The sequence below is a fragment of the Cupriavidus sp. GW822-FHT03E04 genome, assembly GCF_058801495.1.
On sequence record NZ_JBXANI010000021.1, the window covers coordinates 115,343 to 173,013 of the forward strand.

At 60.2% G+C, this 57,671-nt stretch carries 36 protein-coding genes and 1 pseudogene (2 of these 37 running past the window's edge); 25 read left to right on the plus strand and 12 right to left on the minus strand.

What is annotated here, in order from left to right; genetic code table 11:
- Together AC1RQC_RS28080 and AC1RQC_RS28085 are read left to right on the plus strand one after the other, a co-directional pair.
- On the plus strand, positions 1-4,366 hold the 3' portion of the coding sequence (locus tag AC1RQC_RS28080; protein WP_492885218.1) for a filamentous hemagglutinin family protein. 5,000 nt of this gene lie to the left of the window's left edge; 4,366 of the gene's 9,366 nt are visible here — the last part of the coding sequence; its start codon lies off the left edge, out of view; the stop codon is at positions 4,364-4,366.
- Between the two features lie 209 nt (positions 4,367-4,575).
- Positions 4,576-5,244, plus strand: a complete 669-nt coding sequence (locus AC1RQC_RS28085) for an RNA polymerase sigma factor (protein ID WP_492809374.1) — start codon at positions 4,576-4,578, stop codon at positions 5,242-5,244.
- Positions 5,245-5,683: 439 nt separating this feature from the next.
- Here AC1RQC_RS28085 and AC1RQC_RS28090 read toward each other — a convergent pair whose 3' ends face one another.
- On the minus strand, positions 5,684-6,907 hold the full coding sequence (locus AC1RQC_RS28090) for a substrate-binding domain-containing protein (protein ID WP_492885220.1): 1,224 nt from the start codon (positions 6,905-6,907) through the stop codon (positions 5,684-5,686).
- A gap of 581 nt (positions 6,908-7,488) precedes the next feature.
- On the opposite strand from AC1RQC_RS28090, the gene AC1RQC_RS28095 reads away from it, so the two are divergent.
- Genes AC1RQC_RS28095 through AC1RQC_RS28105 form a run of 3 tightly spaced genes read left to right on the plus strand, consistent with a single transcriptional unit; the run spans position 7,489 to position 9,649 of the window.
- A complete protein-coding gene (locus tag AC1RQC_RS28095) occupies positions 7,489-8,205 on the plus strand; it encodes a hypothetical protein (protein WP_492809376.1) in 717 nt (238 codons plus the stop codon).
- On the plus strand, positions 8,202-9,182 hold the full coding sequence (gene gspK / locus AC1RQC_RS28100) for a type II secretion system minor pseudopilin GspK (protein WP_492885222.1): 981 nt from the start codon (positions 8,202-8,204) through the stop codon (positions 9,180-9,182). Before AC1RQC_RS28095 ends, gspK begins: the two co-directional genes overlap by 4 nt.
- Before the next feature lie 29 nt (positions 9,183-9,211).
- Positions 9,212-9,649 (plus strand): lytic transglycosylase domain-containing protein, encoded by a 438-nt coding sequence (locus tag AC1RQC_RS28105; protein WP_492809378.1) that lies wholly within the window; start codon positions 9,212-9,214, stop codon positions 9,647-9,649.
- Positions 9,650-9,670: 21 nt separating this feature from the next.
- Here AC1RQC_RS28105 and AC1RQC_RS28110 read toward each other — a convergent pair whose 3' ends face one another.
- The 6 genes from AC1RQC_RS28110 to gspG form a co-directional block, all read right to left on the minus strand.
- Complete coding sequence (locus tag AC1RQC_RS28110; protein ID WP_492809379.1) at positions 9,671-10,255, minus strand: type II secretion system protein M; 585 nt, start codon at positions 10,253-10,255, stop codon at positions 9,671-9,673.
- Positions 10,252-11,565, minus strand: coding sequence for a type II secretion system protein GspL (gspL, locus tag AC1RQC_RS28115; RefSeq protein WP_492809380.1), 1,314 nt, complete (start codon positions 11,563-11,565; stop codon positions 10,252-10,254). Before gspL ends, AC1RQC_RS28110 begins: the two co-directional genes overlap by 4 nt.
- A 51-nt stretch (positions 11,566-11,616) precedes the next feature.
- Entirely contained in the window at positions 11,617-12,240 is a 624-nt protein-coding gene (locus tag AC1RQC_RS28120; protein ID WP_492809381.1) for a PulJ/GspJ family protein, read from the minus strand.
- 37 nt (positions 12,241-12,277) lie between these two features.
- On the minus strand, positions 12,278-12,685 hold the full coding sequence (gene gspI, locus AC1RQC_RS28125) for a type II secretion system minor pseudopilin GspI (RefSeq protein WP_492809382.1): 408 nt from the start codon (positions 12,683-12,685) through the stop codon (positions 12,278-12,280).
- A 73-nt stretch (positions 12,686-12,758) separates the two neighbouring features.
- Positions 12,759-13,265, minus strand: coding sequence for a type II secretion system minor pseudopilin GspH (gene gspH / locus AC1RQC_RS28130; RefSeq protein ID WP_492809383.1), 507 nt, complete (start codon positions 13,263-13,265; stop codon positions 12,759-12,761).
- Between the two features lie 8 nt (positions 13,266-13,273).
- On the minus strand, positions 13,274-13,699 hold the full coding sequence (gene gspG, locus AC1RQC_RS28135; RefSeq protein ID WP_492809527.1) for a type II secretion system major pseudopilin GspG: 426 nt from the start codon (positions 13,697-13,699) through the stop codon (positions 13,274-13,276).
- Between gspG and AC1RQC_RS28140 the strand changes: the two genes are divergently transcribed.
- Positions 13,641-14,465 (plus strand): hypothetical protein, encoded by an 825-nt coding sequence (locus AC1RQC_RS28140; RefSeq protein ID WP_492809547.1) that lies wholly within the window; start codon positions 13,641-13,643, stop codon positions 14,463-14,465. The two genes, gspG and AC1RQC_RS28140, sit on opposite strands and share 59 nt — an antisense overlap.
- 159 nt (positions 14,466-14,624) lie before the next feature.
- Here the strand turns inward: AC1RQC_RS28140 and AC1RQC_RS28145 are convergent, their stop codons facing one another.
- The 5 genes from AC1RQC_RS28145 to AC1RQC_RS28165 all read right to left on the minus strand — a co-directional run bounded on the left by AC1RQC_RS28145 (position 14,625) and on the right by AC1RQC_RS28165 (position 22,767).
- Entirely contained in the window at positions 14,625-16,751 is a 2,127-nt protein-coding gene (locus tag AC1RQC_RS28145; protein ID WP_492885224.1) for a DNA/RNA non-specific endonuclease, read from the minus strand.
- Between the two features lie 88 nt (positions 16,752-16,839).
- Complete coding sequence (gene gspF / locus AC1RQC_RS28150) at positions 16,840-18,045, minus strand: type II secretion system inner membrane protein GspF (RefSeq protein WP_492809385.1); 1,206 nt, start codon at positions 18,043-18,045, stop codon at positions 16,840-16,842.
- A gap of 14 nt (positions 18,046-18,059) precedes the next feature.
- Positions 18,060-19,514, minus strand: a complete 1,455-nt coding sequence (gspE, locus tag AC1RQC_RS28155; RefSeq protein ID WP_492809529.1) for a type II secretion system ATPase GspE — start codon at positions 19,512-19,514, stop codon at positions 18,060-18,062.
- Positions 19,514-21,871 carry a type II secretion system secretin GspD gene (gspD, locus tag AC1RQC_RS28160; protein WP_492809386.1) on the minus strand — a complete coding sequence of 786 codons (2,358 nt, stop codon included), beginning with the start codon at positions 21,869-21,871 and terminating at the stop codon, positions 19,514-19,516. The genes gspE and gspD overlap by 1 nt, the downstream gene beginning before the upstream one ends.
- A gap of 401 nt (positions 21,872-22,272) precedes the next feature.
- Positions 22,273-22,767 carry a type II toxin-antitoxin system prevent-host-death family antitoxin gene (locus AC1RQC_RS28165; RefSeq protein ID WP_492885226.1) on the minus strand — a complete coding sequence of 165 codons (495 nt, stop codon included), beginning with the start codon at positions 22,765-22,767 and terminating at the stop codon, positions 22,273-22,275.
- 687 nt (positions 22,768-23,454) lie between these two features.
- On the opposite strand from AC1RQC_RS28165, the gene AC1RQC_RS28170 reads away from it, so the two are divergent.
- The 19 genes and pseudogenes from AC1RQC_RS28170 to AC1RQC_RS28260 form a co-directional block, all read left to right on the plus strand.
- Positions 23,455-24,030 carry a hypothetical protein gene (locus tag AC1RQC_RS28170; protein ID WP_492809388.1) on the plus strand — a complete coding sequence of 192 codons (576 nt, stop codon included), beginning with the start codon at positions 23,455-23,457 and terminating at the stop codon, positions 24,028-24,030.
- 1,130 nt (positions 24,031-25,160) lie between these two features.
- Positions 25,161-25,370: a helix-turn-helix domain-containing protein gene (locus AC1RQC_RS28175; protein WP_492809531.1), complete on the plus strand. Its 210-nt coding sequence runs from the start codon at positions 25,161-25,163 to the stop codon at positions 25,368-25,370.
- Between the two features lie 193 nt (positions 25,371-25,563).
- On the plus strand, positions 25,564-25,851 hold the full coding sequence (locus AC1RQC_RS28180) for a helix-turn-helix domain-containing protein (protein WP_492809532.1): 288 nt from the start codon (positions 25,564-25,566) through the stop codon (positions 25,849-25,851).
- Positions 25,852-27,487: 1,636 nt separating this feature from the next.
- On the plus strand, positions 27,488-27,829 hold the full coding sequence (locus AC1RQC_RS28185; RefSeq protein WP_492809389.1) for an H-NS family nucleoid-associated regulatory protein: 342 nt from the start codon (positions 27,488-27,490) through the stop codon (positions 27,827-27,829).
- Between the two features lie 192 nt (positions 27,830-28,021).
- Positions 28,022-28,900, plus strand: coding sequence for a pentapeptide repeat-containing protein (locus AC1RQC_RS28190; protein WP_492809390.1), 879 nt, complete (start codon positions 28,022-28,024; stop codon positions 28,898-28,900).
- A gap of 232 nt (positions 28,901-29,132) precedes the next feature.
- A complete protein-coding gene (locus tag AC1RQC_RS28195) occupies positions 29,133-29,633 on the plus strand; it encodes an imm11 family protein (protein ID WP_492809391.1) in 501 nt (166 codons plus the stop codon).
- Between the two features lie 180 nt (positions 29,634-29,813).
- On the plus strand, positions 29,814-30,464 hold the full coding sequence (locus AC1RQC_RS28200) for an imm11 family protein (RefSeq protein ID WP_477134788.1): 651 nt from the start codon (positions 29,814-29,816) through the stop codon (positions 30,462-30,464).
- 179 nt (positions 30,465-30,643) lie between these two features.
- The gene (locus tag AC1RQC_RS28205; RefSeq protein ID WP_477134789.1) at positions 30,644-31,294 is read left to right on the plus strand and encodes an imm11 family protein; all 651 of its coding nucleotides are present in this window, start codon (positions 30,644-30,646) and stop codon (positions 31,292-31,294) included.
- A 139-nt stretch (positions 31,295-31,433) separates the two neighbouring features.
- Complete coding sequence (locus AC1RQC_RS28210; protein ID WP_492809392.1) at positions 31,434-32,078, plus strand: imm11 family protein; 645 nt, start codon at positions 31,434-31,436, stop codon at positions 32,076-32,078.
- Positions 32,079-32,406: 328 nt separating this feature from the next.
- The gene (locus AC1RQC_RS28215) at positions 32,407-33,054 is read left to right on the plus strand and encodes an imm11 family protein (RefSeq protein ID WP_492809393.1); all 648 of its coding nucleotides are present in this window, start codon (positions 32,407-32,409) and stop codon (positions 33,052-33,054) included.
- A 433-nt stretch (positions 33,055-33,487) separates the two neighbouring features.
- Entirely contained in the window at positions 33,488-34,132 is a 645-nt protein-coding gene (locus tag AC1RQC_RS28220; RefSeq protein ID WP_492885228.1) for an imm11 family protein, read from the plus strand.
- A gap of 485 nt (positions 34,133-34,617) precedes the next feature.
- Positions 34,618-35,262: an imm11 family protein gene (locus AC1RQC_RS28225; RefSeq protein ID WP_492885230.1), complete on the plus strand. Its 645-nt coding sequence runs from the start codon at positions 34,618-34,620 to the stop codon at positions 35,260-35,262.
- Positions 35,263-35,616: 354 nt separating this feature from the next.
- A pseudogene (locus tag AC1RQC_RS28230) lies at positions 35,617-36,981 on the plus strand (imm11 family protein); the annotation flags it as partial.
- 459 nt (positions 36,982-37,440) lie between these two features.
- Complete coding sequence (locus AC1RQC_RS28235; protein WP_492809396.1) at positions 37,441-37,710, plus strand: hypothetical protein; 270 nt, start codon at positions 37,441-37,443, stop codon at positions 37,708-37,710.
- 113 nt (positions 37,711-37,823) lie between these two features.
- Positions 37,824-38,474, plus strand: a complete 651-nt coding sequence (locus tag AC1RQC_RS28240) for an imm11 family protein (RefSeq protein ID WP_492809397.1) — start codon at positions 37,824-37,826, stop codon at positions 38,472-38,474.
- A 93-nt stretch (positions 38,475-38,567) separates the two neighbouring features.
- Positions 38,568-52,718 carry an SPM autocatalytic domain-containing protein gene (locus tag AC1RQC_RS28245; RefSeq protein WP_492885232.1) on the plus strand — a complete coding sequence of 4,717 codons (14,151 nt, stop codon included), beginning with the start codon at positions 38,568-38,570 and terminating at the stop codon, positions 52,716-52,718.
- Between the two features lie 44 nt (positions 52,719-52,762).
- A complete protein-coding gene (locus tag AC1RQC_RS28250; protein WP_492809534.1) occupies positions 52,763-54,940 on the plus strand; it encodes a type I secretion system permease/ATPase in 2,178 nt (725 codons plus the stop codon).
- Between the two features lie 3 nt (positions 54,941-54,943).
- A complete protein-coding gene (locus AC1RQC_RS28255; RefSeq protein WP_492885234.1) occupies positions 54,944-56,368 on the plus strand; it encodes an HlyD family type I secretion periplasmic adaptor subunit in 1,425 nt (474 codons plus the stop codon).
- A gap of 128 nt (positions 56,369-56,496) precedes the next feature.
- Positions 56,497-57,671: the 5' portion of a TolC family outer membrane protein gene (locus AC1RQC_RS28260; RefSeq protein WP_492809400.1), read on the plus strand. Its footprint extends 184 nt past the window's final position; only the first 1,175 of its 1,359 coding nucleotides appear in the window; the start codon lies at positions 56,497-56,499; its stop codon lies beyond the right edge, outside the window.

The window sequence follows — 57,671 nt, forward strand, 5'->3', positions numbered from 1 at the left end:
CGTGGACAGCTACGGCCAGCCGATCGATGCGCCCAACCGGGCGATCGTCGATCTTACGGCCGGCAAGAACCCTGTCACCGGCTTGCCAGGCTGGCTGCGAATCGCCTCCGGCGCGACGATCGATGTGCGTGCGGCGGATGGCGTCGCGCGCGGTACGGTCAGTCTGAATGCACCGCGCCTTGATGGGAGTGATGGCGACATCGCTGTCGACGCGGCCGGACCTGTCTTCATCGACGGTGCGAAGAGCGTCGCGGTGAACGGCTTCCGGCGCTACATCGACGCGCCGCCAGGGACGCCTTCGGCTGACGGCCGTCCGGTCCAGGTGATTACGCAGGCCTACTTGGACGGCATCGATGCGGACAGCAGGGCTTTCATCGGCGCCGCCTGGAGCAATGCCGGTCTGCAAGGGCGCTTGGCCGGACTCAGGGCCTACGGCGCGGCTTACCATCTGCGTCCCGGTGTGGAGATCGCCAGCGCCATGGCCAATGGCAGCCTGGTGGTCGATGGCGATCTTGATTTCTCGGGCTACCGCTATGGTCCGGGTGCGGATCCGTTCACGCGCGGCTCGGGCGAGCCGGGCGTCCTGACGCTGCGCGCCGGCGGTGACCTCACCATCAAGGGCAGTATCAATGATGGCTTTGCGCCGCCGCCGGAAACCGCAGATGATTACGGTTGGGTCGTTTCGCTGCGTGTCCGTCCAGGTGAAACGCTGCCGTCGCCTCTCTTGACCAGGGAAGCCAAGACGATTGAAATCGATTATGTCGTGCCCGACGGCGGTGTCATCGTCGACATCACCGAGAACGACTATTACGATCCCGGCATGACGGTACCGCGCGGCACCGTCACGAGCTATATCTCCATCGGAGCCGGATCGCCAAGTCCGATCACTATCTCATCGTCGGGCCCGCGCCCTGAGCCTGGCCGGCTCTGGGCGGTATCGCCAATGCTGCCGGCCGGATCTCAATCGTGGTCGATGCGCCTAGCGAGCGGCGCCGATGTCACGTCGGTGGATACGCGTGCGCTGCAGGCAACGAGGACGGGCAATCTGGTGCTCGACGATGAGCATTTCAGCGGGCCGACGAAGACTGCGAAGGCCATCAGTGTGGTGCGCACCGGTACTGGCGATCTCGATCTGCTGGCCGGAGGCGATGTCTCGATGAAGTCGCTGTTCGGCGTTTATACGGCGGGTACCCAGTCGGTGCCGGTGCTCGCGGCCGACGGCTCCAATCCGTACAACCAGCCGCGCGGGCGGCAGCCAGACGGCAGCGGCGCCAGCGTGCTGGGCCCCGATGGCAGTGGCTACGAAAGCCTTGTCGCTGGATCGTCCAGCCTTTATCAGGCGTGGTACCCGGAAAACGGGGGCAATCTGCTGTTGACGGCCCAGGGCAAGCTCACGGGCTTGACGGTGTTCAATTCTTCAAACGCCGATAGCCTTCTGCCTTCCAATGCCACAGGCAACTGGCTATGGCGGCAGGGTGCCGAGATATCCGGCCTGCCCACCGCCTGGTGGGTGAACTTTGGCACCTACGTGCTACCGCTGAATGGCAGCGGCGTGCCGCTGCCTTCCTATGCCGGCGGCGAGCCTCGGTTGGTCGGCTTCACTGGCTTCGGCGCCCTGGGTGGCGGCAATGTCGCCATCCGGACCGGGGGCGATGCCGGCGTGATCGACGGCATGGGTGATGACATCAAACCGGTCAGCCAGGGCTTGACGGTCGCCGCAGGCGGCACGGGCCGCGTTACCGCCGATGGCCGATTGATTCAGAGCGGCGGCGGGGACGTGAGCATCCGGATCGGCGGTGCGCTCAACCCGCTCGATCCCAACGTCAATCCTAGCAAGTACGGCGTATCAACGTTGGTACGCGGTAACACGCTGGCAGCTAACCTTAATGGCGTGCTGACCAATGTGCGCGGCGCCATCGAAGTGAGCGCCGGTTCCATCGGGCGCATCGATCTCGGCTATGGCATGAGCGCACCCTCGTACACGGCCGATCCACGCGCGCCCGATCCCAATGTGGCCAATGGCGGCCGCTCGAACGGCGGACCACTGGTGCTGGCGGGCGACACTGCCGTGTCCTTCACCTCGCGCGGCGATCTGGTGCTGTCGAGCGCCGAGGATCCCGGCCGCACGGCACAGCAGAACACCACGCCCTACAGCATCACGTCCAACGGCGTGACGATACCTTACAAGGGCGGCGGCTACAGCTGGTTCACGCTGTGGACCGATCGCACGGCGGTCGATCTGTTTGCCGCCGGCGGCAACCTCACGCCCACCACTGTCGGTGTGAATATCAACGACAACCGCCAAGGGGGGGACTATCCATCGATCCTGCGCGCCGCGGCGGCCGAAGGCAGTATCTACTACGGTGCCAAATTCTACGAAAACGGCTATGTGACCTCGCTGGCGCTGGCGCCGTCGCCGCGCGGGCAACTGGAAATTCTCGCGCGCAATTCGATCCAGACACTGGGCATGCCGATCAACATGTCGGGTGCCGGCATGGGCGTGCTGCCGACGCCGTTCAAGGCGGCCTTTATGGGTCCGACCGGGGTTGGCGGCGCGCTGTTCACGAACATCAGCGTGGATGGCGGCGGCCTTGACTATGGCTTGCCGCTCTACGCCTTCGGTCCCAATACGGTGACGGGCATTCTTCACGCCGGTGACTATGAGCCGCAGCGCTTCTATGCGGTCGATGGTGACATCATTGGGTTAAGAACCGGCGAGGTGCTGGATTTCACCAACAGCGGAAAACAGGTTTCGAACAAGCCGGTCAATCAGTGGAATGTCGCGGCCAAGCCGGTCTGGATCATGGCAGGGCGCGACATCGTGGGTGCCGGCGCACAACCTGACCACTACACTGACGGCAAGCCCTTCTATGCTAACGGCAACTATGGTGCGGCATCTTCGGGCAACCTCATCTACCACCCCGATGCCACCGATGTGTCATTGGTACGGGCAGGACGCGACATCCTTCAAGCCAACTTCCAGGTGGCGGGCCCAGGCACACTGGAGATCTCGGCAGGCCGCAATTTCTACCAGGGCGACAAGGGCTCGATCGCCAGCATCGGTCCGCTCGCCAGCGGGGACAGCCGTCCCGGCGCATCCATCGTGGCCATGGCCGGTGTCGGGTCCAATGGTCCGGACTATGCGGCGCTCAAACGCTACCTCGACCCCGCCAATCGGTTGCCAGCCGCCACGCCGTTGGACGGCTCGGGCAAGGTCGCCAGGACCTACGAAGGCGAATTGGCTGCATGGCTCAGGGAGCGATACGGTTATGCTGGCACTGGTGCCGAGGCCCTGGCTTATTTCAATGCACTCGCACCCGAGCAGCAAAGCGTGTTCCTGCGTGAGGTCTACTACGCCGAACTGAAGGCCGGCGGGCGCGAGTACAACGATCCCGACAGCCGGCGCTATGGCAGCTACTTGCGCGGGCGCAACGCCATCGCGGCGCTGTTCCCCGAGCGCGATGCCCAGGGCGGCAAGATCGCGCGCACGGGGGATATCACGATGTTCGGCGGCTCAGGCATCCGCACGCTGTTCGGCGGCGACATCCAGATGCTGGCGCCGGCAGGCCAGATCGTCGCGGGCGTACAGGGCACGGTACCCCCGGCATCCTCTGGCATCGTCACGCAAGGCGCAGGCGACATCGATCTGTACTCCAAGGGCAGCGTGTTGCTGGGCCTGTCGCGCATCATGACCACCTTCGGCGGCAGCATCCTGGCATGGTCGGCCGAAGGCGACATCAATGCGGGGCGGGGCTCCAAGACGACGGTGGTCTACACGCCGCCCAAGCGGGTGTACGACGACTACGGCAACGTGAAGCTGTCTTCGCAGACGCCATCGTCGGGCGCCGGTATCGCCACGCTGGCGCCGATTGCCGACGTGCCGGCCGGCGATGTGGACCTGTACGCCCCGCTGGGCACCATCGATGCAGGCGAGGCGGGCATCCGGTTCTCGGGCAACATCAACCTGGCGGCGCTGCAGATCGTCAACGCGGCCAATATCGTGGGGCAGGGCAAGGCGACGGGCCTGCCGACGATCGCGGCGGTGAACGTCGGTGCGCTGACCAATGCGAGCTCGGCCGCGGCGCAGGCGGCGACGGCGGCGCAGGACGCAACGCAGCGCGATCGTGCAGCGGCCCGTCAGAATCTGCCATCCATCTTCACGGTGCGGGTACTGGGCTTTGGCAGCGAGCAATCGCCGCCCACTGAAGGCGAGCAGAGCAATGTGCCGCCGCGTTCCGGGCAGCTCCACATCCCCTACGACGCAACGAGTCCAGTGCAGTTCGTGGGCGTTGGCGGGGACTTCGATGTCAGGCAAGTAGCGCGCTTGACCGCGGAGCAGCGCCGCCAGTTGCAGCAAGACCGCTAGGGCGGGTATAGGACGTGGCTTTCCCGGCCTGTCGCCGCGCTCGCGAGGCAGGGCCGGGGATCGCTTCGCCCTTGACTCGGGCATGGCTTGCTGGCTTGCTATTGCAACCGCTTGCCTGTCGTAGGGATGCCATCGGGGCGGCAACGTCCGCATTAAGTGCCGGTCATGCGGCAGGTTTTGTCGATATGGTAGATGGAGGCAGATCCGTCATGGACCTGAATAACGAATCCTGCGTGGAGGGGGGCGACGCGGTTGCCGACGCAGCCCGCGTCACCTTCGTCGAGGGCGATCACAGCGTGATGCTGCGCGAGTTCCTAGTGGCGAACTACGACCGGCTGCACAGCCGGCTATTGCGTCATCTGCGTTGTCCCGACCTGGCTAGCGAGTCCCTGCACGATGCCTGGCTGCAATTGGGAAAACGGAGGGTTTGCGCGCAGATCCAGAGTCCCGAAGCCTACGTGTACCGCATGGCCTGCAACCAGGCGGTGGACCGCCTGCGCGCCAACCGGTCGTGGCAATATACTGGTGACGCCGGCGCCGAACTGGAGTACATCGTCGACGCCGCGCCAGGTCCGGCAACCATTGTCGAGGCCCGGTCCGAGCTTGTGGCGGTGGTCGATGCTCTCGGTCGCCTGCCATATCGCCATCAAGCGGTCCTGGTCGCGCTGCGCGTCGAAGAGCAGACTCGCCAGGAGGTGGCGGCGTTTCATCGCCTGTCAATGCGCAGCGTCGACAAGATGCTGAGGCGGGCCCTGGACCTGTGCGCCGAGGGTACTGGTCGGACGGTGACGGTGGGTGCGAACGCGTCCCGCTGTGCGTCGCCGCGATGGCGGATCAAGTGGGGCGCCGCCGGCGTCGCGATCTCTCCGGTAGAGTAGCCACGAGATGAAGGTCAGCCGCGGCTGGGTTTGAGGGGCTGTGGTGCCATGTCCAACTGCCAAAGCGCTCTCGGTTTGCATGCGCCAGCTCGACAATTGAGTTGCAGCGGACACTACAGCGCATCGATACGTAACCAAAATCGATCTTCCGAATTCGCCCCCGCCGCGCTGCCTTCGACAGCACGGTCATCCAGCGCCGCACAATCCGTGCATGTCGGGTGTTGAATGGACGCATTCTTTGCTCGCCATCATCTTTGTCTGCTGTTCCATATGTTCGCTTTCCAAATCCGATTGTTGAGTTGCCTCTGCAGCGAGTCTAAAAGAAAGGGGGCTATGACGACCGGCGTCGCCAAAAAAGAAACCCCACACTCGAACGGTGTGGGGTTTGTCAGAGATCTGCCGGCATTGCGCCGGCAGCTACTGCATCAATCGGCGCGTCTCAGCGGCCGGCCTTGCCCGAGCACGCGGTAGCGTTGCCGAGGTTCAGGTTATTGCCGCTGCTATTGGTCAGCAGGTTGTTGCGGATCGCAGTGACGATCGTGGCCGGCAGCTTGGCGAAGCCGTTGCCTTCGATTCGCGACGTGTTGTCGTTGACACCGCTATAGGTGTAGTGACGGTCCAGGAAGCCCAGGATCTTGCTCAGCACGCTGCTGTTGCTGTAGCACGTCACGTGGTCGAGGAAGGTCACGCCCGAAATCGGGTAGCCACTGGCGGGATCGGCGACCGTCGGCGCCCAGCTTGTCGGGTCAGCGAGATTGCTGCCCAGCGTCAGGTTGGTCAGAGCCAACGTGGTGTTGGCGGAAGAGGGCGTGTAGGCCGTGGAGTTGTTCTTGTTGCGCAGCGATGCAGCAGTCAGATTCTTCGTGGCCGCGGTCGAGGTCGGTGCCAGCGTCGTGTTGATGTAATCCGGGCTGAGGTAACCGATGACATTGGTGCGAGCATCGATCGCATCACGGACACCAGCGCTCAGCGATGCAGCTACAAAGTTCGTGCTCACGTTCTTCGGGTTGAGCGGGTCGTTGGGCGCGGCATTGATCAGCGCCACAACGTCGGAGAAGCGCGTGGTGACCGGAAAGTTGATCAGGGAATTGCCTGATGCCGTGCTGCAGACCGCGTTCAGGTGGCGGGTGAAGATCTCGGTAGTGCCGCTGCTGTCGCTACGGTAGACGACATTGATGTCGCTGGCGGGATAGCTGACGTTGACCTTGTCCCAGGTCTTCCACTTGCCGGAGAAGATGCCGCACAGTTGGTTGGCGGAAAGGGTAAGGGCGCTCAGCGTACCGACCTTGAACGGAATGCCTACCGCAGTGCCGACGGAAGGCATCTGCACCAGATTGCCGTCAGTTGCAGCGCGGGTGTAGCCGCTGATGTCCGTCGACGACAGCACGGAATCGCTGCCGGCGAAATGAACCACCGCGTCGGTGCGCGGAGGCGTGTAGGTGTTGTTGAAGGCAGTTGCCACGTTGGTCAGCAGGGCCGTCTTGCCGGCACCGCTGCCGGTGGAGGCGTACAGATAGTCCGGAGCAAAGGCGCCGATTTCCGCTTTGTACAGGAACTCGGGCAGCGATGCGCCGCCGCCGACCACGTTTTGGGCCATGGCCGACGAGGCCGAGAAAGCGACGGCCAGGCAGGCCGCGTTGATCAGTGCGTGCTTCAGTTTCACAGTGCAACTCCCGTTGATTGGGTGGAAAGCATTTAAGGATTGATGCATGACTTCACTTGCCGCGGACGTCGTTTAGAAGGTGCTGGAGTGGTTGCCGTCCGCAATGAAATTATTGGATGGCGAAATGAAGAAGGCGGGATGAAATGGTGAAGAGACGACGAAGCTGGCTCATGCATTTTCGTCATTTAGCGAACGAAAAAAGGTGCGTCGCGGATATGAAGAGCAGACTTCTGATCGGGCGTCGCTTATGGGGATTGCTACGGTAGCGATGCGGGTCTTCTTGTCTATTTTTTTACGGAAACCGATCAGAAAAAGCCAAAGCGCCACGGCGATTGCGATATTCGTCTGATGGCCGTGATCTTCGCAGATTTCGTCATGGGTACGCAAATCGCTGTTTGTAGCTTAGCGTTAACGCGGCCGGAATGAGCCAGCGACGACAGGGTGCTTCGGAACAAGGGCGAGTGACTGTGTATCTTCATCAAAACGGGCATGACTCGGGCCAGGCACCAGGGGAGCACTGCGGACACTCTGGACTTGAGGTCCGTTCGATGAATCTGGTATTGCATCCAAGAGAAGCGCGCATGATCACGCTGCAGGCGTATCTCGATGAATTTGGTAGTAGCTTGACACCAAGTCGTCTGCCGCAGGCGCGTTGTCCGATCTGTCATCAGCCGCTCCTACTGATCGCCGCATGCAGCCTGCGCATCAAGCCGCGTTTCAGCCACGACACGCACAAGCGATCTCGTTGTCCGCTGGTGCGAAATGGCGACTCGCCCGAGGAGATCACCGTGACTGCGGAACCCAATGGAGCGCTGGCTGCATGGCATCGCGCTCGCTTCTTGCGCAAGTGGCAATGGCACCTTGGCTTGATGCGTCACGTACACTATGTCCCTTCCCTGACGATACAGCGCTTTATCTCGTTGATTGACGTGGCGACGTGTCGCAATCTTTGGGCCTACCCCGGGTTGCGAGAAGAGTGCGTGCCATATGTGCTGCTCGCCTACGCAGGCTTCATGCGCGGCGAGCGTGGATATCGTGAGGGCGGTAGCTGGGTACGATTCTGGTTTGATGCCACCGTGCGCGACATACGTGATCTCCATGAGCCTCGTACGGATCCACCGCGTTTTTTTCGCACGCACTATGCGCGCCCGCGGTCCGCACCGCTGCCGGCGCAACATCACCTATTTCATGTGCAGGAGGTGGGCTTGCTGGGGAGCTATCTCGAAGAGCCAGCTCCGAACGTATCCACATCCGACATCGAAGCGTTCTGGGCGCTTGCGGGGCGGACGTTGCCATGAGATCACGGGAGAGCGGTGCTGCCGTGGTGACGGCGTTACTGGTGGTGGCGCTGGCGACGACGCTGGTCGCAACCATGTTCGCACAGCAGCAAGTGGCCACACGTTCAGTGGAGGCGCATCGTCTGCGCATGCAGGCAGAATCCATGCAGTGGCTGGTGGTGGAGCGGGCGCGATTGCAGTTGCTCGATAGCAGCCGGGTGGCATCTGTCGATCACCTGCGCCAGCGCTGGGCCCAGCCGCTGCAGCCCATACGTGCGGCGGAGTTGCTCGGCCCCCAGGCCGTGCGCCTGGCTGGCTTCTCGGACGCTCCGCAAGCCATGATGGTCAGCTCGCGCGTGCGGGATGCGCAGGCGCGTTTCAACCTGGCAACCTTGATTGCGCCCGGAGAAGCCGGCAAGCCGGCCGGGGTTCGTGTCAGTGGCGTGGCACTCTATCAGCGGCTTCTCACCTCCTTGTCGTTGAACCCGGAGCTGGCCTCGGTGACAGCGACATACATGCTAAAGACCTCTCAGGGTGGTGGCTCGGCACGAGAGGGCCTGCCGCTAGTGCAGATGCGGGATCTGCTCGCCATTCCCGGCTATACGCGGGATACGGTTCGCGCGCTGATTCCCTACGTGGTGATACTTCCGGTCGCGACTTCGATCAACCTCAACACGGCCGAGGCGCAGGTGCTGGCCGCATGCATTCCCGGTTTGTCCGTGTCGCAGGCCGGCGCCTTGGTGTCGGACCGGGAGCGGGCGTACTTTCGTGACGTGGGCGACCTTAGCCTCAGGCTCAAGGCCATCGCGCCAGGACTGCCCGAGCCGCAAGGCCTGCTCCTGGAGACGCGCAGCCAGTACTTCCTGGTTCAAGGTGAGGTTCGCAACGCGCGTGCCGTATTGCGTCTAGAGGCATTGGTGCTGCGTGAGGGCATTGGCGCAGCGGTGCGTACGCGAGTGGTGTGGTCTAGCGATCCTGAAACGCAGGAGCTCGATTGATGCATGGGGCGATGACGTATGGATTCGGGATGGTACTGCTCATGGCACCTTGCGCGCTGGCGTACGCAGACTGCTTTGAAGCTGCCGGTACCTATCACGGCGTGAATCCGGTGATCTTGCGCGCGATCGCGTGGCAGGAGTCGCGCTTTCGGCCGGACGCCGTCAATCGCAATGTTAATCAGTCGGTGGACATGGGGATGATGCAGATCAACTCGATTCACTTGCCGGAGTTGAGGCGCTATGGCGTCGAGGCAAAGACGCTCTACGATGGTTGCGCCAGCATCTACATCGGAGCGTGGCACCTGCGTCGCAAGATGAACAAGTATGGCAACACCTGGACGGCTGTCGGCGCCTACCATTCGGAGACACCCGCGCTGCGGGACCGCTATGCTGCGTCCGTTGTGGCGATCATCCGTGGATGGTCGATCCCGCCGGCTGGCGGGAACACGCGCCCTGCCTCAGATTGAGCAGGCGGATGGGCTCGGGGCCTAGCGCTTGGCCCCACTAGGCGCGCTCAGCTCCGCGTCTATGGAAACCTGTCCCTCTTCCGCGCCAGTCACAGTTTTAGCGTCCAGTTGCAGTGGCTTGACCCCGTACTCCTTGCGTACGGATTCCAGCCACTGCATCCAGGCGTGGAAGGAGATGCGAGGCACCTCCACTCGCAACGTGCTGTCTTCGACCCTGACGCTGGCATCCGCTATGCCATGGCGCGCTAGTGAGGCTGTCAGCGCAGATTTCCATTCGCCTGGCGTGTGCGCCGTTGGGTCGGGCAGAGCGCGCAGCGCCGCGGCCTGCGCCGCCAGCGCCTGCATGTGCGCCGCCTGCTCACGCTGGAGCGGCAGATCGCGCTCCAGGCGTACGATGGCGTTGGTGGCAGGCTCCCAGCCAACAAACCAGCCCAGCGTGGCTGAGAGGACCAGTGCGCATAACAGCAGTGCACGCCGTTCTCGCGGGGCTCGGGCCAGCCAAGCGGCGCGAGCCCTTGCTAAGGGCGGCTTCACGTGAAGCGCATACCTGCGCAGCAGTTGACGGGGCAGCATGGCGAGCTGCTCATCATCGGCCTGGGATTTCATGTGCGGCTCCTCAGGATCCATTGGCCGTCCTCCAGGCGCGCACTCACGCCAGCCTTCTCGAGGCGGGATCGCAGGCCATTGGTGTCAATTTTTGCATTACTGCCGGAGAAGATCAAACGCACGCGAAGGCTACCCTCGTGGTAGCCAATCTCGCTGACAGCGGTAACGGGGACCGGGCCCAGCGCAGTGGCGAAGCGATCGGCGAGTATCGCAAAATCTCCTGCGGCGGGTTGGCCCTTCGCTTCGCGGAGGCTATTCAATTGTTGCTGCATCTGCGCCAGTGCGTCGACGATCGGGCCAGTCTTGGGGAAATGCTCGCGAAGCAGGCTGTTCATCGTTTCCGTTAGGGCATCCTGCTGACGCTGTAGTGACCACCATTGCGCATTGACCCCAGCTAGGCAGAGCAGGCTGGCCGCCAGCGCGAGGCCAAGCGGCCAGGCATTCGAGGCAGGGGTTGCCGCGCCACGGCGGCGGTTCGCCGTTAGTTCGAATTGGCAGGCGTCCATTTGCGGAAGGGCGCGTGCGCCGGCAATCCACAGCGGCCACTCTGCGGCCTGTGCGTGGCGATCGTCGGGAAGATGCGGATGAAGCGCTTTGTCGGCGTACAGCGTGCTGCCTGCCAGCGGGCCACAAATCCAAGCTAGTGCCTCAGCAGGGGGAAGTGCAACGCCATAGGTAGCGTCGCCGGACTGGCGCACGGTGAGCAACCATGGCGTATCGGCTACGCCGGCTTCGGTATTCCCGTCGGGCGCGGTGGCAACCCGGAAGTCGGAGTCGGGTTCCGGCAGGCCCCCGGTCGGCTGAGCTGCCGGAGCCGGCTCAAGTACGACGGTGCCGCAGCCGCGGTCTCCCGGCGGTAGGCATAGTACCGCTGGCAGCAGGCGCAGGCGCCGTTGACCGAAGGCGCCCAGGAGGAGGCTGAGCCATTGGCGGTCGGCTATGGCCAGTGTGGCTTGACCGTCGGCATGACGGGCCAAAACGGCGATATGGCAGTGTTCGGCATCGCGGATCAGGTGTTCTTCGACCAGGCCCGGCAGCGTCTCGCGAAGCAGTGTGCCGGCGACGGCCGGCAGAGGTACTCGTAGCACGAGCATATCGCGAGAGTCGGCAAGCAGCACCGTTTCGTGTGCAAGCGGTAGTTCCGCGGATATAGCGTGGCCGGTCCGCAGCAGGTGCCCGTCTGCGTCTGCGATGGCATAGGCCAATGCGTCGCGCAGCGGGTCAAACAGGCTGGCTGTGCGATGTGCGGTCGATAGCGGCGCAGGGCAGGCCGGCAGGCGTACATAACAGGTCGCGACGGTTTCGGACATTGGATCGGCGCTCGTGGGAATTCGGACGGCACGCGTGAAAAGGCGGGCGGCTTATGGAGTGGGTGCCAGAACGCGGCGGTAGGCGGTTGGGGGGGCTCCAGTCAATACCACGACTTCCACCCCGGTTACCCGGTTGAGTGGCAGTATGGGAGATGCACCTGCCAGTACGGGCGGAGGGCGAACGCCGCCGTCACGCACGGCCCAGCCCGCGCTGATCGCATTGGCGGAGTTCCCGAGATTGCCGCTCGGATCAATCCAGCCGCGTACCTCTAGCCCAACGGCATGCTCGACCAGTGCCTGACGCTCGGAGGGCGGCGCTTCGAGTGCGGCGCGCGCGGCTTCGCGGCTGGCCACCGGGGCCGAGATGCTGCGCCACAAGATGCCATCTGCGGTGCGGTAACCGACCACTTGCCAGCGCGTCGGCCGGCCCGGCTCACGCAATGCGCGCACGATGTGCAACTGTGCGCCATCAAACTGGATCGCCCCGGCACCCAGTTGGGCGTCGGGCACGGCCTCGGCGAGATCGTAGCTGAGTTGCGCGAACAGGCGATCCAGCGAGCGGGTCTCCGCCATACTGTCGGCCACGGCATGCTGGCCGCGGATGATGCCATCGAGCGAGCGCCAGGAGACCACAGCGATGATAGCCAGGATGGCGATGGCGATGATCATCTCCATCAACGTGAAGCCGCGACGGTTGCATATGGTGCGGTACTTACCGATCCGAACGAGAGCCATCTGTCATCACCGTGGCCAGTTGGGCAAGCCGCGTGCCTGCGTCATTGCCGTCGCTATTTCGATAGACCGAGATCACCACGAGGCGAATTAGTGGATCCGCGGTGGGACTGACGCTTTCCTCGCAGCGAAGCGCCACCCGCCCTTGGTCGCAGGCAAAGCGGCGTGTGCCGGGTTCCGGCCAGCGTCTGGCCAGGCGCAGTTCGGCAAGCCGGTTGGCTGCGCTCCATTCGGCCACACTGCGCGCGCGCAGGCTGTCGCTGCTGTCGGCCAGCAGACCGGCCACACGTAGGCAGGCGCCGAGCGCCACGGCGACGATGGTCAAGGCTACCAGCACTTCGATCAGCGTGAACCCGCCAGGCGATGAGGGCCGAGGCGTAGCCGGCATAGGCCGTCCCGAGAGGCTGAGGACACGGCAAACCATGCCGTGTGGCCGGAGTGTATGGCGCGCGGGCCGTCGCCTACTGGACCACATAGCGGCCTGGCGCGGTGGTTAGGATGCTGGCGCGCGCCCCGTCGCGCTCCAGCGTAATGGTGAGCGTGGGCTCCATTGGCTCGCGTCCGAACAAGACTCTCACCGCGCCGGCCTGTGGCGCGGAATTCGGCTGCGCCACAGTGAGCGCCGATAGCGGTGCCCCCCAACTGCTAGCACGCAGTATCTCGTCGCGCATGGGTTGCCAGCCTTCTCCATCGCGGACCAGGAACCGGTAGCTTTGCGGCGTCGCTTCCCATGCGATGGGCTGCGCTCGCAACCTGGCTTCCTGGTGCGCATCCTGTAGCAGCAGGATCAGTCGTTGGGCCTGATGCTCTAGCAAGTTGCGAGGGCTAGGTTGGGCATTGACCACAACAAGCCCGCTGACGATGCCGATGATGACCACCACCACCATCATCTCAAGCAGCGTGAAGCCGTATTGACTCTTGCCTGAATACTGGCGGGCCATGAGGCGGCGGCTTGACGTGGCGATCATGACAGGGCCTATTCCCATGATCCGATGTCTGCGTCATTACCAGCGCCGTTAGGTTGGCCGTCGGCGCCAAAGCTGAAGATGTCGATTTCGCCCCGGACGCCCGGATTCACGAACTGGTAAGGCTGGCCCCAGGCGTCCTTGGGCAGTTTCTCGAGGTATCCGCCACTCTTCCAGTTGTTGGGCAGCGGCTCCGCCGTCGGGCGCGCGATGAGGGCTTGCAGTCCCTGTTCGGCCGTGGGATATCGACCATTGTCAAGCCGGTACAGCTTGAGCGCCTGCATGATCGCGGCGATATCCTGGCGTGCTGCGACTCGCCGGGCCTCGTCTGGCCGGCTCATGATCTTGGGCACCACCAGCGCGGCCAACACACCGAGAATGACGATCACCACCATGATTTCGATCAGGGTAAAGCCGGCGGCGGAACGTGTCCGCATGGTCGTTGGCACATTGGGCGAATTCATCGTAGTTTCCGCAAGAAGTCTGTCATGCCTGCGCGGTACAAAGCTGCAAGGGCCGCGCTCCGGGATGGGCCAGGGTGATTCTGTCGAAGATGTGGGGCAAACCGGTTACGCGCCTTACGCGGTTTCTGACACCAAAACTTCATACGAGAGGCTCACCGCCATGACCCGGTCAATATTCGCGCGTGTGCGCGGCTCCGCGCTGGTGGCCCGCTTTGCGCATCCAGCGGTCTATCGCCAGCGACTCCTCACGCTCGTTTGCGCGTTGGCCTGCATCGCCGCGGCGGGATACTGGGGCACGCGCCTGCACGCCGCGAGGCAAGCTAGCGTGCCGGCGGCCAAGGCAATCTCGGCTCCATTCGTATCGGGAGAGGGAGCGCGGCTGTTCGGTGCCCGTTCGGCCAAGGATAGTGAACTTCCAATCACGGTTAGCGGCGTCATTCGCACCGGCAGAGATGCTGGGGAGGCAAGTGGCGCAGCGGTGATCGCAGTGAATGGCAAGCCGCCACGGCTTGTGCTGACTGGGCGCGAAGCGGCGCCAGGCCTGGTGCTAGAGGAGGTTGGCGAGCGCTTGGTTGTGCTGTCAAGCTACGGCGTACGACGGGAGGTGCGCATGGCGGCAGCGCCGAAGGTACCGGTACTGTCCTCTTTTACGACGATTGGCGGGCATGAGTGGGATGATGGCGCGCCAGCGCTTGTGAGTAATGTGCCGCGGGCCGGCTCACAGACCGCAGTCAAATAGCCGCGACCCGCAGATACGGCTTGCTGACGATGTGTGGGCGCGATACGCAACTGCCTTGCATATCGAGAAAGGTCGAGCGGATGGCGATGTCCGTTCTTCGGATCAGCGGTCCGTGCTTCGCCAATCCATTTCTCGATACATCGGCCTTTGGCGATGGCCTCAGAGCGCATCCTCCCACGCCGTCATCGGCCGGGGAACAGCTTCGGCGCCTGGCCGGCTCTTGTAGGTGTCGTACTGTGCGAAGCCCGAGAAGTCCAGACCGGTCAGGCTGGCAAGCTTGGCCACGCCAATCCTGAAGGTCTCCACGACCGGGGCGATGCCGTCCGCAGGTGGCTTGAGCGCGACGCGGGCTTCCTTGAGCAACTTTTCCTGGCTGACCACGAAGGCGCTTGCCTGCGGCTGCTGGTCGGGGCCTACGCGCAAGATCACCTTCCAGAACAGTAGTGGCACATTAATACCGTCGCAAGGTGCCACATTGTCGTCGTCGAGGACTGGCCCCGTCAGCACGGTGACCTTGGCGTTAGTCTTCAGTACGCCGAATTCGAGAATGTAGCGCTCCAGGCCTTGCCAGAACTTGATGCTCTCGTTGAAGCGGAAGTGTTGCGGCGTGCAATTCGTCCGGTGGAACGTATCCGCATTGGCTCTGGCTGCTTGCTCCGGCGTGCCCCAGGTGGGATCGCTGCGGCGCGTGAGGTGGCCACGATCGAAGTACGTACTCCAGGCGCCATAGAAGTCTTGGCCGATATAGTGGCGAGGGTCCATGCGGTCGTCGTCGTACCAGCTGTCACCTTCCGGCCCGATTTTGGGCGCGCCGGTATCGCGATCAATGTCGATATAGTGCGCGGCGTCGATATTCACGGCCGACACGAATGCCATCCGGCGCGGTGCGCAGATCATGATGGAGAAATTCTCGTACTCAAGCAGGGCAGGGTTACCGGGCACGCCGTTCTTCAGGGGCGCGATTTCGCCGGAGCGTGTTTGTACGAGGTCAGGCAGTGTAATGGCCAGGCCGTCGATGAAGTGCGGGTTGTAGCCGTTGCGGTTTTTATAGTTCCGGTCGAGTCGCATGCGCTCGGCATATTGCAGCCCGCGCGGCAGTGTTTCGCTTGCGGAGGGCAGCACCAGTGCGGATTGGCTTGCTGAGAGGTGCTGCGTGTCGGCTTGCCGCGCGACGCGCACGCTGATCTCCAGCGGTACCAGGACGACCTGGCGGGTTTCCGTGTTTTCTGCGTTTTCAGCGGACATGGTACTTCCCGTGGCGATTGGTTGTAGGGATTCGCCCCCGAGGTGGAGGACGTGGGCGCCCGGCGGCGGGTTTCCGGGTGCCAGTGGGGCAATCGGGACGGCGGTGGGCAGCGCCGCGTCGCCGGCAGCCAGCGCGGCGCCTAGCAGGGCCTGGGCGGGGGCGGCGAGGCTTGCGAGGTCCCGTCGCAGTTGAGCGACGATGGCGCTTGCGCGAATGCCCTCATTGACTGTCATGGGGATGGCGACGCCGTCGACTGAGACCGTATCCAGATGCGGGACGCCCCAGTGATGCAGCGCGACCACCTCCCAGTTGTCATTCGCGACGGGCGAGCCGGAGGAGCCTTCCTCGGTGTCGGCGGCGTAGTGCAGGCAATGCTCGGCGCCACCGCCTTCTCCGCGTGCCAGCAGGCGGTTTTCCCTTACCACGACTTGCTTGCGGCGGCCCTGTGGATGCTCGATGATGTTCACTGTCATCCCCAGCGCATGCTTGTCCGGACGGTCGCTCAGGCTCAGGTAGCCAAAGCTCGTAATGTCGTTCGGGCCGGCGAGCCGCTCACCCACCGCTACGATGGCGAAGTCAAGCTGATCGATCGGACTTGACAGCCAGAAGCGCTGAGGCGCGAGGGCAAAGCGTGAGCCGATCAAGGGCGTTCCGTCTTCTGTTGTCTCGAAGTTGAACTCGATCAGGGCGGCTGCGGCATCCGTGGCGGTCTCCAGCACATGGTTGTTCGTGATGAACAGGGCGGGACTGATCAGGAAGCCGGTTGCCAGTGCAGAGCCCGTGCCTGAGCGGACGATAGCGACGGCGCGGCTGCGACGGGTGCCCAGGGCAAGGAATGAGGATGGCAGGTAATCGATACTGTCGCCCTGCAGCGATTCCGCGCCCATGCGTGCGGCGAAGTTCTTTGCCCTGGCGCGGTCCGGCTCCGCCGCCAACGGATCTTTGCTCCATACTGCCAGCAGTGAGGCTTTGCGCTGGTCGGCGGTGATTGCCGCGCGCTCGCGTACCAGGCTGTCCAGCTGTTGCTTGACGTCGTTCACGTTTACCTCCTAGGGGAGAAGCCGATAGCGTGCTTGCCAAGCTAGCGGCCGTTGATGACCGCCGGATGACAAAGGGACAGCGGCCGTGTCAGCGCACCATCTGGTTGATCTCCAGGATTGGCATCAGCACCGCAAGCACGATCAACAGCACCATCAGGCCCATGCCTAGTATCAGCGCAGGTTCTAGCAGGCCGGTGATGAACAGCGTCCGCCGCTCCAACTGACTGGCCTCGCCCTCGGCCGCGCGCTCGAGCATCTCAGGTAGTTTGCCGGTGGATTCGCCAGAGCGGATCAGATGAATCAGCACTGGCGGGAATTGGTTGGCGGAGGCGAGGGCGCGGGCCAGTGATGTGCCCTCGCGCACGCGCGAGATGGCGTCTTCCACGTTATCGCGCAATGCCACGTTGTTAAGGGTTTCGCCGGCCGCCTGCAGTGCGCGCAGGATCGGCACGCCGGCGCTGGTGAGAATGGCCAGCGTGCTGGCGAAGCGCGCGGTGTTGTAGCCGCGCACAAGCTTTCCGAGCAGCGGCGCCGTGAGCAGCCAGGCATGCCAGCGGTGGCGCGGGCCGGGTAGGGCGAGAATGCGGCGAACCAGCCACGCTGCGGCGACGCAAACGAGCGCGGCCAGCCAGCCCCAGTCGCGCGCGAAATCGCTGCAGGCGAGCATGATGGTCGTAATCGTCGGCAGTTTCTGCTTGGTGGTGGTAAACACCCCTACCACTTGCGGGACCACGTAGGTCAGCAGGAAGATGACGATGCCGAACGCGACCACGGTGACCACAGCGGGATAGGTAAAGGCGAGCTTGATCTTCTGTGTCAAGGCATTGCGGCTCTCGATATAGTCCGCCAGCTTCGTCAGCACCACATGCAGCTTCCCGCTGTGTTCCCCGGCGGAAACCAGGGCGCGGTAGATGTCGGGAAAGTCCCGAGGGTGTTGCGAGAGTGCCCCGGAGAAGGATTGGCCAGAGATGACCTCGGCGCGGATCGCGCCGATGAGTTCCCGTACATAGGTACGCTCTGCCTGGTCGGCTAGTGCCCCCAGCGCTTCGTTGAGCGGAAGGCCAGCGGTCAGCAGGCTTGCCACCTGACGGGTGAAGAGCGCTTGCTCCTGGGTGCCCAGGCGACTGCCGAAGGTGCTGCTTCCTGCCGGCGCGGCGGTCACTACCATCACTTTGAGCGGGGTCAGGCCGCGCGTGCGGAGTTGGCCGCGCGCGGCGCGGCTGCCCTCGGCCTCGATCATGCCGCGATAGATCTTGCCGGCAAAATCTACGGCTTCATAGCGAAAAGCTGGCATGCCGAGACTCCCTCTCAATCTTTGCTGACGCGCAGCACTTCTTCCAGCGAGGTCAGGCCGGCGTCGATCCAGCGCTGCCCGTCCTGGCGCATGCTGAGCATGCCGGCGCTGACCGCCGCCGCGCGGATATCGGCATCGGCCGCACGCTGATGGATTTGCTTGCGCACTTGGTCGTCTACCACCAGCAGCTCGTAGATGCCGGAGCGGCCCTGGTACCCGGTGGGCCCACACCGGGTACAGCCGCGTGGGTGCCAGAGACCTTCCTGTTCCCACTTGCAGGCCGGACAGAGGCGCCGGACCAATCGCTGCGCCAGTACGCCGAGAAGGCTGGAGGCAAGCAAGTAGGGTTCTACCCCCATGTCGGTGAGCCGGGTGACTGCCGAAGCGGCATCGTTTGTATGCAGGGTCGCGAGCACGAGGTGGCCGGTCAATGAGGCCTGCACTGCAATCTGGGCTGTCTCCAGGTCACGGATTTCGCCAATCATGATGACGTCGGGGTCCTGGCGTAGGATGGCGCGCAGCGCCTTGCCGAAGGTCATGTCGATACGCGCGTTGACCTGGGTCTGGCCGATGCCGTCCAAGTCATACTCAATAGGGTCCTCGACCGTCATGATGTTGGTGGCGGCAGCGTCCAGCCGGGACAAAGCGGCATACAGGGTCGTGGTTTTGCCCGAGCCTGTGGGGCCGGTGACCAGCACGATGCCGTGCGGCTGCTGGATCTGGCGATCGAACAGCCTCAGCGTATCCGCGCTCATGCCAAGCTTCGCCAGGTCGAGCCGGCTAGCATCTTTGTCAAGCAGGCGCAGCACCGCCCGTTCGCCGTGTCCGGTGGGCAGAGTGGAGACGCGCACGTCCACGGCGCGGCCAGCCACCCGTAGCGTAATGCGCCCGTCTTGGGGCAGACGCTTCTCCGCGATATCCAGCTGCGCCATGATCTTGATGCGGGAGATCAGCGCGCCGTGCAGTGCCTTGTTGGGTCGGACGATATCGCGCATGGTGCCATCCACGCGCTGCCGTACCACCGAACTTTGTTCGAAGGCTTCGATGTGGATGTCCGATGCGCCCTCGCGCGCTGCCTGGGTGAGCAGGGCGTTGATCATGCGTATTACCGGCGCATCGTCCTCGGCTTCCAGCAGGTCTTCTACGGCTGGCAGCTCCTGCATCAGCCGCGACAGGTCGATCTCGCCCTCCACTTCTCCCACTACTTGCGCTGCGGAGCCTTCGTTGGCCGCATACGCTTGTGACAGAGCCTGTTGCAGGGCTTCGGCGCTAAGCATGACAAGGCGGTTGATGCCAAATGTTCGTACGGCTTCGGCGATGGCTTGGGCAGAGGTGTCGGGGCATAGCCACGCTTCCGGCACGTCACCGGGCCGCGGTACGACCAGCAGCCTAGCCGCTCGGGCCCAGGCATAGGGCACCAGGCGCGCGTTGGCAGAGCGACGGGAGGGGGTGGCGGCGGGCGTGACCATCATCCGCCTCGCTCGTCGGGGCTTGTCACCGGCCGTGCAGGGGCGGTGTTGGGCGTAACAGGTGTCGCGATCTCGCCGGCAGCGTCGGGCATCGGTCCCGCGGGACGCGGTGGGGGAACGGAAAGGCTGCTGCCGCCGGCCTGCGGGCGGGCCGGAGGTACCGCGCGGCGGTTGCCCAAGGGCAGCGGCGCGCCGTCCGGCTGTCCGGACGTTGCCGGCAATTGGGGCGTATCGTCATCGCGCACAAACCAGTTGTCGCTAGGGTAGCGTGCACCCTCGTTGCGCATGTAGTCATAGCGCGTCATTACGACATTGCGCGCGGACTCGGGCGTGCGCACGATGGTGGGCCGCAGGAACACCATCAGGTTGGTCTTACGGCGTTGCTTGTTCTCGTAGCGGAACAGCGCGCCGAGCAACGGGATATCGCCAAGGCCCGGCACCTTGTCCACGCCTTCGTTGTAGGAATCCTGCATAAGGCCGCCGAGCACGATGATGTCACCAGTATCAACCATTACCGAGGTTTCCAGCGCGCGCTTGTTGGTGGTGGGGCCGTTATTGCCGCCCGCCGAGATCACGTCCGAGGTCTCTTGGTAGATCTGTAGCTTGACGCCGTCGCCGTCGGTGATCTGCGGGCGTACGCGCAAGGTCAACCCCACGTCCTGGCGTTCGATGGTCTGAAACGGCGTGACACTAGCCGAGCTGCCGGTCTGAGCGTAGGAGCCTGTGACGAAGGGCAGGTTCTGGCCGACCATGATACGGGCCTCCTCATTATCCAGCGTCATCAAGTTCGGGGTGGACAGGATATTGACGCCCTGCTGTGTGCTAAGCGCGCGCAACAACGCATTGAGCCCCAACTTGCCGCTGATGACGCCGACATTCAGGCCGCCGGCACTGGCTACATTCGCCGCAAGCGATGGCAGGATGCCCCCGCCGGTGACCGCGCCTGCGCCCAGGGTGACGATGTTCTGTCCGCCGCTGCCGAAATTGGTGCCGCTGAATAGGCGTCCGTTCTGCACCTGCCACTGGATGCCGAGCTCAGCGGCGTTGTCCGAGGTGATCTCCACGATCATGGACTCGACGTAGACTTGGGCCCGGCGGGTATCTAGTTCGTCGATCAGTGCACGCAGGTTGCGATAGACCGGCTCGGAGGCCGTGATCAGCAGGGAGTTGGTGGCGGGGTCGGCTTGGATGGTGCCGCCAGTGGTGGCAGGGGCCGCGCTGCCGGTGCTCGCCCCCATGTTCGAGGTGCCAAAGCCGCCGCTGGTTGTAGTGGTGGTGGCGCCGCCAAGCCCACCGCCCAGGCTCCCGCCCACGCCGCTGCCCGTGGGGAGAGGTGGCATCGACGGATAGGAGCCGCTGCTGGCTGTCGCTTGTGCGATGCCGCCGCTGCTCGTCATTGACAGCGTGGCGTCCGCCGCCACCAGCGCCCGCAGGGTTTGGGCCAATGTAGCGGCACTAGCATTCTTGAGCGGCACCATATACATATTGCCTGGGCGGCTGGAAGGACGGTCCAGCTTGGCCACCAGCGCCTTGGATTGCTGCAGCCGCTCTGTGCTTGGGGCGCGGATCAGCAGTGTGTTGCTGCGCGGCTCTGCCACCACCGATACGCGAAGGCCGGCTTCGCCACTGCCGCCGCTTGCGCTGCCGGCAGTGGCACTGCCGCTGGTCGCGGCGTTACCCGGATCGAGCATGCGCTGCAGCAGGACTGCCACATCGCTGGCAATCACGTGGCGCAGCGGCACCACCTCCACATCGCCTCCTGCCACGCCTTTGTCGACGGCAGCGATGATGTCGGCGATGCGGCGCACGTTGTCGGCGTAGTCTGTGACAACGATGGTGTTGTTGTTTGCGTAGGCATTGATCACGCTGTTTGGCGTGATCAACGGGCGCAGCACGGGTATCAGCGTGGTTGCGGACTCCTGCTTGAGGCGGAATACCTGCGTGATGACCTGATTGCCACGCGTGCCGGTCTCGTTTGCGTTGCCAATGACCGTCGCCATCGCCTGAAGTTTTGCGTCGGCCTCGGGAACAACCTTCAAGATGTCACCGTCCTCCACCATGGCATAGCCTTGCAGACGCAGGGCCGACTGCAGCGTGCGCATGGCTTGCGTGGTGGTCAGCGGCTTGTCCGAGGACAGGCTAAGCGAGCCTTTGACACGAGGGTCGAGCAGCACCGTCTTTCCGTGCGCGGTAGCGATGGCCTGCACTACCTGGACAATCTCAGCGTTATCGAACTCCAGCGTAACGCGTCGCTGAGGTTGCGGGGAGACCTGCGCCGAAAGCACCCCTTGCGGCAGGCTGGCGGTCAAGGCAAGCAGCAGTGCGCAAGCGCGCCCAGGATTGCATTTGAGGTTCATGTTCGGCATGCGGGATGGCCGTGACTGGGGTCGCTTTAGCACGGCGACAGTGAGTTGGCGGAATGCCGTCGGGGTGGCGCGTCACCAAAGGTTGCTGGTGGGACATGGCAGAGCGCATACGCTATCTGGTTAGTGCAACAGAGCCATGGCGTCGAAAGGCCAGTTCCTGCCATCAGGATGTCATCTTGCGCACGCCTCGCGGTTTGGCCCATTCCTTGCGCGGTGTGGTGCGGCGTACTGGCGCGAACGTACCCATTCGTCGTCAAGGAGTCGGCCTGCGGTATCCCCTACCCGACAGAGCGAGACGGCATACGGCGTCTCAAGTTGCCATGCGTGGCACATACGACATACCTTGTCTGGGGGACTGATTCCTGCTCGAGGTACGAACCCTCCTCCTGCGCTTATTCATTACCGCACGAGGTACCGGAGATGCTGACTTGCTTGATGGCGCTGTCGCCATTGATTTTTTCGGCCTTCTCTGCGCGATTGTTGGCGAGGAGGGTGCGCATCTCGACCCAGCACTCCGCAGACACTAGGTATGCGTGCGGGCGTTGGTGCTTTGTGATCAGTACCGGTTGCTCTTGCGCGGCCTCCAAGGCACGGGAGGGGTTGGCACTGAACTTTGTTACGCTGATGACCCACTGACTTTCCGTCATGCCGTAACCTTTTAATGTAGAGACGAGACGACCGCCCTTGGCAAAATCAGGCGGTCGTCCGCAATCGCGGCGGGCGAAGCCTTGTTGGCGGCTGGAGAAATGTGGTGTTGCTCTGCCCGGTTGGAGCGGCATCGGATCCTCGGTATTGCCTCGCTCTTTGCTTGCCTCGCCTTCGTTGTCAACGCGAGGCGCGACTGTCAATATTCTTTCGGGTTCTAGTGAACACAGGCGTTTCGCCAAAGGCTCATGGGTTTGATGACGCTGGGTGGAGATTGTGCGGCTGGCTCCCAGGCCCGTTCACGTGGTGCCCAGCGCAAACGGTAGCGTGCTCGTCACAGCAATCGTAGGCAGAAATACCTGATGCTAAGAAGCCGAGATGGCGGATTCGTTACAAAATCTACAGAGATTGCGTCGGCGGTCTGTTGTTCGGCCCAATAACGTATAGCCATCCGGGGTTCGGGGCCGATTACCCCTATCAAGTGGGGTCCATCCGCGTGTCCTGAGCGCAGGGTCGAATGGCGCTTTTTCCGCCTGAAGCTATTGCGCGAACGGTTTGCTCACGCTATGCCGTCCTGTCGGCGGTCGCGTTGACAGGATGCTTGCCATTTCCCCTACTCAGTGATCGCTATCCATGAAAGCCAATGTATTAATTGGATGCCGAATGTAACAAAAAAAATGCCACACCGAGGTAGTCAGGAAACGACGCTGTGCGTTAATGAAATATGGTCGGGACCGCCGAAGTGTCACCAAGCGAGCGGACCGGACTCGATGGACCTGCCTTGACCACGGGGAGCGGCAATTGTGGATAGCACTTTAGGCCTGAATTCAAATATTGCGTTATCGAGTGTTGCGAAGGCTTTGTTCAAAGGCACCACGACCTGTGGTTGCCGAGTTGTCGGCGCAAGCGGATATGGAGGGGGTCCCACCTTGCTGCTGTTTGGTGGAGTGCCGGCACGGTCCGAGCGTTTTTTGTATATAGAAGAGCCGTTGGCAGAGGCGGTCTCCGCAGTCGAGTGCATCCCATTCGAGGGCGTCACAAGGGATGTGGCCCTGGTCAGCGATTTGACCGAGGAAGGGAAGATCACTCTGCGTCTCTTGCCCGGAACGGATCAAGAGCAGGGCGTTTTCTTGCGAATCGAGGAGCTGGCGTCATTTCCCGGTGAGGACTCTTTGGTCGGGAATTTCGTCGGGCAGGTCTGGGCGCTTGAGGAGGGGGGCAAACTTGATATAGAAGTAACAGCCACCGAAGCTGGTTACCGCTTGTTGGCTCGTATCCCGGGCAACTGTGTTGCTTACGGCATCCTGGTCGACTCGGATTCCGGCTTGTGTCCTGTCGAATTGCGGATTGACGGTCCGCGTAGCTGCCTAATCAGGGGAAAGCCCCTCGTCGGGTACGCGTTCTGGCGACGTGATATGTCGATGTTTGCCGTCGCCGTACCCCTTGCGGGCGGAGGGATTCTGTACGTTGGCCAACCGCAGCGCGAGATACTTACCAGTTTGTAGGGGGGCTTGACTGCCGAGCCCAGGACAAATCGCGCCATCGGATTCCTCGAACGCCGCGAGTTCGCCAACGCAGACGGAGTCACCGCTGTCTCCTGTGTCGAGCCAACCGGCGTCGACTGCGGTTCAGTCCACCGCGTGGCCTGCCGGACGCTAATAGATCCAGTGCTCACCGCCAGAGAGCTGATAGGGGCCGGGATGGGGCTTTGGGCCGGGGCGCTTTCCCCCATCGCCCGATCCTGATCAATGGAGCAAGCGGAGAGAAGGGCCGGAGGCCGACACTGGTTACCTAGTGAGGTTACCAGACAGCATAGTTGCCGTTCGGGTCTGAGCAATGGGATCTTCAACCCTGTCCACCTTTCTAGGGCAGGCAACGACTGTAAATAGCATGGCAGGGGTACGGCATCTGTGCCCAGCATGGGACCAGATAGCAAAGCGAACTCATCGCATCGCGTGGCAAGGATGGGGTTGGTCGACCAGATGGAGCTTTCCGGGCCATACGACAGGCCATGTACAAATGACGGTCAGGGCATCGATTGATGGCGGTTGATACTGTGGCGCCGAACCGCCGACATCCCGCCGGCACCAGCCTGGTCAGTTACTCGATTGAAGTCACTCGTGCTAGTTCTTGTCCGACAGCATAGACCCGGCTAGGCTGGAACAGGGAGCGAGCGAGATCGAATTCGAATCGTACCACCAGGTTACGGATCTGCCGCCAACGGCAGGGCAGCGCGTTCCGGCCTTGCCAGTACGCACAACAGGCGGAAACGCATTGTATGGCCTCCCGATGAAGGTATACCTCACCGGCTTGATATCGCAGATACGCAGTTACCAGCTCACGTAACCTCAGCGCGGTAGCATGTTGTGGCTCAACTAGGGGCGAATCCCCTCGCGCCATGGCGATTCCGAGTGCGTGGTATGGAGCGGCGGCGCGCGCCAGTTCGCCCGCGTTGCGGGCCGTATGCCAAATCACAAACATTCCGCTCATAGTGACCGTGTACTTTCGTTTGGAGTCGACAACGATGTCGACGATCGCGTCTCGCGTCGGCATAGCGTAGCCAGTCTTGCGTTGAATGTCACGATTAGTGTGTGTACGATTGGTGTGCACCCCACCACAGTAGGGGGTTATGAAAATGACCCTACGCCGGCGCTTTGGCACGCGCATTCGAGACCTACGGAAAGCCACAGGCCTCTCCCAAGAGGCTTTTGCAGATCGAGTGGGATTTGCCCGTACCTACATGAGCCGCATAGAGACAGGAGGTGCCAATCCCTCTCTCGATGCGATCGAAACGCTCGCGACAGCTTTACGGATCAGTGTTGCTGATCTCTTCAGCACACTTTGATTTGATGGCCGGCGCCGGGGCGCTCCCCTAAAGTTCTTCAGAAGCTCATGGTACGAAGCAAGCCGGTCTCCGATATACTTTCATCTTCGTGAAATAAAGATGTGTCCGCTACTTTCGGGCCCCCCATAACTTTGTCTTGCACATGCCACGACCTTTGCCAGATTCAACATTGCCATCGCGCGCCACGATCAAGATGTGCTCCCATCTTGGGGATAGGGTGCGCGCGACTCGCGCCGCCCAAGGCCTACCAATTGATCAGGCTGCCCGAACGTGTGGGGTGTCTGTGGGAATGCTGTCGAAGCTAGAGAACGGAAAGGGCGTTCATCTTGACTATGTCCTCCGCGCTCTAGCCGGTTTGGGTTTGACAATGCTGGTCGTCCCGAAGGATCACGTGCCTCTTCTTGAGCAAGCCGCATCTCATGCAGCGCGCGAGTCTAAGGCGTACGAAGTTGGGGGGGCGAGGGATTTGGAATGGGACTAATTGCCGTCCCGGCACGGCAATTAGCATGCGGCAATCGCGAAATGCCACGGCTGGCGAAACCCGCACGACTCATGCCGCAACGCTGAAGGGCAGAAATGGGATGGGCAGGGTGAGATGCCGGGCTCGTTGCGGCGGGCCGTCGCATTTGCGAATGGGATGACGTTCCGCGTCCGACCGGGCTGAGTGGGAAGACGGATTGGAAAGGTTGCCACCACGCTTACAGCCAGCTCAAGCGCTATTTACGGGACCAGGTCTGACCGCATCAGAGGTTAATCAAGGAGGTCCGATCCCGATCAGGGACCGAGCATCCTGGTGTTAGCTCATCCAAGCTGCCGTGACAGGACATCGCAGCCGAACTAGCGCCTCGATTTTCGCAAAATCGGCGGCGAGCGTTCGAGCGTGGATGGGTTCGTTGTGTAATGTGCGATCCGGTTCCGAAGCTCTCGGCGCTGCTTGCACGGTCTTCCCTGGCCGACGTAGGGAAGAACAGTTTTGAGCCATGGATTCCACATCTGGGCATCAAATCGCCCGGTGAACATCTTCTGCCAGAACGCAAACTTGAGTTCCGTAATGCCCTTGCTCGCGGTGGCTTGGCACCTCCGGTCAAGGTCAAAAATCCCCGGTACCGCCCCGACGGCAACTCCTCCACGGAAGTGACGATAAATAGATTGTCGCGTTGGAACGTTGCCATGACTTGCCTCCTATAACTGGGGGACATTTAGCCTAGCATTGGCGTGCTGAATCACAAGTGAAGGTCGCTGCCTCAATGCCGGGCGCCAGGGGAGTGCGCGGTACCGCACGAGGGTGGCGTCGCCGGTGGCCTCGCCCTGCGAGGTGCCGGAGATTGAGCGACTGGTCTGGGCGCTTGACCCGGTGGCTCTGGGGCCTATGCCTTCGTGAAGGGGCGGGCAGCGCTTGTGGAGGTCACCGATGGGCAATACCGCACATTCTGCTGCAGTGCGAGACTAGCGCCGCTCGTCCAATCATTGACCACGGCATGGGGCTTCTCCATTAACCAGATGAAAAAGACGCGGGTTGCTCGCGCCTGAACTGGCCCAACGCGTCCGCGCAGGCGCAAGACGCGGCCGTGGCCCGTGCAAGGCGCGGGTGCAGCTGCAGGCCGAGCGCGACGCGCTCTGCCGGCAACTGGCGGAGGCAGAGCAGGCGCTTGCGCATGGCGAGGCGGCACAGGAAGGCCTGCGAGCCAAACTCGAAGCGGCGCTGAGCTGGCCGAGAGGGCTGATGCGGAAGCCACCGCGACGCGTCGCCTGGTAGGCAGCATGCGCTGGGCGCCGGCGACGAAAACCGAGTTCAAGCCGGGGCCGTGCTGAGGGGGGAGGCCGGAGGTGTCGGATGGCTTTTATCCACCGCGCGAGGGGACAAGCCTGTGGACAAGCCGCGCGGGGTCGAGTGCCAGCGGCGTCAGCAGATTTGATTAAAATTTAAGCAGCGAGGGTGGCCGTGTCTTCCCGCCGGCACTGATTCCCACAACAGCCATCACCTAGAACAACCCTGAAGTCCAGCGCTCCCGCAAGACGGCACAACGCGGAATCCGGCGCGGCCCCAAATCTGTTCACCCACACCATGTCGATTGAAATCGAGCGCGCCCAAGCAACTATCTGGATCCATCATCCTGATGGCCCAGCACGGCCCGACCCTGGCCGACCTGCAGGCGGCAGGCTGCTTTGTCGAGATACTGCCGACCCCATCGTCTGGGCCAGTGCGCTACCGCAACGCACAGGGGCAGAGCTGGGACGGCCGCGGCGCCATGCCGGAGTGGCTGCAGCGCGCGGTCCCACACGGGGCAGACGGAGGAGCTTTTCCGGGTGGGGTATGTTATGCGATCAACCGGCCAATAGGGCGCCGTGGGCCAAGGCAGACCGCGGGGCACTCGCAAGTTGCCACCTTGCCGTGCCGTCGGACCAAACGCTCCTTGCGAGGCCGTGCCACCCATAGGCCGTTTCGTCGAAGCCGTTAATGCAGACGGCAACATTGGGCCATCCACTCGGGCCCCTCCTCGGTGGGGACACAACAAATACAATGTGACACAAGAGCGTCATGAATGGCTGTGTACTATTAGGCACACAGAGAGCACTTGTTTTGCACTCGATATTTTCGTGCGCTGCGGCACCTCAGTCGAAAGTTTGATTTTTTGTTCCAAAGGGTCCCCATGAAAATCGACATCAAAGACGACCGCGATCGGGTCATTTTCTCCCATGAAGCAGAAAACAACAGTATCCGACTGACGCTGCAGGCGGCGGCTGGCGCCTTTACCCGCTCTGAACGGATCGCCGCTGGGATCATGGATCTTCATAATGCGAACTTGGCTGATGCGGATCTTGCCGGCATAGTTCTTCGTTCCGCCGAACTGCGTTTCGCCAACATGAGCGGGGCGAAACTGAGTAGCGCATCCCTGAGCGGCGCGGATTTGCACGGCGTGAATCTCGACGGTGCGGATCTCACTGGCAGCGAATTCATCAATGCCGATCTGACCTATGCGCAACTCCGCGCGGCCAACTTCACCAACGCGAATCTCAGTGGTGCGGACTTAGAGCAGGCCGACTTTCTCTATGCTGATTTTACCGGTGCTGATCTCACGGGCGCCCGTCTCGCCAACGTAGAAGACGCCTGCGGCGCCTACTTTTCCGGTGCGACATTGAGCTGGGCAAATTTTTCGCGAACGGACATGCCCGGTGTCACGCTGAGCGGTGCGGATTGCAGGGCTGCCATTTTTACTGAGGCCAATCTGTTCGATGCGGACCTGAGCGGAGCGAATCTGTCGAAGGCCACTTTTCTTTGTGCGCGGCTGGGTGAAGCCGACATGAGCAATGCGAACCTCACGGGCGCAAACTTGCTCGAGGCCAATCTCACCCGCGCGAACTTAACGGGTGCAAATCTCACGTACGCGAATCTAGCGCGCGCGAACCTCACGGGTGCAAATCTCAAGGAGGCGAACCTTACCGGGGCAAATTTGGCCGGAGCAAACCTTGACGGTGCGACGCTTCCAGATGCTTACAGTGGATCGCCTGCGCAAGAGGACTCGGAATGACCACCGAGCGATACAAGAAGGCGCAACGGGTAGATCATTTGAGCCGCATCGGCTACTCCATTGAGACTGGGAAGCCTCGAAAATACCTTACCTAATCACCGTCAACGTTAACGACGGCAGTGCGGTCACCAAGCAATTTGATCCAGAGATCGATGGCCGTCTGCACGCCGGACTTGCTATCGATACGTCGATTACGCCAGAAGAACGAGCCGCGATCCCCCGCATCCTGAGGGTGAGGGAGCGGCGGCGTGGTGGGGTGCCAGCGATCCTGGGCTGGAGCGTCGGACCTTTTATCATCTGCGAGCGTTTGCGCGAAATTCTGGAAGAGTTGGAACCTGGACGGCATGACTTCGTGCCGATCGAGATTCGCAGCCTGGGCGCGGGGCCCAATGAAAAGGTGTTCGGCACCTACTACCTGATCTTGTGCCCAGTGCGACTCGACGCTTTGATCATCGAGGAGACCACTTTTACCAAAGGATTTGGCTGCGAAGGCTATGAACGCAGCGCAGATATAGATACGGACGACGATGCGCAGTGCGTGCTTGATCAGGACGTCATTGAGGGTCATCACTTCTGGCAACTGCCACGGGACTACGGCCAAACACAGAGCCACCCAGACCACTACATCACGGGTTACTTCTGCTCGGACGCGCTATGGAGGCACATCAGGGCAGAGAAGATGGACGGCTGGGCCACCGAGAAGAAGTGCATTGCCAAACGCAGAGGAACATGACGGACGTACGTGTCCGAGGCCCAGCATGCCGTTTCAGCGATACTCCATCGAATCGAACTCGTCAGAAAGCGCCGTGGTTGACACTATCGGCTTTTCCGATATTACAGGACTTCTGATGTTCCGATGGTGGTAGATTCACGGTGACTTATTTTCGACACCATTTTCAATGGAAGTATGAACATGCCTTACCTGATCAACGACAACGTAAACGATGGCAGTGCGGTGACTAAAGAATTCGACCCCGAAATCGATGGTCGTCTTGAAGCGCGTCTATCTATCGGTACGTCGATCACGCCAGACGAGAGAGCCGCGATCCCCCGCGTGTTGAGGGTGAGGGAGCGGCGGCGTGGCGGGATTCCTGCGATCTTGGGCTGGAGTGGTGGCCCTTTCATCATTTGCGAGCGCTTGCGCGACATCCTGGAAGAACTGGAACCCGGACGGCATGACTTCGTGCCGATCGAGATTCGTAGCTTGGACTCGGGACCCAATGAAAAGGTGTTCGGCACCTACTACCTGATCCTGTGTCCGGTGCGACTCGACGCCGTGATCGTTGAGGAGACCACTTTCACCAAAGGATTTGGCCGAGAAGGCTATGAACGTGGCGCACAAATAGCTACGAAGGACGATGCGCAGTGCGTGCTTGATCAGAATGTCATCGAGGGTCATCACTTCTGGCAACTGCCACGGGATTACGGCCAAACACGGAGCCACCCAGACCGCTGTATCCCCAGCTACTTCTGCTCGGACGAGCTATGGAGGCACATCAGGGCAGAGAAGATGGACGGCTGGGCCACCGAGAAGAAGTGCATTGCCAAACGCAGAGGAGCATGATGGACGCACGTGTCCGAGGCCCAACGTGCCGTTTCAGCGATACTCCATCGAATCGAATTCGTCAGAACGCACTGCGGTGGGACTATCGGTTTTTCCGATCTTACAGGATTCCCGATGTTCCAATGGTGGTAGCCTTACGGTGATTAATTTCCGAAACCATTTCCAATGGAAGAATGATCATGCCTTACCTAATCACCGTTAACGTTAACGACGGCAGTGCGGTCACCAAGCAATTTGATCCGGAGATCGATGGACGTCTGCAGGCGGGCCTTGCTATCGATACGTCGATCACGCCAGACGAACGGGCCGCGATCCCCCGCATCCTGAGAGTCGAGGAGTGGCGGCGTGGTGGGGTGCCAGCGATTATAGGTTGGGGAAGTGGCCCTTTTATCGTGTGCGAGCGCCTGCACGACATCCTGGAAGGACTGGAACCTGGACGGCATGACTTCGTGCCGATTGAGATTCGCAGCCTGGACGCGGGACCCAATGAAAAAGTGTTCGGCACCTACTACCTGATCCTGTGTCCGGTGCGACTCGACGCTGTGATTATCGAGGAGACGACTTTCACCAAAGGATTCGGCCGCGAAGGCTATGAACGTAGCGCACGGATTGATAGCGGCGACGATGCGCAGTGCATGCTTGATCAGGATGTCATTGAGGGTCATCACTTCTGGCAACTGCCACGGGAATACGGCCAAACACAAAGCCACCCAGACCGCTGTATCACGGGCTACTTCTGCTCGGACGAGCTATGGAGGCACATCAGGGCCGAGAAGATGGACGGATGGGCCGCCAAGAAGAAGTGCATTGCCAAATGCAGAAGAGCATGACGGACGTACGTGTCCGACGCCGGGCATGCCGTTTCAGCGATACGCCATCGAATCGAACTCGTCAGAAATCACCGTGGGGGACACCACTGGCCTTTCACGGTGACTTATTTCCGACACCATTTTCAATGGAAGTATGAACATGCCTTACCTAATCACCGTTAACGTTAACGATGGCAGTGCGGTCACCAAGCAATTTGATCCGGAGATCGATGGGCGTCTGGAGGCGCGCCTTTCGATCGGGACATTGATCACGCCAGAAGAGCGGGCCGCGATTCCCCGCGTGTTGAGGGTGAGGGAGCGGCGGCGTGGCGGGGTTCCTGCGATCTTGGGCTGGAGTGGTGGCTCTTTCATCATTTGCGAACGCTTGCGCGACATCCTGGAAGAACTGGAACCCGGACGGCATGACTTCGTGCCGATCGAGATTCGTAGCTTGGACTCGGGACCCAATGAAAAGGTGTTCGGCACCTACTATCTGATCCTGTGTCCGGTGCGACTCGACGCCGTGATTATCGAGGAGACGACTTTCACCAAAGGATTCGGCCACGAAGGCTATGAGCGTAGCGCACGGATTGATGGCGACGACGATGCGCAGTGCGTGCTTGATCAGGATGTCATTGAGGGTCATCACTTCTGGCAACTGCCACGGGAGTACGGCCAAACACAAAGCCACCCAAACCGCTGTATCCCCAGCTACTTCTGCTCGGACGCGCTATGGAGGCACATCAGGGCCGAGAAGATGGACGGCTGGGCCGCCAAGAAGAAGTGCATTGCCAAACGCAGATGAAGATGACGGACGTCTATGTTTCGGAAAGGCTCAGGCGTTCTGCTTCGGAACCAACCAATAGTGAAGTGAAGTGATCGGAAAGCATCATGGCTGACCCTATCGACTTTACGGATTTCAAAGAGTTGCCCCAGATTACTGTCAAGTCTCTCGACGGCTCGACGGCAGTAGCCATGCGGTGGACTAACCCTAGCCAGGCTCGGTGATCGAGATTATTTATTCCGTTGGCGGGTTGAGAGTATATTTATAATTCCACTTGTGTGATTTACTTGATTCAGTGGAATATAAATCACTGATTTGGTTTAGGATAAAAAAGATAAGTGGGGTAATTATGCCATATCTAGTTGGACTTAGTGTTTCAGATGGGAGCGCTGTTCGTAAGCAGTTTGATCCAGAGATTGCCCGTGAGTTGCACGCGAAGATAACTCTCCTGACGTCAATATCGACAGAAGATCGGGCGGCTATTCCTCGAGTATTGAGAGTTTCGGAACGTAGACGCGGCGGAATACCCGACGTTATTGGGTGGAATATCGGACCGTTTATTATTTGCGAGCGTTTGCGCGATATTCTTGAAGAGTTGGAGCCGGGTCGACATGACTTTCTGCCTATCGAAATTCGCAGCGAAGATCGTGGGGTCGATGAAAAAATATTTGGTACGTACTACCTGATTTTGTGTCCTATTCGGCTCGATGCGGTGATTATCGATGAGACTTCATTTGATAAGGGGGGTGGGCGGGAAGGTTATGTGCTGAGCGGAGGTGGAATTTCAACACTAAAGGAAGGCGTCTGTGCATTGAATAAAATGGTTATAGAGGGTCATCATTTTTGGCAATTGCCATCTGATTTCGGGAGTACGTCGAATTATCCGAATCACTCAGAAACAGGTTACTTTTGTTCAGATGAACTATGGTCTAGGTTCAAATCCGAGAAGATGGATGGGTGGACGATAGAGAAAAAGTGTGTCGTAAGAAATATATAAGATATTAAGACAATCTTACCCCGTCGTCCTGGATGGTAGCGGCGACGATGTGCGGTGCCTGCTTGATCAGGATGTCATTGAGGGTTATCACTTCTGGCAACTGTCACGGGAATACGGCCAAACACGGAGCCACCCAGACCGCTGTATCCCCACTTACTTCTGCTCTGACGAGTTATGGCGACGCGTCAGGGCCGAGAAGATGGACGGATGGGCCGGCGACAAGAAGTGCATTGCCAAACGCAGAGGAACATGGCGGACGTACGTGTCCGAGGCCCAGCATGCCGTTTCAGCGATACTCCATCGAATCGAACTCGTCAGTAAGCGCCGTCGTTGACACTATCGGCCTTTCCGATCTTACGGGATTCCCGATGTTCCAATGGTGCCAGCCTCACGGGAACTAATTTCTGACACCATCTCCAATGGAAGAATGAACATGCCTTACCTGATCACCGTTAACGTTAATGACGGCAGTGCGGTCACCAAGCAATTTGATCCGGAGATCGATGGGCGTCTGGAGGCACGCCTTTCGATCGGGACATTGATCACGCCAGAAGAGCGGGCCGTGATTCCCAGCATCCTGAGGGTCGAGGAGCGGCGCCGTGGCGGGGTGCCGGCGATTATTGGTTGGGGAAATGGCCCTTTTATCGTGTGCGAGCGCCTGCGCGGCATTCTGGAAGGACTGGAACCCGGACGGCATGACTTCGTGCCGATCGAGATTCGCAGCCTGGACGCGGGACCCAATGAAAAGGTGTTCGGCACCTACTACCTGATCTTGTGCCCAGTGCGACTCGACGCTGTGATCATCGAGGAGACCACTTTTACCAAAGGATTTGGCCGCGAAGGCTATGAACGCAGCGCAGATATAGATACGGACGACGATGCGCAGTGCGTGCTTGATCAGGATGTCATTGAGGGTCATCACTTCTGGCAACTGCCACGGGACTACGGCCAAACACAAAGCCACCCAGACCGCTGTATCCCCAGCTACTTCTGCTCGGACGAGCTATGGAGGCACATCAGGGCTGAGAAGATGGACGGATGGGCCGGCGACAAGAAGTGCATTTCCAAGCATCGATGAACGTACGTACCGGACGTACGTGTCTACGGGCTGGCGTGCCATAGCGTATCGAATCGCATAGTTCTGGGCGGCGTGGGGAACGGGATACGGTCGCCATTTTTTCGCGATCTGAGATGAATTTTCTGTGACTTTCTGCTCGATGAATGGCGCGAATCCGTCTAGCCGGACGGGTGATCCAACCTTCGGATCGGGATCCGATTGCAAGACCCGCTTAAGGAAAGAGTCACAGAGTCTCGAAGTACAGCTGACACAAGCTGGCTATTTGATCGTCTGAATGAACTGGTCTTCATACACGAAGGGAGATTGCGGTCATCCAGCGTGAGGCAATCTGGTATGTTGCATACTGACGTAGAGATAGTCGTCGCCAGTTTTCAAAGGCCCAATTCGTTATGGGCGTGCACTATATCTTCTGCTTGCAGAAGTGATCCCATCGACGCGTCTTGCTATATCAACTGTCAACGCAAGGATGAGGAAAAGGAGACGGTATGTCATACCTAGTAATGGTCAGCAGCGGAGCAAGCGCTGTGGGCAGGGAATTCGATCCGCCAATTTCTATCCGGTTAAAGACCAAAATCGACCGCGGACTGGAGCTAACAGACGAAGAGCAAGCGGGAGTTCCCCGAGTGCTGAGAGTGGCGCAACGCAAGGGTGGTGGGATACCCGCAATTCTCGGTTGGCTTGCCGGCCCATTCATTGTTTGTGAGTCTCTCAAAGACAAACTGGAATCGCTCGAGCCGGGTAGGCACCGCTTTTTTCCGCTCGAGATATGGGGGCTGGAGAACTCGCACCGGGACCAATGCTATGGGATTTATTACTGGATTGTATCACCTCCGCGGCTTGATGCGGTGATTGTCGAGGAGACGACATTTGCCAAGGGATATGGCCGCACTGGCTACGAACTAAGCGGCGGTCAAATCTCTAGCGCTGCCGATGGTGTCTGCGTGTTAGACGGAAATATAGTGGCCGGTCACCATTTTTGGCAATTGCCTAGCGATTTTGGGGCAACGAAACAGTATCCGGAGCATTCTAGCAATGAGTTATTCTGTTCTGATGCGTTACGGGACTTTGTCGCGTCAGAGCGCATGGACGGATGGAATTTCGCGAAGAAATGCATCAAAAAGAAAGAGTAATCGGTTTGATCGACTGACTTCCTTGTTGACCTAATGTGTCGACCTAAGAATTGTGCATATAATTAACAGAAGTATAGAGCATTTGGAAAATGTGACTATCGGGTTCAGTGGGTATGTATACTCGTTGTGCGATAAATTGCAGGGTGAGACGGTCAAAATAAAATGCCGGGCGGGAAACTGAACATTTCTGGAGGCGACGGCAAGTAGGAGAAGGAGCGGAAATACTAAATGCTAGACACTGATCTCAACTTTGAAATAATACATTGGCGTGTTTGGGTAAATGAAGAGACGCTGAAATAGAGGCTTTCGGCCGATGAGGCATCGCCTTTCTTTGGCCATTTATTCTGCGAATCACCCAGGATCGAGTTTGACAAGAAAGCACGACCCATCGCCCTCCGCGACGCCTATACCATCACTTTTGGTATCTGGTTGGTTTCAGACAGGCCGAGAGATTTGCTGATTCAATTGGATCCGACTGCGTTCGCATTTGTGCGGGCGGAGGTGGACAACAGCAACTTCGATGGGGCTGGGCCCGGATTCTGGTTTTGCGACGCTGTGCGCAGGCTTGATTGCATTGCCGACGAACGGTCGCAAGTTACCCGCTACGAAGACGTTTCATTCAAGGTATACAAGATTCTTATTGATGTGAAAGTGAGGCGCGACACAGTTGGGGAGGCGCGTGTATTCAGACTCACACACGCTTCATTGATACAGATTGCCGACGACGTGGTGGTAGACGCACTCCGGAGCGCAAAATCGAAGGATTTTCGTTCCAGAGCTTGCAACCGTAGCAATTGCCGATCGAACGTTGGGGGATGCGAAAAAATGGCGAATGCCGTAATGGAACGGCACATGCACTGCATGCAGAATGTCGGACAAGAAAGTTCTGTGCTCAGACTGCTGCTCAATGCGAAACGGTTTGATATCGACGCTCCGGAGAACTCGCTGTTTCTTCCAAGAGACGAGTCCATCGCCAAGGCTATGGGTTCCGTTCGCCACGCAGGGAACCATGCGCCAGTCGATACAGCGCAGCCAGCAGTCCTGGATGAGTTCGGTCGTACTCCCACGCAATTTGGCAAGAGCTATGCTCTGCTTATGGAAGTTGCCCCTGCGAAGCTGACCGCCGCAGAAAGACCCTTGAGGGTCCAGGTATTCGATCAGGCCGAAAAGCTCGCCGTTGACCTTCGCGACTACACCAACAAGGCAATGCTGGACAACCGCCTTGTTCTCAGCCAGACCGATCCCAAGTATGTGGGCCTGTCCGACATAGCAGCAGATGCGGCGTGGAAGGCTGACGTTGCCAAGGTGTTTGGATCGGGGCCGGACGGATTCGACGTCGGCCGTCAGGATCTTTCTGCTTTTCGTGCCGAGACCGCGGCAATTAAGGCGGCCCACGGCGATCTACGCTGGCGTGCCTTCAACACGCAGACAAAGATCGACACGCTGTTGTCCGCTGCACAAGCCAACAACACCAATTTGTTCGGCAAGAAATCCAAGCTGGCCGACCCCAATACCTATATTGAAGCCAAGGGGCTAACTGTCGGCCAACTTTCCACGCCCCGGCTGCAGGCTCTCGCCCAGGCCTGGCAACGCAACGCGCGATCGCATCCGCTCAGGACAAATCGCTTTCCGCGATGTCCAAGGCTCAGGACACCGCTCCGTTGGGACGTTGCATGCTGTCGGTCGCTGGCAAAGCCTTTGACCGTGCCATTGCGATAACGGATGCGTTCGGCAGCTATACGGCGGCCAGAACAGCGGGGCAGACGGTACTGGAGGTCGACATCACGGCAGGCAAGCAATTCCTGCATGATGCGGCTGTGAGCTTGCCAGTGGTGGGCGGGACCGTCCTCCTCACTGCGGCACGTGTCCCGACCCTTTCGGCTGGCGGGCCTGAAGGCGGTCGGTGCCGGAATTGCGGATTGGATCCAGGAGGTCGTCGTTCCCGGCCTAAAGAATCTCCACTTTGACGGCAGGTCAACGCCAACCAGGTCCTTCCGCCCTGAGCCTCGGACGCTCCCCTTCTCACTGGGGGAACATAAAATACAATATGACATAGAACCGTCACGAATGGTTGTGTAGTATTCGTCGCAGAAGAAACGTTCGCTTTGCTTCGGATGCCCTCGTGCGAGCGTCACTACTTTGTCTCTAGTTGTCGCGAAAAAATGGACACAGCCGGACTTGCAACCGCAGCAATTTCCGATCGAACGTTGGAGGATGCGGGAAATGGCGAATGCTGTAACGGAATGGCATCGTGCACTGCAGCAGAATGTCGGACAAGAAAGTGCCATACTCAGACTGCTGCTCAATGTGAAACGGTTTGATATCAACGCTCCGGAGAACCTGCCGTTTCTTCCAAGAGACGAGTCCGTCGCCAAGGTCCCGGGTACCATCCGTTATGCGGGGAACCATTTTGCCAATCCATGCGGCGTAGCTGGCAATCCTGGATGAGTTCGGTCGTACGCCGACGCAACACGAGCGTCGCACTACCTTTGGCCGGAAATGAGAATAATTATCAGATATAGTTGGCGTAAAGCTCGCTGTTCGATAAATGAGAGAATGAAATGAAAAATTGTGAACTGCGTGACACAGAAAAAAATCGATCCGGTGTTGACGGTGAGAATAAAAAAGAGGGTAAATATTTTAGAATAGAACAAGAAACTAGGGGTCTTCGCGTCACGCCGTGGCGTATCTGGGTAAATGAGTCTGTTCTGAAAACGGGATGGCGTCCGGAAAGTTCCAAGCCATTTCATGGATTGCGTTTCCAGGAGCCACCAAAAATTTCCTTTGACAGAAAGGGGCGGCGTGGTGCCATCTGGGATGCCTACGGAATTATGCTGGGTATATGGCTTATTTCAGATCGGTTGAAAGAATTGCTAGAGTCATTGGATCTTGACGCTTTCGCATTTGTTAAGGCGGAGGTCGACTATAGCAACTTTGAAACACCTGGGCCAGAATTTTGGTTTTGTGACATCGTGCGATTTTTGGATTGTATTGATGAGGATAATTCAGAAATTGAATTTCAAAAAAATGTTCCATTCAAAAATTATATCGCGTTGAATGGCGTAAGAATAAGACCTGAATCCGTGGGTCAGTCCCGAGCATTTCGTTTGAAGTATTCGCCGCTTGTGGAGATCGTCGATGAGATTTTTGTTAAAAAAATTCGCGAAGAAAAATTGAATTGCTTCAAATTTGCGGACGTGGCTGATAAATAATCGATTGATCATATTTGGAGGCTGGAAGTGGCGAATTCAGTTATGGAGCGCCATCACGCGCTTCAACAGAATGTTGGAGATGTTAGTGATGTTATGGCCGTTCTGATTGCGACCAAACGCTTCAATATCGATGCTCCGGAGAATTTACTATTTTTGCCGAGAGATGCAGGTATTTCAAAGGCAACCGGTACTATTCGCCATGCCAGTAATCATGAGCCAGTGGAGGCGGCTCAAAAGAGAATTTTTGATAAATTTGGAGCTCAAGTAACGCCATCCGGGCTGTCCTATGCTGCACTAATGCAAACGAAAGAGGAGGATTTGCTTCCTGCCGACAGGGCGCTACGACCTCACGTTTTCAAAGATGCCGAGCAGCTTGCAATCGATGTGCGGGACTATACGAACAAGGCAATGCTGGACAACCGCCTTACTCTCACTAAGACAGATCAGAAATACGCCAATCTCTCCGACGCGGCAGCAGATGCGGCGTGGAAAGCAGACGTTGCCAAGGTGTTCGGGTCAGGGCCGGACGGATTCGAAGTCGGCCGTCAGAATCTTTCCGCTTTTCGCGCCGAGACCGCAGCAATCAAGGCGGCCCACGGCGACCTACGCTGGCGTGCCTTCAACACGCAGACAAAAATCGACACACTGTTGTCCACCGCACAAGCCAACAACACCAATCTGTTTGGTAAGAAGGCCAAGCTGGCCGACCTAAATACCTATATTGAAGCCAAGGGGCTGACCGTCAGCCAACCTGTCACGCCCCGGCTGCAGGCCCTCGCCCAGGCCAGGCAACGCGCGATCGCATCCGCCCAGGACAAATCGCTTTCCGCGGTGGCCAAGGCTCAGGACACCGCCTCGTTGGGACGTGGCGTGCTGTCGGTCGCCGGCAAAGCCTTTGACCGAGCTATTGCGACGACGGATGCATTCGGCAGCTATACAGCGGCCAGAACAGCGGGGCAGACGGTATTGGAGGCTGACGTCACGGCAGGGAAGCAATTCCTGCACGATGCGGCTGTGAGCTTGTTGGTGGTGGGCGGGACCGTTCTCCTCACCACCGCAGGAGTACCGGCGCTGTCGGCTGGCGCCCTTGTTGCCGGCGTATCGATTGTGGGAGCGGTCGCCGACAGCGCTTGGGACTACGTCGGGGCGCCGTTGGCCAAGATGGCGGGCTCGCTCAGCGACGCCGATTTCGGCGAGGCGCTGGCGGACCTGAAGTCGGTCGGCGCAGGGATCGCGGAGTGGACCCAGGAAGTCGTCGTTCCCTACCTGAAGAATATCCAGTTCAACGCTACTGCTTTCGCACAGGATCCTGAGGGGTACCTGAAGGCAGTGGCCGAAGCGATCTGGAACAGTACCAAAGAAGGGCTGTTGGAGAGATGGAAAGACAGCGGCGTCTTTGTCGATGAGAATCTCGCCTCCCTGGGAGACGCAGTGAAGGAACACCTTGTCGCAACCCTTGGCAAGGAAGTGCACGGCGTGGTTCAAGGCTTTGGCGATACGGTGACCGAGATCGGCGCTAGCGTGCAACAGATCGCAACGGGCGTGACGGACATTCTGAATCCTTCCGCGGCGTCCACTCCTCGCAACGGCACGATCCTGGACGTGTCCACGGACACGGTGACGATGCAGCCGTCACGCCTTGATCTGGGTGCATCCGGTGGCGGGCATGGGCTATTGCAAGCTGGTGCAGGCTACACGGCGACCATGCTGGAACGTTACGTGAATCGTGACGGCATCGAGTATGTCGCACCCGGCAACGTCGTAACAGGCGGCACGCGCCCGGGTAACAACAGCTTGAATGATCTTTCTGGCTTGCTTGCAGGTGTGCGCACGCAGACCCATCAACAGAGCATGCTGGTCGAGTCCGGGGATCAGGTAATGCTCATCAAGGCGCCGAACTCGGCTCGGCCCGATGTTGTGGATTTCAGGGGGCAACGTTTCGAGGCGACCGTCTACTTCGACGCCCAGGGCCGCTGGATTGGCTTCACGCCCATTGCCGGGCAGACCGGGACGGTGAGCATGGCGGACGGCACGGTGATCCAACTTGATCCCACGCAGACCATCCTGGTTGGCGAAAGCGCCGTGAAGAGTGATGGAGAACTGATTGCGCGCGGTTGGATGCCGGTAGCCACCGAGATCGTGGTCAGGAGTCTTGAGTCGCAGACGGCTGCGAACGGGGTTCCCTATGTCGATCCGATAATGCTCGACGCGGGCGACGACGGCGTGGTCCTCGGAGTTGGCCAGGTGGACTTCGACATGGATTCCGACGGCACACCAGAGCGCGTGCGCTGGACTGCGCCGACCGACCCACTGTTGGTGATGGACCGCAATTTCGATGGCAGGATATCCGGCGGCGCCGAACTCTTTACACTGACGCAAGGCGCCGGTGCGCGCCCTACGCTGGCCATCTTGGACAGCAATGCCGATGGCAAGCTGGATGCTGCGGACATTCAATGGTCGGACCTGCGCGTCTGGAGCGATCGCAACCAGGACGCCTATGCGAGCGCTAGCGAATTGACCAGTCTGGCGGATCTGGGTATCCAATCGATTAATCTTGCACCCGTAACCGGCACGGTGGCGGGGCAAAGCAATGTCAAGGGCGTGGTCGCCACCTATACGGACGGCAGCACCCGCACGTTGTGGGATGTGGACCTGGAGTCCTCAGGCAATCCCGGATCGGCATCAACCACGAAGTACGCTGCAGACATCGACAAAATTGTTCTGGATGGAAAATCGGTGTTGGTCGCCAAGAGCGCACTGGGCGTACGCATCGACCTGAACGGCAGTGGCGCGACACAAGCGATGGGCCAGGCGGGCAACGACACGCTACTGGGCACGACCGCCAACGATTGGCTGATTGGCGGTGCTGGCTCGGACACATTCTCGGGCGGCGGCGGCAGCGACCTGCTGGTCATTGACTCAGATGACCGTCAAGCCAACATTAATGGCGGTGACGGGATAGATACCGTGCTGATCTCCGACGATCGTGGCGTCACGCTCAACCTATATCAGGCCAATGTCGAGGTGGTCTACGGCGGATACGGCGCCGATGTACTGGTGGGAGCCGGAGCGGACAACTATTTCATTGAGGGAGCAGCGGGGGACGATTACATCCGGGGCGGCCGCGCCGACGACGCACTGTCGGGGCAGGACGGGGATGACGTTGTGTTTGGTGATGATGGCGATGATCTGATTCGCGGCGGCCGCGGTAGTGATCAACTGTTCGGCGGCGCTGGCGGTGACGTTCTTGATGGCGGTGGAGGCGACGACATCATCGATGCCGGCGCAGGCAACGACGTGATCTCGGCCTCGGCCGGACGGGACACCATTGACGGCGGGGCTGGCATCGACCTGATTGAACTCTCGGGCGCCTTGTCCGACTATCGCTTCATACGCACGGCGAGCGGCGGATATCAGATCACGGATACCGTGGCTGATCGCGACGGCACAATGGTGCTGACCAACGTCGAGAAGTTCTCTTTCAAAACCGGCACGGCTTCCACCACCCTTGATTTAGGGCTGGACGAGCCATTGCCCGTAGATGATCGCATTGCGGTGGCCGCCGCCGGCCCCGTGACGATTTCCGTGAGTAGCCTGCTGGCCAACGACCTGGACTTCCAGCACCTTGGCGCCGCACAGCTTTCCATCCACTGGGTCGGTGATGCAGTCGGCGGCTTTGTCTCCTTAAGTCAAGACGGTCAAACCGTCACATTTACGCGAAAGGCCGGCTACGCAGGTCCGATCGAGTTCAGCTATCGTGTCAAGGATGCCCAGGGCAACGCGGCACCGATCATCGCCAATGCCGCCGACCCGGCCGTCACCGCCGAGATGAAGGCACGCGTCCTGCTGGTACCCAGCAACGCTCCAGCCGATCCTGACTACGTCAAGCAGTGGTACCTGGGCGCCGTGGGCGCACCCGTGGCGTGGGATCGTGGCTATAGCGGCAAGGGCGTGAAGGTCCTGGTGCTCGAACCCAGCGGCGATTTCGCGGTGGATCGCCAGGCGGCAGATCTGAATCACGCTGACTTGGTATCCAACAAAAGTGCGTACTTCAAGGACACGAATCAGCACTCCGCTCACGGCACGCAAGTGGCTGGTGTCATCGGTGCGGCGCGCAATGGCATCGGCGGCGTGGGAGTGGCGTATGGCGTTACGCTGGACTCCAAGGCCTTTATCCCGTTTTCCAACCCCGCATCGACGGTCGCCCGCTTCCGCGAAGACTTGATGACGATGCGCGACTACGACGTCGTCAACAACAGTTGGGGACAGGGTAACCCCGACCAGTTCGGCTGGTTCGCCAGTCTGACCGCCGGCGATCCGGCGATCATGCTGCAGACACAAGCCGAGTTTGTCGCGCAGAAATCCGCAGCGACTCACGGACGCAATGGCCTGGGAACGGTCATGGTCTACGGTGCCGGAAATCAGCGTGCCAAAGGCTTTGATGCGGGCCTGAACACGCTGACCTCGAACGAATACACGATCAACGTCGGGGGTGTGAATCAGATCGGCAATGTGGGCGGCAGCAACCAGCCTGCCAAGGCGTTCAGTGAGCGCGGCGCCAATATTCTGGTGGCCGCGCCGGCGTCCAATATCCTGACGGCCAGCGTGTCGGTAGAAACGCCCGATGGCGAGAAGGTGGGTGGCGAGAGCGCTGAGACCCAGGGCACGTCCTTTGCCGCACCGATCGTCTCGGGTGTGGCCGCGCTGATGCTGGAAGCCAATGCCAAGCTGACGTACCGCGACGTCCAGAGCATTCTCGCGCTGACAGCGCGCAAGGATATGGGCGCCGGCGCGGCGTCCAGTACCACGTGGTCGAACAACCAGGACAAGGCCTGGAACGGCGTGGGCATGCATTTCAGTCACGACTTCGGCTTTGGCATGGTGGATGCCGCTGCGGCCGTGCGCATGGCGGAGACCTGGGTTTCGAATGACCAGGCCCCCGTCTATACTGATTCGGTGGCCGCACAAGCCAATGCGCTGCCTGATGGCGGGCAGCGCATACTGGCATTCCATGTCGACCAGCATGTCAGCGCCGAGCAGGTGTTGCTGCACCTGAGCCTAGGACACGCACGCTGGAGCGACCTGGTGGTCACGCTCATTTCGCCGTCCGGCACGCGTAGCATCTTGCTGGACAGGCCCGGCCTGACGGGTGGGATCGCTAACCCCTTGAATGCGACGACGCTGGACGTTGACCTGATGAGCGTGCATTTCCGGGGCGAAGACGTTCATGGTCAATGGCAACTCGTGGTCGAAGACAAGGCGGCGGGCGCAGGTGGGGTGAACGGTCTTCAGGCCAGCCTGCAGGTAGTTGGCAGTGGCGCAGATCAGGTCAAGCGATATGTGCTGACCGACGAGTACGCCGGACAGTTGACCATCGCGCCAGAGGGCGGGCTGTCGGAGCTGAATGCGTCGGCCTTGAGCAGTGCGGTTTACATTGACTTGTCAGGCGCGACGGCCAGTCGCGCCAACGACTATGGTCTTGGGGTGAACGCCGGGATCGACCGCGTAGTCGGCACCGACTGGAACGATACGCTGATTGGTGCGGCCGGAAACGACAGTCTGGTAGGAGGGCGGGGTAACGACACACTGGTGGGAGGTGAAGGAAAAGACCGGTTGGAAGGCGGTCAAGGCAGTGATTCTCTTACCGGAGGAGCAGGCAAGGATGTACTCCTGGGCGGTATTGGCGATACGCTGACGGGCGGCACCGAGGCCGATACCTTCGTGATTGAGGACGACGGGGCAGGTGTGACCACGATCACGGATTTCAACGCGGCCGCGGGTGACTTGTTGATGCTCCGGTCCGCGGCCCGATTGTCGGCCAACGCGGTGACCCAGATCCTGCAGCCGGGCGGGTTGCTACTGAGCTATGCGGGTCACTCCGGCACGCGCAGTGTTTTGCTGCAAGGGGTGACGCAGAAGCTGACCGCCGAGCAAATGGGATGGATGTCGACCGATGGGGTCATCAAGGTAAATCCTGTGTCCGGCGCCGTGACAAACAAGACCGTCATTTATGTCTCGCCTATTCCTGGCGTCGGCCGTAAGAAGCCCTACGCCAGGGATGGCCTGATGGTCACTGATCAAGGGGTGTATTTCAACGGCGTCGTCAGTGGCGGGGTCGTGTCGTATCAACATAATGAGCGTGTAGCTTACAACCCGACCTTGATCCAGGAGCGTACCAGCACAGGCGAGCTGATCAATGTGTACAAGGTGGGAAATGACACCTACACCCTTGAGCAACTGGCCTATTACTTCGAGATCGTGGGAGTCAATTGGGGGCCGCAGGGCACGGACGGTGATGACTTGATGCTCGTGGGGACCTCGACTGTCAATCCCATGGGGCTGACCGCCGAATGGGCGCAGGTGCTGAAGAACAGCAAACGTTTCTTCAGCGCTGGGGCTGGGAACGATGAGATCATCGGAGACGACACCGCCGAGATACTGGATGGCGGGTCCGGGGACGATTTACTCACGAGCAATGGCGGCGACGACCTGCTCTTGGGCGGTAGCGGGAACGATACGCTCAATGCCGGGGCCGGCAACGATGAACTGTTCGGTGGTGATGGCGACGATGTGCTGGACGGTGGCGCCGGCAACGACAAGCTGATCGGCGGCAACGGCGACGATACGCTGATCGGTACGGCTGGTGGGGACACCATGGACGGGGGCGCCGGTGACGACATCCTGCGCGGCGCACAGACCGGCGGCGCTGGAGTCCTGTTGCAGGGTGGCGAAATCATGTGGAACGGTGTTCAATACCATGGTCCCGACACAGCCACGATGAACGGCGGCGCAGGCGATGACGTTCTGGTCGGCAGTGGGGCACTGTATGGCGACGAGGGCGACGACCATCTGACGGGATCCGGAATATTGAGCGGCGGCGAAGGTAACGATATCCTGGTGTCGCTCGGCGGCATCCTCACGGGCGGCGCGGGCGCTGACCGCTTCGTCTTCGCGCCAGGCTTCAAGACCTCGGGGATCCGCGATCTCGATAGCCTGGATACGGTGGAGTTCCAGAACGCCGGCAGTTTCCACTTTACCGTTGGAGCCACATTCTCCAGCACGGACGTCAACAGCTTTTCAGCCAAAATCCGGTTGACGAACAACGATGGCGAACGCGTCGAATTGTATGTTCCGTTCACCTACAGTGCTGATCGGCTAGCGTCCAACGATATCGATTTGGTTCCAACCAATTTCGTCTTCCAGGGCGGTGAGCGGGCAGCATTGCTGTTAACCGGCAAGGCGGTCACGCAGGGCGCTGACGTCATTGTGCAGGAGAAGCTTGGCGCCAAGTCCTTCGACACACTGGGTGGCGATGACATCGTTTTTGCGCGGAAGAACAGCGGACTCACCATCAATACCGGTGAAGGCAACGATGTTGTCTATGCCCTGGCAGGCGGCGACCGAATCGATACAGGCGTAGGCGATGACCGCATTGAGGTGCTGGTTTCCACCGCTGCCACAGTTGCCGACACGCTGATTGGTGGGGCGGGCAACGACATCCTGAGGGCCGCAAATAACGGCTCGACCATCTATGGAGATGATGTCGCCGGCACTGCTTCGGGTGACGATACGCTGCTGGGTGGCCTGGGGAACGATACCCTGTATGGCGGGGGGGGCAGTGATGTGTTGGACGGTGGCGGTCAGGGCGATGACATCCTCTTCGGTGGCAGTGGCAACGATACGCTGCGCGGGGGTGCCGGCAAGGACAGCATGGACGGCGGCACGGGCGACGACAGGATCGAGGGCCTGGGTGGCGACGATCGTCTTGTTGGCGCTGACGGCCTGGACGAATTGCTCGGCGGTGATGGCAACGACATGCTGTCCGGGGGGGACGGTCAGGACAAGCTGGTGGGCGGCAATGGCGATGACGAACTGCGCGGCGACGCGGGTGACGATGTACTAAGTGGGGGCAATGGCGGTGACAAGCTCTTTGGTGGTGCCGGCAATGACAGCTTGTCTGGCGGTATGGGTAACAACTTCCTGTACGGCGATGAGGGAGATGACCTGCTGAATGGGGGCGACTTCAATGATGAACTGTACGGTGGAGCGGGCAATGACACGCTGATCGGCGGCGACGGGGTCAATCTCTATGAGGGCGGCGTGGGGGACGACGTGATCATTGCCCGTTCGGGCACAGACAGGATACGCCTGAGTTCTAACTCAGGGCACGACACCGTATGGGCCTTGTCGGCTGCGGACACGATCGTCTTCACAGATGTGAAGGCGGATGCGGTGACATTTGATCTCTTTCATGAAATTCGTGGGACCCTCAAATGGGGCACGAACTCGCTGACGCTCAAGGACTTTTCCGACGACACGACGCTGGTTTTTGCAGACGGCGTGCGCAAGAAACTCCGCGACTACGAGCCGACGGACGACGGCTACGTTCCCGTGGATTTTGGTTGGGTGGCAGTCTACGACACAGGGTTGATCGGCGACAAGACGAAGCTGAGTGCCTATACTGGGACGGTCTCTAACGATCACCTGTATGGCGGCCCGATTCTCCCCACGGAGGCAGCGTACTGGTATGTGGTCGGGCGCGAAGGCAATGATGACTTGGCCGGCGGCGCGTCGGGAGCTTTGCTCGATGGCGGCGAAGGCAATGACAAGTACCTGGCAAGCAACGGCGTCGCCATTATTCGCGGTTCCTACCGGGATGATGGCGAAGACACACTCGTCGTCTCGGCTAACACACCCGATACACTGGTGTTCAACCGAATTGCCAACCCGCTGCGATACGACACCTATAGCATGGATGGCAATGGGCCGCGCAGCAACGCGACTGAGTTGGAGCACTTTCTGATAAATACGTCAGATCCTCTACGATTCGGGTTCAATGGCGACGCCTTCGATACGCTCAGGGTGCAATCGCGTGATGGCAAGATGACGGTGGACATCGTCGGCTATTTTGCTGAGGGTGTGGAGCACAACAACGTCAAGAACATCTCGTTCAATTCAATATTGGATGAACAGGGCACCCCCCTGGTGATGGACTTGGCTGCCCTGATCGAGAGCAAGGGACGGATGACACGCACCGATCCGGATCTGAATGGGCGTTTCTTTGGGGGAGGTCAGAGCGGGCAGAACTACTATTTGGACCAGGCGTTCAAGGTGGCTCGCAGCCGTCAATCGTCGATGGTGACTGGATCCGAAGCCGGCGAGATTATCGAAGGTCGCATCAGCTTCCGGCTGGGGAGCATCAAGTCTCTCCCGCCTGGCAGCCCCTCGTGGATGGATCTCTATACCAAGGGCGGCAACGACCTTACCGCCAGTAGCTATGGGAACTTCGGTATCGCGCCTACTAGCTCCTTGATAGACAGCACGTCCTACCGTGACGTGATTGGGCTGTCCGATGTCTTGTTCGGTTTTGGTGGCGACGACACGCTATGGGGTGGCGGTGCATACCTGGAGCGCACGTACTTGGACAGCGGCAAGCAGCAGCGCGACACCTCAACTGTCACGGAGCGCTGGTCCACCCCCGTCTATCACGCCGACAATTCACTCATACTGGATCCCAATGGGAATCCGACGCCAGGCGACGGCCTGGTATTGCGTGACTATCTGAACGGCGGCGACGGCAATGATACCTACATCTATCGCAAAGGCGATGGAGGCATGACGGTCATTGCGCTCGTCGGCTCGGCGACTGCGGGAGCCAAGGGCCAGGATCGTTTGAGGATGGAAGGGTATCTGCGCAAGGATGTGACGGTTCAAGTTATGGACGACGGAGCAATGCGCATCTCGGGAGGGGGAACGGGCTCTGCCGCTGCCGACATCCGCGTTGAAAAAGGTGCGAATGGCGAACTGCAGGTCGATTTCATCGTCTTCGACGACGCCTCGGTATCTGTACGCAGCTTGATGACCGCGGGTGGGAAATCACCTCCGGTCACGCGTCCTGTCGAAGCGGATATGCCGGCCGACAATCTTCGCAACCTCCAGGGGCCGATGGCCGCGGCGGATGTCGTCATCGGCACGGCCAATTCGGAAACTTTTGCGTTGAGCGGCAATGTCTACGTACGAGGCCGCGAAGGCGCGGATACTTACGTGTTCGACAGAGATACCTTGACCTTTGCGGTCGTCCAGATGGACCGTGGTGATCGTGTCGTCGAGCGAGGGGCACCGAACTATGACGGTTATTCGTTGAATCTTATCCGGGATGACGCCAGCAATCGTCATGGCTGGCAGCTAGGCCGTCTCGATCCGGCGCGCGCCAAGGACGGGAAATACTCGCTCGACGCCTGGGTGCCTGTATCGGCCGACAATGAAATCGCCAGCGATATCCTGCTCACCTTTGAAAAGACGAGGGCGGATGGATCGGTTTTCACCAGCTATATGGTGCTAGCGGACGTCATGGGCGCCAATGGAACGTACTTCGACCAATTCTTCCAGCGCAGTGACTTGTTCAATGGCTGGTTGGATACCAACCGGCCTGTCGTCGGCACCATGGGGGCCGACCAGCTCATGGCGCCCTTCAATGGTGCGGTTGTCTATGGCCGGGGCGGTGACGACGTCATCTCCGGAGGCTTTAACTCTGACGACCGTCTGTACGGTGGTAGCGGCAACGATACGTTGTATGGTAATACCCGCAATGATGCGCTCTATGGCGGCGACGGCGATGACTTCCTCTATGGCGGCGATGGCAATGACACGCTGGCTGGTGGCTCGGGTCGCGATCACCTGTACGGCGGCATCGGCGATGACATCTACATCTGGGATGATGCAGACCTACATCTCGAAATCATAGAACTCGCTGGAGAAGGCAGCGATACGATTCAGTCGGCTGTGGATTTGGATCTGCGCAAGTTTGCGAACGTGGAGAACGGCCAGCTGACAGGCGCGGGGACGTTGGCGTTGACGGGCACCGATGGTAACAACCGCTTGTCGGGGAACGGCCAAGGCAGTCGCCTGACGGGGCTTGGTGGCGACGACGTTTATGTGATCAATGGCCCCGATGCCGTCGTCGAGGCGGCAGGTGATGGCTACGATGCGATCCACACGACATTGAGTGTGCTGCAGTTGGCTGCGAACGTCGAAGTCTTGGTGTCCATGGGGTCTGGTCTGCATCTGACAGGCAACGCCCAGGACAACGAATTGCACGGCGATGCTGGCGACAACGTGATGTACGGTTTGGGCGGCGACGATCTGCTCAATGCCGGTATGGGTGCAGACACGCTCAGTGGCGGCCGCGGCAACGACTTGCTTTATGGCGGCGGTGGCAACGACTCATATCTGTTCAAGCGCGGTGACGGGCAGGATACGATAGTCCACGGGCTGTCCGGTATTAGGGAGACAGGCGGGACCCTGCTGCTGGGAAGCGATATCAACTCTCGGCAACTTTGGTTTAGCCGTACGGGCGATGACCTGATCATCGAAATCTTGGGAAGTGATGACCGGGTGAAGGTAAAGGGGTGGTATTCCGGGCAAACCTTCCGGCTCGAACGGATTCTGGCGGGCGATGGCATTTCGCTGTACGAGATCGACGGCTTGGTACAAGCGATGACCGCCTACCGGACCGCACACCCGGGTTTTGATGTGCAAACGGCCTTCGAGATTCCCGGCGCGGCCGAATTTAGCTCTGCACTTGCCAACGCGGCCATTCCCATTAGTGGGTCCGGACCCCAGCCGCCGCAGGGCAGTCCGGTTGCCGACACCATGGTGGGTAGTGCGAAGGACGACTTGTACTACGTGGATCACAAGGATGACAAGATCGCGGAGAACGTCAACGGCGGGACGGACACCGTCTATGTCTCATTGACGTACTACGATTTGCCGGAAAACGTCGAAAATGGGCGCATCATCGGTCCGAGCGGTACTTCTCTTCGGGGGAACGCGTTAGCAAACATCCTGTACGCGGGGGACGGCAACGACACTATCATCGGATCGACGCCGGGAATCAATGGCCTCCCGGGCATCGATACGGTGAGTTATCAGTATGCTAAGTCGGCGGTACAGGTCAATCTGCATGTCGACCACTCCGGTCCGGAGGTGACAGGCGGCTCCGGTAAAGATGACTTGCTCGATATCGACAACATTGTTGGCAGCGGCTACAACGATACGATCCAGGGTAACGAGAAAGCCAACGTGATTGATGGTGCAAGCGGGGCCGATATCATGGCCGGCGACACCGGGGACGATGTGTACTACGTCGACAATTCTGGCGACGTAGTGATCGAAGGGGCCAATGCCGGCAACGATCTGGTGCACTCCTACGTTGTCGCTTATACGCTGACCGATAACGTCGAGAATGGCCGCATCATGCAGATGGGCACGACCTGGTTGACCGGCAACGCGTTGGCCAATGTCTTGTATGCCAGTCAAGACAACAACGTGATCGACGGGGCCGGTGGTGTCGACACCGTCAGCTACGAGTACATGACATCGGCGGTCGCGGTCAATCTGGAATTGACGGCGGCCCAAGAGACTGGTGGGTCGGGCAGAGACACATTGATCGCTATCGAGAACGTGATTGGCACCCGGTATGACGACGTACTCATAGGCAATACCGGCAACAACAGTCTTGATGGCGGGCTTGGCGCCGACGTTATGCGCGGAGGACTTGGCGATGACATCTATCGAGTGGATAACGTTGGTGATGTCATCATTGAAGCGACGGATGGCGGGGTGGACACTGTCATCTCTTCGGCCGTGCAATACACCCTCGCACAGAATGTCGAGAACGTGGTGATCGATTCGACCGGAGTGGCCAACATGACAGGGAACGCTCTGGATAACCGGATCGAGGCTGCCGCGGGGGATAACGTAATCAACGGCGCTGGGGGCATCGACACCGTGTCTTACGTGAGTGCGACAGGCGCAATCACTATCGACCTTGCCGTGACAAGCAGCCAAGCGACGGGAGGCTCTGGCAACGACACCTTGATCAATGTCGAAAATGTGATTGGCGGCAAGTCCGATGACAAGCTGAGCGGCAATGCCGAGGCCAATGCCTTGTACGGCGGAGCAGGTGCCGACTGGCTCGATGGCCGCGACAACAATGACACCTTGTTTGGTGAGGCGGGGTACGACACGCTCATCGGTGGCTTGGGCAGTGATACCTATGTGTTTGGGCGTGGCGGCGATATCGATCGTATCATTGAAAATGACGCGACAGCCGGCAACACGGACACCATACTCTTCACGGGAGGAATCACGGCCAGCCAACTCTGGTTTGGGCGTGAGCTAAACGACTTGAGTATCAGGATCATTGGAACGAATGATCGTATCTTTGTGAGCGACTGGTATGCCGGTGCGCAGCACCGGGTGGAAAAGTTCCAGACTGCGACGGGCGGAGTGTTGCTCGGCTCGCAGGTAGAAGCCCTGGTCCAAGCCATGGCGAACCTGACGCCTCCGGCTTTGGGGCAGGTCGTGCTGCCCCCGAACTATGCATCAGCATTGGCCCCCGTCATGGCGGCGAACTGGCAAGGCGAGCAAGGTGAGTCCTTTGGTTTGATTGGAGGGGCCGGCAACGACACGATCGAGGGCGGGGCGGGCGACGATGCGATCTCGGGGGGCGCGGGTGACGACACCCTGATCGGCCACGCCGGCAATGACACGTTGTCGGGCGGCTCCGGCCGCAATACCCTGATCGGCGGACTGGGCAACGACACCTACGATGTCGACAGCGCGCAGGACGTGATCGTGGAGTTGGCCAACGAGGGTTCGGACCTGGTTCGGGCTTCCGTGTCCTTTGTTTTGCCCGAGCATGTCGAAAGATTGACGCTGGTAGGCAACGCCGCTATTGATGGCACGGGCAACGATGCGGTCAACGTTCTGTTCGGGAATGGAGCTGCCAATACCCTAAACGGTGGCGCCGGCAACGATACCCTGAACGGCTATGCGGGCAATGATACCCTGATTGGTGGAACTGGCAACGACAGGTATCTATTGATGCCAGGCGGCGGAATGGACCGCATCGTTGAAAACGATGCGACTGCGGGCAATGCCGACGTTGCGATGATCATGGGGTCCATCACGATCAACCAATTGTGGTTCCGAAAGGTCGCCGACGACCTGGAGGTCAGCGTGATCGGGACAGGCGACAAGTTTCTGGTGGACGACTGGTACCTCGGCAGCCAACACCGAGTCGAGACATTCCAGGCGGGTGCCAAGCTCTTGCTGGACAGCAAGGTCGATAACTTGGTCACCGCAATGGCAGCGTTTACTCCGCCCGTCAGCGGTCAACTCACCCTGCCGCCCAACTACGCCACCACGTTGGCCCCGGTTATCGCTGCCAACTGGCAGTAATACGAGATCAGGAACGCATCAATCCCATGAAACGCGTTGAGGAAATGCCCGGCGGGCCCAGTCGTTCGCCGCCGTGGCTTGGCATTGAATCGGGGGAAGAGGGGGCGGACCAACCACCTCCTTTCGACACCGGTCTCGTATGCTTGGTCATGCTGGCCCGCTTTCACCAAGTTGCCGCCGACGTCGATCAGCTTGCCCATGAATTTCGGGCGGACGGTAAGCTCTTTGGCGCGATCGAAATCCTACTCGCCGCCAAGAAGCTCGATCTGCGCGCCCGCCAGGCGACGATCCGCGCCAAGCGCTTGGCGACTACGCCCTTGCCTGCCATCGGGCGCGACAACGATGGCAATTACTTCATCCTGGCCCGCCACGACGCAGGCAAGGTGCTGATCCAGGATCCGCGCAAGCCAGGCCCGACGGAGCTGCTGCTGGAAGACTTCCGACAGACGTGGTCCGGCGAACTGATCTTGCTCGCCTCGCGTGCTTCTGTGGCCGGTGCTTTGGCCAAATTCGATTTCAGCTGGTTCATCCCGGCAGTGGTCAAGTACCGTCGCTTGCTACTGGAAGTCTTCATTGTCTCGTTCGTGATCCAACTCTTTGCGCTGGTCACTCCCTTGTTCTTCCAGGTCGTGATGGACAAGGTGCTGGTGCATCGCAGCTTTACGACGCTGGATGTCATCGCGGTCGGCTTGCTGGCGGTTGTGACCTTCGAGGTGGTGCTCAATGCCCTGCGCAGCTATGTCTTTGCGCACACTTCCAGCCGTATCGACGTGGAGCTGGGCGCACGGTTGTTTCGACACCTCCTGAACCTGCCGCTAGCCTACTTCCGCGCGCGGCAAGTTGGAGACTCGGTGGCGCGGATACGCGAGTTGGAGAACATCCGATCCTTCCTGACGGGCAATGCCATCACCGTCGTGCTGGACCTATTCTTCTCAGTTCTGTTTCTGGCTGTCATGACGCACTACAGCGTCTGGCTGACCCTGATCGTGGTGGCTTCGCTGCCGTGCTATTTTCTGCTGTCGCTCGGGTTTACACCCACCTTGCGAGCGCGGTTGAACGAAAAATTTAATCGCAGCGCTGAAAACCAGTCCTTCCTGGTTGAGACCATCAGCGGTGTCGAGACGTTGAAGGCCAGCGCGGTAGAGCCCCAGTGGATACGTAAGTGGGACAACCAGTTGGCCGCATACGTAAGGGCGGGCTTTCGCACGACGGCGATTAGCACTATTGCCAATGGCGGCGTGACCTGGATCAGCAAGCTGGTGACGGTGGGGACGATGTGGCTTGGCGCACGGCTGGTCATCGACGGTCAGTTGACGGTGGGGCAACTGATCGCCTTCAATATGCTGGCGGGCAACGTGGCCGGGCCGGTGATGCGGCTCGCGCAACTATGGACGGATTTTCAGCAGGTGGGCATTTCCATGCAGCGGCTGGGCGATATCCTGAACACCCGCACCGAAGTCCATACGCCCCGGCCAGCGCTGCCGCCGGTGCAGGGGCGCATCGAGTTCGACCGGGTCGAGTTTCGCTATCGGCCAGGCGCGCAGCCAGTGTTGCGCGGCGTGAACCTGGCGATCCAAGCTGGCGAGACCGTGGGCATCGTTGGCCGCTCGGGCTCGGGCAAGAGCACGCTGACCAAGCTGGTGCAGCGGCTCTACCAGCCCGAGCAGGGGCGTGTGCTGATCGACGGGGTGGATATATCGACCATCGACGCTAGTTCGCTGCGCCGGCAGATCGGGGTGGTTCTACAAGAGAACGTGCTGTTCAACCGCAGCATCCGCGACAACATCGCGCTCAATGATCCCGGCACGCCCTTGCAGCAGGTGATTCGCGCCGCGCAGCTGGCCGGCGCGCATGAGTTCATTGCTGAGTTGCCCGAAGGCTATGACACCATGGTGGGCGAGCACGGCGCCACGCTGTCTGGCGGGCAGCGCCAGCGTATCGCCATTGCGCGGGCGCTGTTGTCTAACCCACGCATCCTGATCTTCGATGAGGCGACCAGCGCGCTGGACTACGAGTCCGAGCGCATCATTCAACAGAACATGCGCGAGATCAGCCGTGGCAGGACAGTACTCGTCATAGCACATCGCCTGTCGGCAGTCAAGGACGCACACCGCATCGTGGTCATGGAGCGCGGCGATATTGTCGAGGAAGGCACGCATGCCAACCTCATCCAGCGTGAGCAAGGGCAGTACGCCGCCCTGCATCGCATGCAGCAGGGGTAGCGCGTGGCTTGGGGGCATATTTTTGGTGCATGGGGCGACCTGTGCAAACGTTACGTCGGAGTGTTTGCGGCATCCTGGCGAGAGCGCAAGTCCTGGGAGGGCAAGCGCTACGATGCCGACGAAGCAGAGTTTCTACCGGCCGCCTTGTCCCTGCAGCAGACGGCTGTGTCGCCCGCACCAAGGGTGGCCATGTGGTTGCTGATCGTCTTTGCGCTGCTGGCTTTGTTGTGGTCAATCTTCGGCCAGGTGGACATCGTGGCGACTGCGCAAGGCAAGATCATCCCCAGCGAAGGCACCCAGGTTGTGCAGCCCATCGGTACGGCCACGGTCAAGGCCATCCACGTGCGCGAAGGGCAATCGGTGCGGGCGGGGGATTTGCTGATCGAACTTGACGGCACCGTTACCCGAGCAGAACAGCAGCGCATCGTGAACGAACTACAAACGTGGACCTTGCAGGTCGGACATGCCGAAGCCATGTTGGCGGCCATTGATGGAAAGCGTGCGCCCGCACTGGCGCAGGCCGATGTCGATCCGCGCGCCTTCGCCGATGTGCAGCGTCTGGCTGAGGCAGAGTTCTCGGCATTGCAGGCCAAGCTGGCCGGCATCAATGCGGAGCTGGCGCGCCGCCAGGCCGAGCACCAGTCCACGTTGGCGCTTGTGAGTAAGCTGGAAAAGACCTCACCTATCGTGCGCCAGCGCGCTGAGGCCCTGAAAGCCTTGGCGGGCGAGCAATACGTGGCGCGCAATACCTATTTGGAACGCGAGCGCGAGCGTATCGAACAGGAGGCGGATCTCGCCGTGCAACGCAGCCGCCTGAAAGAAATCGAGGCCTCTATCGCAGAGGCCAGGCAGCAACGCGAGACACTGCGGGCGGACGCGCGGCACGCAAGCCTGGACCGTTTGAATGAAGGCCGCCAGCATATTTCCTTGCTGGAGCAGGACCTGATCAAGGCCAGACAGTCAGAGCACCTGACGCGGCTGACCGCCCCCGTGTCCGGCACGGTTCAGCAACTGGCTGTGCGCACACTGGGCGGCGTGGTGACGGAAGCCCAGTCTCTAATGCTGGTGGTGCCGGAAGAAAACGTGCTGGAGGTCGAGGCGTTCCTGGAGAACAAGGACGTGGGCTTCGTACTGCCCACACAGGAAGCCGAGGTCAAGATCGAGACCTTTCCTTACACCAAGTACGGCGTCGTGCCAGGCACCGTGACTTCGGTGTCGGACGATGCAATCAGCGATGAGAAGCGCGGCCTAATCTATTCGATGCGTATCGCCATGGCGCGCTCAACCATTGCCGTCAATGGGGCGGACATTCGTCTGGCACCGGGCATGGCGGTGACCGCGGAGATCAAGACAGGCAGGCGACGCGTGATCGAGTATTTCCTCGATCCGCTGATCCAGTATGGCAGCGAGAGTATTCGGGAGCGTTGATGAGCAGCAGGTTGGCGCGGTGCGCAGGGGGCGGGAGCAAGAGATGGCGATGGGGCGGACCGGGAGGTTTACTGGCGCTTGCTTTGCTGTGCCTGGATGCGGGTACGGATGCCGCTGCGGCGACAGACATGGACGCAGAAGCGTCACCGCCTCGGTTTGCAATGGAAGTCGGCGCCGACACCCGTATGATCGGGTTGATGGAAGTCTATGGCATGGCGCTGGAATACGATCCGACCTACCACGCAGCTCTCAAAGAGCGGGATGCAGGACTCGAAGAACGCGCTATCGGCCGGGCGGCCTTGTTGCCCAAGCTGTCTTTCCAGTATCAGGCGGGGCGCAATCAATCTGAGGTGACCCAACCGGGGTTTTTGGGGAGGTCCACGTCGGACCGTTCTTACCGTAGCTATTCGTCGTCACTGACGCTGGAGCAGCCGGTCTTCGACTACGAGGCGATCTCGCGCTATTACCGTGGCATTGCGCAAGCACACCATGCTGACGCCCGCTTCCGCAGCCGCAGCCAGGAGGTGGCTGTGCGCGTCGCGCAGGCCTATACCGAGGCGCTTTTTGCTAAAGACCAGATCGACCTGACGCAGGCGCAGAAGCGCGCGTTTGCTGAGCAGATGACGTTGAACGCGCGGCGCCTCGACGCTGGCGAAGGCACTCGCACCGACATGCTGGAGACCCAGGCCCGCTACGACCTGGCACAGGCGCAGGAGATCGAGGCGCGGGACAATCTGGACGCCGCGCTGCGTGATCTTGGCGCCATGATAGGACAGTCGTTGCGAGCCGAGAACCTAGCGCCGCTGGCCAGGGCGTTTGGCGCGCTGCCGCAGGAGCCCGGCGGTTTCGAGGCCTGGCATAAGATGGCCCTGGTAGGTAATCCGGAACTTGCGGCACTGCGCTACTCGCTGGATGCAGCTGAGCAGCAGGTCGAGCAGGCTCGCGCCGGCCATCTGCCCAAGGTCAGTCTATACGCGACGGCGGGCCGCCAAAAATCCAGTTCGGAAGCGACTTTCGATCAGCGCTATGTGACCAACAGCATCGGCATCCAAGTCACCGTGCCGATCTTTGCTGGCGGTGGCGTGTCCGCGACGGTGAGGCAGGCAGTGGACAGCAAGGAGCGCCTACGCTACGAAAACGATGCCAGGTTTAGTGAAGTGTTAAACGAGTTGCGCAAGCAGTTCAACCTGCAAAACAGCAGTGCGGCCAAAATGCGAGCCTATCAATATGCCGTGGATTCAGCGCGCGAACTGACCGTCGCGATGAAAAAGAGCGTGGCCGGAGGTGAGCGCGTCAATGCGGA

Bases quoted from the DNA above. Each gene is read 5' to 3' on its own strand.
- AC1RQC_RS28085 (WP_492809374.1), top strand. From the start codon at position 4,576: ATGGACCTGAATAACGAATCCTGCGTGGAGGGGGGCGACGCGGTTGCC.
- AC1RQC_RS28095 (WP_492809376.1), top strand. From the start codon at position 7,489: ATGATCACGCTGCAGGCGTATCTCGATGAATTTGGTAGTAGCTTGACA.
- gspK (WP_492885222.1), top strand. From the start codon at position 8,202: ATGAGATCACGGGAGAGCGGTGCTGCCGTGGTGACGGCGTTACTGGTG.
- AC1RQC_RS28105 (WP_492809378.1), top strand. From the start codon at position 9,212: ATGGTACTGCTCATGGCACCTTGCGCGCTGGCGTACGCAGACTGCTTT.
- AC1RQC_RS28110 (WP_492809379.1), bottom strand. From the start codon at position 10,255: ATGAAATCCCAGGCCGATGATGAGCAGCTCGCCATGCTGCCCCGTCAA.
- gspL (WP_492809380.1), bottom strand. From the start codon at position 11,565: ATGTCCGAAACCGTCGCGACCTGTTATGTACGCCTGCCGGCCTGCCCT.
- AC1RQC_RS28120 (WP_492809381.1), bottom strand. From the start codon at position 12,240: ATGGAGATGATCATCGCCATCGCCATCCTGGCTATCATCGCTGTGGTC.
- gspI (WP_492809382.1), bottom strand. From the start codon at position 12,685: ATGCCGGCTACGCCTCGGCCCTCATCGCCTGGCGGGTTCACGCTGATC.
- gspH (WP_492809383.1), bottom strand. From the start codon at position 13,265: ATGATCGCCACGTCAAGCCGCCGCCTCATGGCCCGCCAGTATTCAGGC.
- AC1RQC_RS28140 (WP_492809547.1), top strand. From the start codon at position 13,641: ATGACGATCACCACCATGATTTCGATCAGGGTAAAGCCGGCGGCGGAA.
- gspG (WP_492809527.1), bottom strand. From the start codon at position 13,699: ATGCGGACACGTTCCGCCGCCGGCTTTACCCTGATCGAAATCATGGTG.
- gspF (WP_492809385.1), bottom strand. From the start codon at position 18,045: ATGCCAGCTTTTCGCTATGAAGCCGTAGATTTTGCCGGCAAGATCTAT.
- gspE (WP_492809529.1), bottom strand. From the start codon at position 19,514: ATGGTCACGCCCGCCGCCACCCCCTCCCGTCGCTCTGCCAACGCGCGC.
- gspD (WP_492809386.1), bottom strand. From the start codon at position 21,871: ATGAACCTCAAATGCAATCCTGGGCGCGCTTGCGCACTGCTGCTTGCC.
- AC1RQC_RS28175 (WP_492809531.1), top strand. From the start codon at position 25,161: ATGACCCTACGCCGGCGCTTTGGCACGCGCATTCGAGACCTACGGAAA.
- AC1RQC_RS28180 (WP_492809532.1), top strand. From the start codon at position 25,564: ATGTGCTCCCATCTTGGGGATAGGGTGCGCGCGACTCGCGCCGCCCAA.
- AC1RQC_RS28185 (WP_492809389.1), top strand. From the start codon at position 27,488: ATGGCCCAGCACGGCCCGACCCTGGCCGACCTGCAGGCGGCAGGCTGC.
- AC1RQC_RS28190 (WP_492809390.1), top strand. From the start codon at position 28,022: ATGAAAATCGACATCAAAGACGACCGCGATCGGGTCATTTTCTCCCAT.
- AC1RQC_RS28200 (WP_477134788.1), top strand. From the start codon at position 29,814: ATGCCTTACCTGATCAACGACAACGTAAACGATGGCAGTGCGGTGACT.
- AC1RQC_RS28205 (WP_477134789.1), top strand. From the start codon at position 30,644: ATGCCTTACCTAATCACCGTTAACGTTAACGACGGCAGTGCGGTCACC.
- AC1RQC_RS28210 (WP_492809392.1), top strand. From the start codon at position 31,434: ATGCCTTACCTAATCACCGTTAACGTTAACGATGGCAGTGCGGTCACC.
- AC1RQC_RS28215 (WP_492809393.1), top strand. From the start codon at position 32,407: ATGCCATATCTAGTTGGACTTAGTGTTTCAGATGGGAGCGCTGTTCGT.
- AC1RQC_RS28220 (WP_492885228.1), top strand. From the start codon at position 33,488: ATGCCTTACCTGATCACCGTTAACGTTAATGACGGCAGTGCGGTCACC.
- AC1RQC_RS28225 (WP_492885230.1), top strand. From the start codon at position 34,618: ATGTCATACCTAGTAATGGTCAGCAGCGGAGCAAGCGCTGTGGGCAGG.
- AC1RQC_RS28240 (WP_492809397.1), top strand. From the start codon at position 37,824: ATGAAAAATTGTGAACTGCGTGACACAGAAAAAAATCGATCCGGTGTT.
- AC1RQC_RS28245 (WP_492885232.1), top strand. From the start codon at position 38,568: ATGGCCGTTCTGATTGCGACCAAACGCTTCAATATCGATGCTCCGGAG.
- AC1RQC_RS28250 (WP_492809534.1), top strand. From the start codon at position 52,763: ATGCCCGGCGGGCCCAGTCGTTCGCCGCCGTGGCTTGGCATTGAATCG.